Source organism: Bacillus sp. RAR_M1_44 (genome assembly GCF_020165935.1).
Taxonomy (GTDB): domain Bacteria; phylum Bacillota; class Bacilli; order Bacillales; family Bacillaceae; genus Bacillus; species Bacillus altitudinis.
In genome coordinates this window covers 230,685-288,355 of the sequence record NZ_JAIUKX010000003.1, presented here as the reverse complement: position 1 = coordinate 288,355, position 57,671 = coordinate 230,685, and the positions used below count along the sequence as shown (strand labels likewise).

Genomic DNA, 57,671 nt, shown 5'->3' with positions numbered 1-57,671 from the left:
TATCTGGTATGGAAGACATCAACGTAGGTGAAACAGTCTGCCCGGTAGAACACCAAGAGGCTTTGCCGATCCTTCGTATTGATGAGCCGACACTTCAAATGACATTTGTTGTGAATAACAGCCCATTTGCAGGCCGTGAAGGAAAGTATGTGACATCACGTAAAATTGAAGAGCGTTTAGAACAGCAGCTTCAAACAGACGTAAGTCTTCGTGTAGATCCAACGGATTCACCTGATGCTTGGGTTGTATCAGGACGCGGTGAGCTTCACTTATCAATTCTGATTGAGAATATGAGACGTGAAGGATTTGAACTGCAAGTATCGAAGCCAGAAGTTATTGTAAAAGAAGTAGATGGTGTTCGATGTGAGCCTGTAGAGCGTGTTCAAATTGATGTACCTGAAGAGCATACTGGCTCTGTTATGGAATCAATGGGTGCAAGAAAAGGTGAAATGATTGACATGATCAATAATGGTAACGGTCAAGTTCGCCTGATCTTTACAGTTCCATCACGTGGTTTAATCGGATATACAACTGAATTTCTTTCATTAACTCGTGGTTTTGGTATTTTGAACCATACATTTGACAGCTACCAGCCGATGCAGTCTGGTCAAGTTGGCGGACGCCGTCAAGGTGTACTTGTTTCAATGGAAACAGGTAAAGCAACTGCTTACGGAATCCAAGGCGTTGAAGAGCGCGGTGTGATTTTCGTTGAGCCGGGTGTTGAAGTATACCAAGGAATGATTGTTGGTGAGCATAACCGTGAAAACGATCTTGTTGTCAACGTGAGCCGTATGAAACAACAAACAAACGTACGTTCAGCGACAAAAGATCAAACGGTTAGTATGAAAAAACCACGTATTATGTCACTTGAGGAATCTCTTGAGTACTTAAATGAAGACGAATACTGTGAGGTTACACCGGAATCGATCCGTTTAAGAAAGAAAATTTTAGATAAAAATGAACGTGAAAAAGCAGCGAAGAAGAAAAAGCTAGCAGGATTATCTTAATTCCATGAAGAATTAAAAAGATAGAACCCTGAAAGATAAGGGGAGGGAATCTTTTTGAATGATCAGGAAGTAAGTGAGAATCTATCCTTTTTCGCGATGCTGTTTCGTGTCGATGAAAATCCGCAAACAGGGATGTGGCTCCTATATGGCACCATCCTTGTTTTAGCGATTATTGTTTTTAAACTCGGCTTTGCTAGACGTTTACCGATTTTAAAAGCACTTGTCATTTATTTGTTTTTGATTTTTGGCTGCACGTTTCTCACATTTCTAGGTATCTTCTTGCCAGTCGCAGAAGGCCTGGTTGTGGCAGCTGTCATTTTGATTATTTATAAAATACGGCTGCATCGTGCGAAAAAAGAAGGAACAGTGAGTACGTAAAAAAGACCTGAACTTGTGTCAGGTCTTTTTTATGTCTTCTGTTCTTTTTTTCCTTTTTTCTTCTTTTTCTCTTTCGTCGCAGGATCTTGATAAAGAGAGAATCTGCCAGTTTTGATGCGTGCCTCTGTCTTTACTTTAATTCTTTCTTGGCAGTCATCGCACATATATGTATGAATCGGTCGATTTCTTAACCGTTTAGCAACAAGTGTATCATCATTAATGGTTTCAAGCTTTTCACATAATGAGCACTTCACTCTCATCATTTTCACCTCACTTTGGTCATGCCTTCATTATAGCATGTTTTTTGAGCCACTTAAAATCAGTATAAAAAAGGCTTATATCACAAGAGATATAAGCCGCAGCGTGTAGGCAAACCCTCGCATTCGGTGTCAGTCCTGCGCTTCGGTGCTCACGAATGTCAAATTCGCACCGCGCCGATGCTCGTCCTTCCTAGAGTGCAAAGGTTTTCTATCACGCTGAAAAGAAGACAAAGAGCCAAAATAAAGTTCATTTTAGCCCTTTGTCAACAATCTAAAGCTTATATCACAAGAGATATAAGCCGTTCTCATTATTTCTTCTGATTCATATGATGGTTTGATTGATCGTTTTGGTTTTTTTCTAATTGCTTTTGATCTTGTTGCTTGAGCTGATGGTTCGGATCATTTGTCGGATCTGTTTCGTTACGGTCGATTTCATTTCGAGGCATTTCTGGCATCACACGTCCCACAATGGCTGCTAGTTCATCCATAATACCGCTTACTGGCCTGCCTGCTTGAATTTCTTTGCCCATTTCCTTTAAACGGCTCACTGTATCAGGATCAGCGACGACCACAGCATTCGCACCTTCTGGATCATTTTTCAGTGCTTTGGCGACTGAATATTTAATGGTTTCAACTTTGCTTCTATCTAAATCATCTTTTACATCAATGCCGACGACAGCATACTTGCCGATGACGATCGCTGTTGCGTCATTTACATCTGCTACATGCTCAGTCACATTCACTAGGTGTTTTGCCACATCTGTTGATGGGCGGGCTTTGTCAGTGTTTTTCTTGGATGAGTCTGATACTCTTACTAAATGCTTGTTTCCGTCTTGATGTTCTTGTGCCAAAGGCTTCTCTTGATGTTGGCAAGCGCCTAATAAAAGAATGGTTTGAACCATGAATAACGTCAAAAATAGTCGCATGTGTATTCCCTCCTTCACAAACTGCATGATTTATTTTATTGTTGAATTAACCTTCTAACTTTATTCATGAAAACATATATTTTAACAATCGTTTTTGGAAAGACAAGGATGAATGAAACCCCGATCAGGAGGCGAAGGACCTGAGTAAAATTTATGTATTAGACACAAATGTGTTATTACAGGATCCGAATTCAATCTTTTCATTTGAAGACAACGAGGTCGTGATTCCGGCCGTAGTGTTAGAAGAAGTAGACTCGAAAAAAAGATATATGGACGAGGTTGGGCAAAATGCACGACGTGTCTCACGTTTAATCGACGGGTTGAGATCGAAAGGGAAACTGCATGAAAAAATTACGCTGGAGTCAAAAGGAACGCTGCGTATTGAGCTGAATCATCGCTCTTTCCATGAACTTCAAGAAATTTTCATCGAAAAAACAAACGATAACCGGATTTTGGCTGTTGCGAAGAATTTGAGCTTAGAGGAAGAAACAAAACCGGATGGCCGGCCTGTCATTTTGGTCAGCAAAGATGTCCTGGTGCGAGTAAAGGCAGATGCCATTGGTCTGCAAGCAGAGGATTTCTTAAGCGATCGTGTGCTACAAAATGAAGACATTGATAACGGCTATCACGAGCTCTATATTCCGACTGAGCAGCTGAATACATTTTATAAGCAAAATCAGTTACCGATAAAAGACGTCACCCAAACGCCATTAAACCCTCATCAATTTGTTATTATGAAGGGAAATGAGGGTGGTTCTGCTTTGGGGATGCTTGATCAAAAAGCAGAGCATGTGAAACGGCTTATTTATGACCAAGAACATATTTGGGGAATTCGCCCAAAAAATGTCCAGCAAACGATGGCGCTTGAGTTACTTTTACGCCGCGATATTCCGCTTGTGACACTTATCGGAAAAGCGGGAACAGGAAAGACACTGCTTGCACTTGCTGCTGGATTAATGCAGACAGAGGACCTCGGTATGTTTAAAAAGCTCATCGTGGCCCGCTCCATTGTTCCTGTTGGTAAGGACTTAGGGTATTTGCCAGGCGAAAAAGAAGAGAAACTCAGACCGTGGATGCAGCCGATCTATGACAACCTAGAATTTTTATTTAACACAAAAAAACCTGGTGAACTCGATGCGATACTAGCGGGCATCGGTTCAATTCAAGTGGAAGCTTTAACGTATATTCGCGGGAGAAGTATCCCTGATCAATTTATCATTATCGATGAGGCGCAAAATTTAACAAAACACGAAGTAAAAACATTATTAACGCGGGTTGGTGAGGGAAGTAAAATTGTGCTGATGGGAGACCCAGAGCAGATTGATCACCCTTATTTAGACAGCTTAAATAATGGGCTCACATATGTCATTGAGCGTTTCAAAGGGCAGCAAATATCTGGACATGTCAAGCTTGTCAAAGGAGAAAGGTCTGGACTTGCACAGCTTGCAGCTGATTTATTATAGTCCAGACCCGCCATCTTATGTAATGATTAACTCTTTGACGCCTTTAATCGGCTGAGTGATGTTGGACTGATCCTCGAAATAAACGTGGATTGGTCCTTCTTCTGTTATAGGTTTTCCATTTTGGCTGAAATGGGCAATGCTATCCATCGCCTTAGAGAGCGGAACAGCAATTGTTTCTGTTTCTGTGACAAATTCACACGTCTCCGCTTGTTCGAGCGGTTCTGCATTTTTTATCATGTCGCCAAGTTTCATCCCGAAGCTGCCTGTGACAAGTCTTTCTTTTTCGTATTTTTTCTCTGTTTTTAATGTGGGTGGAAGTGTTTGACCTTCTCTTATGACCCGCTCTTGATCAAGCTCCTGATCTAGCTGCTGCTCTTCGTTTGCTGCACTTTTCTCAAAAAATGAATCCATTAAAAATTTACGGTCATCAAAAATCCATACACTCGGATCAATGGTGATCTTGTATTGTACGTTCCCCTTGATTTGAATAATGCTCATGTTCAAGACAACCCCTTTCCAACATAAATTATAGAAGTTTTCGCCCGCTTTGTCACTTTCATAAACATGCACCTCCTTGTACAAACTACGATTAGACGAAAAACAGGGAGGATTTTGGGCATGGCATGTCGTGACAATGAAGAGCTTCAGCGATTTGTAGAAGAGGCAAAAAAGGTGGCCAAAAATGGAAAGGTAGCATCCTATATTCCGGCACTCGGTAAAGCGGATCAATCGGATTTATCTGTCGCTGTTTATCATGTGAGTAATACGTGCCACTCAGCAGGAAATGTTGATAAACGATTCACCCTGCAAAGTATTTCAAAAGTATTAGCACTGGCGCTCGTGCTCTCAGAAGAAGGACCGAAAAAAGTGTTTCAATATGTTGGACAAGAACCGACTGGCGACCCGTTTAATTCGATGATTAAACTAGAGACAGCAAGCCCAAATAAGCCGCTTAACCCAATGATTAATGCAGGAGCGCTTGCCGTTACAAGTTTAATAAGAGGGGCAACGCCGCAAGATCAGCTGAACCGGCTGCTTGGTTTTATTAGAGAGCTTGCCAATGACACCACCATTACATATTGCAAAGAAACCGCTGCATCCGAATTTGAAACATCAATGATTAACCGCGCAATGTGCTATTATATGAAGCAATATCATATCATTAAAGGGAATGTAGAAGAGGTGATGGACGTCTATACGAAGCAATGCGCCGTCATGATGAACAGCCTGGATTTGGCGAAGATCGCATGTGTTTTTTCATTAGATGGCAGGCATCCAGAGACAGGAAAGCAAATCCTTTCGAAAGATGTCGCTAGAATTTGTAAAACGTTTATGGTTACATGCGGTATGTACAATGCGAGCGGGGAATTTGCGATCAATATCGGAATCCCTGCTAAAAGTGGTGTTTCAGGCGGAATTATGGGGGCGGCGCCATACGACTTTGGGATAGGTATATTCGGGCCTGCTTTGGATGAAAAAGGGAATAGTATTGCGGGTATTAAGCTGCTTGAGCTCATGAGTGAAAAATATGAGATGAGTATCTTTTAATGACGAATGGCTTCTTTTTATTTTTACAGAGCGAACTGTACAAATCTGCTTGCAATTTTGGGCGTTTCGCTTTATGATAAATAGAAGAATTAGGTACTCGCCTGGGGAACGGAGGGATACTTTTGGCGTCAGAAATTTTAGTCGATCATCGGCAAAAAGCACTGGCTTTATTAAAATTGGATGCAGATAAAATTTTAAAATTGATCCAAGTGCAAATGGACAACTTAACGATGCCGCAATGTCCTCTTTATGAAGAGGTTTTAGATACTCAAATGTTCGGATTATCGAGAGAAATTGATTTCGCTGTCCGGCTTGGATTAGTTGATCAACATGAAGGCAAAAAACTACTCGATAAACTTGAGAGAGAACTATCCGCACTTCATGATGCGTTCACAAAAAAATAATGATTGAAAACTCAAACTTCCACAACATAAGTTTGAGTTTTTTTGTCCGCCTTTTTATTTTGATTGATGCCAAACGGACTTGATTGTCTCATGAAAGACGAACAATATAAAGAGGTAAAACGGGATCAAACGGAGAAAATGTAGTAGAATAAGAACAGCTAAGAGAAGAGAATATCAAGCAGTAGAAATAGACGTTAGGAAGAGGATTATATGTTAAAGAGAATGCTAAAATCGTATGACTACTCATTATTGTTCGCCATTATATTAATTAGCGCATTCGGCTTGGTGATGGTGTATAGCTCAAGTATGATTACATCTGTGATCAGATATGATGCTGCGCCAGATAATTTTTTCAAGAAACAGCTTTTATTTATGATTGTCGGGGCGGTCATCTTGATTTTTACAGCCCTCATTCCGTATCAGCTGCTCTTAAATAAAAGATTCCAAATTGTGATGCTTTTGCTATCTGTGTTTTCTCTCATTTATGTGTACTTTGGCGGTCACATTGCAGGGAATGCTAGAAGCTGGATCAAATTTGGACCTTTTAGTCTTCAGCCAGCGGAATTCGTGAAGATCGTTGTCATCATTTATCTTGCTGCTGTCTATGCAAAGAAGCAGCATTATATTGACCATATTTTAAGAGGGGTTACACCTCCAATTGTGGTTGTCTCCATCCTATGCGGATTTATTATTTTGCAGCCAGACTATGGGACAGCTTTTATCATTGGTATGATTGCCCTTGCGATGATTTTATGCTCAGGGTTTAGCGGTAAAACGCTGGCCAAGCTGCTCGCTTTATTTAGTGCGGTGATGGTTGTTGTGACACCGTTTATTATTCTTTTTTGGGATAAAATTTTCACGCAGAATCGTCTTGGACGTTTTGAGAGTTTCCAAGATCCATTTAAAGACGCAGGCGCTTCTGGGCATCAATTGATTAATTCATATTATGCGATTGGATCAGGCGGCTTTTTTGGTCTTGGTCTTGGAGAGAGTGTACAAAAGTATGGATACCTTCCAGAACCGCATACAGATTTTATCATGGCAATTATCTCGGAAGAGCTTGGTTTTTTCGGTGTATTTTTTGTCCTTGCTCTCCTTGGCTTTATTGTCGTGAAAGGTTTTTACATTGCGAGAAAGTGTGAAGATCCGTTTGGAAGTTTGCTTGCAATAGGAATTTCTTCAATGATTGCCATCCAAACGTGTATTAATTTGGGCGGTGTTTCAGGGCTCATTCCGATCACTGGGGTTACACTTCCGTTTATCAGCTACGGGGGATCCTCTATCATTTTACTGAGTGGATGTATGGGAATATTGCTGAATATCAGCATGTTCACTGAATATAAAGAGCGTTATAAAAAGAAAAAATCAATCAGCAAACCATCGATTCAAAAAAATGGATTGCAGAAAACTTTGAATCTTTAGAAAACAAAAGTGTACAGTTTTCATTTCTTCCTTTATTATAGAGTACATATAAAATTTTAAGGGATATGGAGGAGTGAGAATGTCACAGAGAACAATTCAAAAGGTTCTAGTTGCAAACAGAGGGGAAATCGCTATCAGAGTCTTTAGGGCCTGTACGGAGCTCAACTTACGTACAGTGGCCATTTACTCCAAAGAAGACTCGGGCTCTTATCATCGCTATAAAGCCGATGAAGCATATCTAGTTGGAGAAGGGAAAAAGCCGATTGATGCCTACCTTGATATCGAGGGGATCATCGAAATTGCAAAACGAAATGACGTGGATGCGATTCATCCAGGATACGGATTTTTATCTGAAAACATTCATTTTGCAAGACGATGCGAAGAGGAAGGCATCCAATTCATCGGCCCAACTTCTCAACATTTAGATATGTTTGGAGATAAAGTAAAAGCGAGAGATGAAGCGAAAAAAGCTGGGATTCCAGTCATTCCAGGAAGTGACGGGCCGGTTGATTCGGTCAAAGAAGTCGAAAAATTCGGTGAAGAATACGGTTACCCGTTTATTATTAAAGCTTCACTTGGAGGCGGCGGCCGAGGTATGCGGATTGTCAGATCAAAAGAGGAGCTGAGCGAAGCCTATGACCGTGCAAAGTCAGAGGCGAAAGCGGCTTTTGGAAATGACGAAGTATACGTTGAAAAGCTGATTGAAAATCCGAAACATATTGAAGTGCAGGTGATTGGAGACAATCACGGCAATATCATTCATTTATATGAGCGTGACTGCTCTGTTCAAAGGCGTCATCAAAAAGTCATTGAGGTTGCACCAAGTGTGTCTCTTTCTAATCAATTGCGTGAAGACATCTGTGAAGCGGCTGTTCAGCTGGCGCAGAATGTATCGTATATCAATGCAGGGACTGTAGAATTCCTAGTGGCAAATGGGGAGTTTTATTTTATTGAAGTCAATCCTAGGGTCCAGGTGGAACACACGATCACAGAAATGATCACAGGTGTCGATATCGTCCAAACCCAAATTCTTGTCGCAAAAGGACATGACCTTCACAGCAAAGAAGTCGGGATACCAAAACAAGAAGATATCTTTACACATGGATTTGCCATTCAATCAAGGGTCACAACAGAAGATCCTTTGAATGATTTTATGCCAGATACAGGAAAAATTATGGCTTACCGTTCAGGCGGTGGTTTTGGTGTACGTCTTGATACAGGGAACAGCTTCCAAGGTGCGGTGATTACGCCTTTTTACGATTCACTGTTGGTCAAGCTGTCTACTTGGGCACTTACTTTCGATCAAGCTGCGGCTAAAATGGTCCGAAATTTACAAGAATTCAGGATTCGCGGCATTAAAACAAATATCCCGTTTCTTGAAAACGTTGCAAAGCACGAGAAGTTTCTAAGAGGGGAATATGATACATCGTTTATTGATTCGACACCAGAGCTATTTAACTTTCCTAAGCAAAAAGACCGCGGAACGAAAATGCTTACTTATATTGGTAACGTTACCATTAATGGGTTCCCTGGTATTTCGGAAAATAAGAAGCCTCATTTTGATCAACCAAATGTGCCGAAACTTGCTGTCCATGAAACGATTCCTTCTGGAACGAAACAATTGTTAGACAAGCATGGACCTGAGGGGCTCGCCAATTGGGTGAAAGAGCAAAGCGGTGTACTCTTAACGGATACAACCTTTAGAGACGCACATCAATCCCTGCTTGCAACACGCTTTAGAACACACGACTTAAAGAAAGTTGCTCAGCCAACAGCAGGTTTATGGCCAGAGTTATTCAGTATGGAGATGTGGGGCGGTGCTACCTTTGATGTGGCATATCGTTTCTTGAAAGAAGATCCTTGGGAAAGATTGAAAGAGCTTCGTCAAGAAGTGCCAAACACTTTGTTCCAAATGCTATTAAGATCATCAAACGCTGTCGGATATACAAACTATGCGGATAATGTGATTAAAGCATTTGTAAAGGAATCGGCAGAGGCAGGCATTGACGTCTTCCGTATTTTCGACAGTCTAAACTGGATCAAAGGCATGACGCTTGCCATTGATTCTGTTCGTGAATCCGGCAAAGTGGCAGAGGCAGCGATTTGTTATACAGGTGATATTCTTGATCCATCACGTCCGAAATATGATTTGAAATATTATGTCTCTCTTGCGAAGGAGCTTGAATCCGCAGGCGCTCATATTTTAGGCATCAAAGATATGGCGGGATTATTAAAACCGCAGGCGGCTTATGAACTTGTATCGGCTCTAAAAGACGAGCTCACGATTCCAATCCATCTTCATACACACGATACGAGTGGAAATGGACTCTTCACCTATGCAAGAGCGATTGATGCAGGTGTTGATATTGTTGATGTTGCTGTCAGCTCTATGGCGGGGCTCACATCACAACCAAGTGCGAGCTCATTATATTATGCTTTAGACGGACATGAAAGAAAGCCCGAAATGAATGTTCAAGCGGTTGAACGTCTTTCTCAATATTGGGATTCCGTCAGAAAATATTACCATGAGTTTGAAAGCGGAATGAATTCACCGCATACAGAAATTTATGAGCATGAAATGCCTGGTGGCCAGTATAGTAACCTGCAACAGCAGGCGAAAGGAGTCGGCCTTGGCGACCGCTGGAATGAAGTAAAAGAAATGTACAGACGTGTAAATGACATGTTTGGTGACATTGTGAAAGTGACACCGTCTTCTAAAGTAGTCGGAGATATGGCACTTTATATGGTGCAAAACGATCTGACAGAAGAGGATGTTTATGAAAAAGGAGCAACACTGGATTTCCCAGATTCGGTTGTTGAATTGTTTAAAGGTTATTTAGGACAGCCTCATGGCGGATTCCCAGAAAAATTGCAAAAGCTGATTTTAAAAGGGGAGGAGCCGCTTACTGTCAGACCAGGTGAGAAACTGAAACCAGTGGACTTTGAAGAAATCAAAAAGCAGTTCAAAGAATCACATGACTTGACGTTAACAGAACAAGATGCCATTGCATATGCTTTATACCCGAAAGTCTTTTCTGAATTTGTTCAAACAGCAGAAAGTTATGGAGACATCTCTGTTCTTGACACACCAACCTTCTTCTACGGCATGAGACTTGGTGAAGAAATTGAGGTAGAAATTGAAAAAGGGAAAACCCTCATTGTCAAACTCGTGTCAATTGGAGAACCGAATCCAGATGCTACAAGAGTGCTTTACTTTGAGCTGAATGGACAGCCGCGTGAAGTGGTCATTAAGGATGAAAGCATCAAATCCTCCGTTCAAGAAAAAATGAAGGCAGATCGCTCAAATCCAAATCACATTGCGGCATCGATGCCAGGCACTGTGATCAAAGTGCTTGTTGAAAAAGGACAGAAAATTTCTCAAGGTGAGCATTTGATGATCAATGAAGCGATGAAAATGGAAACGACGGTACAAGCACCGTTCTCAGCAGTCGTGGATGAAATTCATGTCACGAATGGAGAAGGGATTCAAACTGGAGATCTGTTGATTGTCTTAAAGCCTGAATAATGAGTGAGACACATCCACTGCGATGTGTCTTTTTTTTGAGCGCATTAAAATGTGCAGCCGGCCGATAGAGTGATTACACTATAGAATGAGGTGAAGAAAGAGTGGAAATTGTCGTGATTTGGTTTCGCCGAGATATGCGATTGGATGATCATATCGCCTTATCAAAAGCGATCACATATGCAAAAAAACATCAGTACCGATTATGTGCTTTTTATCATCTAGATCCATTTTTTACAGAAATGGAACTGGATTTGAACAACGAACATTTCTTTCAAAACTTGGCCAATTTTGTAAAGGAAGCAAGAGAATCTCACATGTATGTTCATCTCATTCATGATGACATTTTGTCCGCTTTTCAAAAGCTCATAGATGCTTATGACATCAATGCGGTCTTTTTTAATGAGGACGAAGTAGGAAATGGTCGAACACGTGATGAGCAAGTGACCCGTTTCTTAGAAGAAAAGGGCATTCATGTGTCAAAGTGGCAAGATACGCATCTGCATGGTGCGAGAAATATTTTAAAAGCGGATGGTTCTCATTATCAAGTGTTTACTCCATACTACCAAGCGTGGCGGAAGCAGGAGAAGCAGTCTGTGATAAAAGTTGACAAATCATTTCTGAGCAGTGAGCATACGATTTGTGATGAGTCACTTTCTGAAAAGGGAGACGAGAAACTGAGGGACATCATCAAGAAATGTACAAGGAAATTCGATCAGATTGGGTCAGACAAAGCGAGAAGCACGCTAGACGGCTTTATTCAAGAAAGATTGACGCGTTATCATGAGAAACGAGATATTCCGTCTGTTTTTGGGACGAGCAAGCTGTCTCGGTTTTTAAAAACTGGGACCATTTCTATTCGCACGATCTTTCATGCGGTCAATGAGGAAGAACTTTTTGAAGATGAGGGCAAGGAAACATTTATCAAAGAGCTGGCATGGCGTGATTTTTATCATATGATCTTTGCGCATTATCCAGAGATGAAAGAAAAAGAAATCAATGCCTCCTTTCAACATATAAAATGGAATGATGATGAGACACTTTTTGAAGCTTGGTGTAAAGGACAAACAGGATTCCCGCTCGTTGACGCTGGGATGAGACAGTTAAATGAAGAAGGCTGGATGCATAACCGTTTGAGAATGGTGACGGCTTCATTCCTGACAAAAGATTATCTCATCGATTGGAGAATGGGCGAAGCGTATTTCGCGAGAAAACTTGTCGACTATGATGAGGCTTCGAATATTGGAGGATTTCAGTGGGCAGCCTCTGTCGGAACGGATGCTGTTCCTTACTTCCGTATTTTTAACCCAACGACCCAGTCGAAACGATTTGACCCAAGCGGAGAATATATTAGAAGGTATGTGCCAGAACTTAAGCATGTGAATGAAAAATGGATTCATGAACCGAGTAAAATGCCGATAGATGAGCAAATGAAATCGGGATGTGTGCTGGGGGATACATATCCTCTGCCTACAGTCGATCATCAAGAAAGACGGAAAAAAGCCATTTCGCTATTTGAAGAAGCGAAACAAACATAAAAGAAATCCCCCTTTTCGGATGAAAGGGGGATTGTATGTTTATCTGAAAGGCTCTTTATTTTCATATTTAAACCGGGCAATGAGTAAGCAGAAGTAGCATAGTACCCCAAACAAACAAGAAATAAAGAATGAATGAGCAAGCGCATAACCGAGTGCGAGCTGAGAATAAACAGACATGACACCAGAAATCGCTTGAAGTGTAATCAGAATGGCTGAAATGATCCATCCATAATACAGCTGCTTTTGTTCTTTATAATGTTTAAGGGCATGGAACATCGCAACAAATATCCAAACGAATAAAAGAAGGGCTGCTGCTCGGTGAGACATTTGAACCCATTGATTAAAATACGCTGGAAGTGCGCCGTCTTTTGAACAAAATGGGAAGACAGAGCATGCAAGACTTGATTTTGTATGTCTCACATAGGCGCCCGTATACACCACAATATACGTATATGTGATCAACCCATAAATATGGAACTGCATTCTTTTGCCGATATGAAGCGGCTTCACAAGCTTTGTTTCAGATCTGGTTGCTTCAAACACAAGCAGTGCCAGTAGTAAAATGGAAGCAAAAGAAATCAGTGAAATACCGAAGTGCAGTGCCATGACAAGTGCGTTAGAACCAAACACAACGGCGAGTGCCCCTAACAGCGCTTGAAGCAGTAAGAATATAATGGACATGATGACCAAAAATTTGGTTTCACGGAATACTGGACTGATTTTTTTCCAGCATAAGACCGCCAGTGCCAATACAAGAATGGTGGAAACTCCTGTTGACATGCGGTGGCTCCATTCGATAATGGAAGCAGGGTTCATTTCTGGAAAGAAACGACCGTGGCAAAGGGGCCACTGTCTGCCGCAGCCAAGACCGGAGCCAGTTTTCGTCACAAGCGCACCGCCAATCAGAACGATCAGCATCACAAATGTTGTGACAACGCTCAATAACCTTAAAGCAAATTTCATCAAATGATTTCACCTTCTCTAAATAACTTCTGATCTAAATGAAAACCTCACATGCTCTCAAGTTTAAGCCAAATGCGTGTTCTGTTGCAATTCATAATGACCAAAGTTCACAAAAAAATGATATGTTAGTTCACAAAGTTTACAGATTTAGAGTGCTTGATCTTTCTTTGACAGTCTGATAGAAATAGAGGAGAGAATATTTCATTTTGCACCGCCTTCTGAAACGCACATCCTAATAAATTCACGAAAAGTTCACAAATAACTTCAAGTTTGTCGTTTATTATTTAATAGGATGTTTTTTTACAGCTCTTTATCTTGTATGATAGAGTTGTAACGATTTTACGTTTTATTCGTTCGTTTGAAGGTTTGGGCAAGGGAGGTTATACACATTGGCAAATTCCAAAACAGCCGCGGAAGCAGCTATTCATGGACAAATAGAAGAAACAACCGCTTTAAAAGATTTTCTTGCTCTTATTAAAATGGGCATCGTCAATTCCAATTTCATTACAACTTTTACTGGAATGTGGCTTGCTTTTTATTTTACAGGTATGAGTTTCCTTGGGAATCTTGATATTGTGCTGTTAACAATGATTGGTTCTTCTCTTATTATTGCCGGTTCATGCGCCATTAATAATGCGTTTGACCGTGATATTGATATACTAATGGAAAGAACAAAAACAAGACCGACGGTGACAGGTAAAGTTCAGCCAGGTCAAGCGTATGCATTTGGTATTCTGCTTGTTGTACTTGGACTGATTATGCTTCTGATGACAACTGTTACATCAGCAGTGATTGGATTTATCGGTGTCTTTACTTATGCAGTTCTATACACGATGTGGTCTAAACGCCATTACACCATTAATACAGTCATTGGGAGTGTATCTGGTGCGGTTCCGCCATTAATTGGCTGGACAGCTGTTACAGGCACCATCGACACAACGGCTTGGGTCCTGTTTATGATTATGTTCATCTGGCAAATTCCACATTTCTTATCACTTGCGATTAAGAAAACGGAAGATTACCGCAAAGCAGGTATTCCAATGCTGCCAGTTGTTTACGGCTTTGAAGTCACAAAACGCCAAATCATCATTTGGACAGCATGTCTTCTTCCGCTTCCATTTTTCTTAGGTGGATTAGGATGGCCGATTGTCGCACTTGGCACATTGCTGAACATTGGATGGCTCGTCATTGGTCTTATGGGCTTTAAAATGAAAGATATCATGAAGTGGTCAACACTCATGTTCGTTTATTCATTAAACTACTTAACGATCTTTTTCGTTGCGATGATTATTATTACACTATTCTAGAGTGAAATACACTTTGATCACATCAAAACAATGGCTATATCTTATAACACAACATTTTCTTACAACTATGAAAGCCGCCTGATATTCAGTTCTATTTAGGCGGCTTTCTGTTTATACATAGATGGTATTTTGAGTAAAAACATCATTTTTTTATGAAAAGAGGAAATGTAAGTGCTTTTATAAGAGGCGGGGGTTATGGATGGGTGAAAGGTGATTTTATAAATAAGAGGTAAAAGCGAAAGGCAAAGGAGATCAAGCAAAAGGGGTTGGGACAAATTATGATAAGAAAATGGCGTGTTTATTCACTATTTCTTTTACTGACGCTCGTTTTGGCGGGCTGCGGTGAACCATACTTATCAACACTGAGGCCAGTTGGGGAAGTAGCAGATAAACAGTTTTTCCTAACGGTACTGAGTACACTTATTATGGTTCTTGTCGTTATTGTTGTATCGATCATTTTCTTTTACGTCATCATTAAATTCAAACGTTCTAAAGTGGGAGAAGATACGATTCCTAAACAGGTAGAAGGGAACCGTAACCTCGAAATTACGTGGACAGCGATTCCGATACTTCTACTCATTATTCTCGTTGTACCTGTTGTGGCATACACGCTTGAGCTAGGGGATACAAGCGCCATGGATAAGAAAAAACGAGATCCTGAAAAGACACTTGTTGTGAATGTAAGAGCCAGCTTATATTGGTGGGAATTTGAATACCCTGATTATGGGATTGTGACAAGTCAGGAATTGATTGTTCCAACTGATCAAAAGGTTTATTTTAAGCTGAAAGCATCTGATGTGAAACACTCATTCTGGATTCCATCAGCTGGGGGTAAAATTGATACAAATACAGACAACGAGAACAAGTTTTATTTAACATTTGACTCAAAACGAACGAAAGATGCTGGAGAATATTTCTATGGGAAATGTGCGGAGCTTTGCGGTCCATCACATGCTTTAATGGACTTTAAAGTTAAAACGCTTTCTCAAGATGAGTTTTTAGGCTGGACGAAAAAGATGGCAGATTATAAGAAGCCTGCATCTACGTCAGATCTAGCCCTTGAGGGTGAAAAACTCTTTAAAGAGAAAAACTGTTTAAGCTGTCATGCGGTAGAGCCTGGAGATGAACGACCAGAGGCGGCAAGGACTGCACCAAACCTTGCAACCTTCGGAGAGCGGACAAAAGTAGCTGGAATTAAAGACATGAACAAAGAAAATGTCAAAGCATGGCTGAAAGATCCAGAGAGCTTTAAACCAGGTAATAAGATGACAGGGACGTACCCTAAACTAAATGACTCAGAAGCAGATGCACTCTACGAGTATTTAAAAGGTCTTCAATTACAGTAAATGCCTTGAGCAGCTTGAAGTGGTGCACATTCAAAAGGGTATACGATCTATGTGAAGTTTTTGTTAAGAGCTCCCGAATAAGTCTCTACATCCAAGAATAAGTCATCTGTCAGATATAGTCTGTTTTAGAACGTGAAGATAGACATTGATATGAAAAGGGGCAAATGGGAGATAAGAGGGGGATTTCATGGTGAGTACAATAGCTAAAAAGCGGGGGTTTGGCGCTGTCTTATGGGATTACTTAACGACGGTTGACCACAAAAAAATTGCCATACTATATTTAGTGGCAGGGGGATTTTTCTTTTTAATTGGTGGCCTGGAAGCGATGATTATCCGTATTCAGCTAGCCATCCCTGAAAATGATTTTGTGAGTGCAGGGTTTTACAATGAAGTCATGACGATGCATGGAACAACGATGATTTTCCTTGCAGCAATGCCGCTTTTATTTGCATTAATGAATGCGGTTGTACCCATTCAAATTGGTGCACGTGACGTAGCGTTTCCATTTGTGAATTCACTTGGTTTTTGGTTGTTCTTTTTCGGAGGAATTTTCTTAAACCTTGGATGGTTTATGGGCGGAGCACCTGATGCAGGCTGGACTGCCTATGCGTCGCTCACGCTGAATTCAGAAGGGCACGGCATGGATTTCTATATTTTAGGGTTGCAGATAGCGGGTATTGGTACGCTAATTGCCGGAATCAACTTTCTTGCAACGATTATTAATATGAGAGCGCCAGGTATGACGTATATGAGAATGCCGCTCTTTACCTGGACGACGTTTGTGGCATCCGCATTAATTTTATTCGCATTCCCGCCGCTGACAGCAGGGCTTGCGATGCTGATGCTTGATCGAATGTTTGATACGAGCTTTTTTAATCCAGAGCTCGGCGGAAATACAATCATCTGGGAGCATTTGTTCTGGATTTTTGGACACCCAGAAGTGTATATCTTGATTTTGCCGGCATTTGGGATTTTCTCTGAGATCATTCCGGTGTTTGCAAGAAAAAGATTGTTTGGTTATTCGTCCATGGTGTTTGCGACTGTATTAATTGGTTTCCTTGGATTCATGGTGTGGGCGCATCACATGTTCACAACAGGACTTGGTCCAATTGCCAATGCGATCTTTGCTGTAGCCACAATGGCAATTGCGGTGCCTACAGGAATTAAAGTATTTAACTGGCTGCTCACCATATGGGGCGGTAATGTGAAGTTTACAACGCCGATGCTATATTCAGTTGCGTTCATTCCGTCATTCTTACTTGGCGGTGTAACCGGCGTCATGCTTGCAGCAGCAGCAGCGGATTATCAGTTCCATGACACGTACTTTGTTGTGGCGCATTTCCACTATGTCATTATCGGTGGTGTGGTCTTCGGTATTTTAGCTGGTGTGCATTATTGGTGGCCGAAGATGTTTGGGAAAATACTAAATGAGAAGCTTGGGAAAATTGGCTTTGTGCTGTTTTTCGTCGGTTTCCATTTAACGTTCTTTATCCAGCATTTTCTCGGTCTTTGGGGCATGCCACGCCGAGTCTTTACATTCTTGCCAGGTCAGGGTCTAGACCTTGGGAACTTGGTCAGTACAATTGGGGCACTGTTCATGTTTGTAGCAGTTGTCATCATGCTGATTAATATCATCTGGACGACAGCAAAAGGGGAGCGTGTATCGGGCGATCCTTGGGGAGATGGAAGAACGCTTGAATGGGCAGTATCTTCACCTCCGCCAGAATATAACTTTAAGCAGCTGCCTCTTGTACGGGGACTTGATCCATTATGGATTGAGAAAATGGATGGCAAAAAAGGAATGACAGCATCTGAACCGCTCGATGATATTCACATGCCGAATAATTCCATCTTGCCTATCATTATCTCATTCGGTCTATTTGTGTCAGCGTTTGGTTTTATGTATCGTCAAGAACACAGCTGGGGTCTACCGGTGATCTTCATTGGTCTTGGCATCACGTTTGCGACCATGCTCGTTCGCTCTCTTAAAGATGATCATGGATACCATATTCACAAAGAAGATTTGACGGATGACGATGACAAAGGGGTGAAAGCATAATGGAACCACAAAAAATGACAGCGGAAACCTTTCCAGCTTCTCCTGAGAAAGCCACGTTAGAAGGAAAGAATAAGTTCGTCGGGTTCTGGTTGTTTCTTGGGGGAGAAACGGTCCTGTTTGCATCTTTGTTTGCCACTTATTTGGCGCTGAAAAATTCAAATGCAGGCGGCGCAACAACAACTGAAATGTTTGACCTCACACTTGTCTTTATTGCCACAATGCTTCTGTTAACGAGCAGTTTAACGAGTGTGTATGCTATGTATCATATGAAAAACTTTGCCTTTAAAAAAATGCAGCTTTGGCTAGGTGTAACCGTTCTTTTAGGTGCTGGATTTTTAGGGGTAGAAATTTATGAGTTTTATCATTATGTGCATGCGTATGAATTTACCATTACGAGCTCTGCACTTGGCTCTTCCTTCTATACGCTTGTTGGAACACACGGGGCTCACGTCGCATTTGGACTTTGCTGGATCACCGCTCTGATGATTCGGAATATGAGACGCGGACTCGATTTATACAATGCACCAAAATATTATGTGGCAAGCCTTTATTGGCACTTCATTGATGTTGTGTGGGTCTTCATCTTTACCGTTGTATATTTGATGGGAATGGTGGGATAAGAATGGGAAATAAAAACACAAATCAGTCCAAAGTCGATCTTGTCTATCGGAAAAAGAAAAATGCCGAAGAAATGAAGCATCAGCTCATTTCTTTCGGCTTGATGATTGGTTTAACGTTTGTTGCCTTTTTAACAATCGCCTCTGAAGACGTCGGAAATTGGTTCGCTGTCCCTTTTATTTTACTGCTTGCAGTGATTCAGGTCGCTTTTCAGCTTTATTATTTTATGCACATGAACCAAAAAGGGCATGAAACACCCGCATTGTTTCTTTACTCAGGTGTGTTTGTCGCGTTTATTACCGTTTTAGCCTTTTTGACCATTATTTGGTGGTAAGCTCGCTTTGCCCTTGAAGGAGGCGCAGCAATGGAAAACTTAGAGATATTTGGATTTCGTGCATTATGGAGTCCTTACTATTTGACATGTATTGTAGCAGCAGCCGCTTTTTATCTGCTTCTCGTGACGAAGGGTAAGCACCGTGCGACGGTGAAAGAGAAAACGCTGTTTCTCACGGGGCTTGTGTTGCTTTATGCAGTGAAGGGGAGCCCGATTGATTTAATGGGGCATATTATGTTCAGTGCACATATGGCGCAAATGGCAGTGCTCTATTTGGTCATCCCGCCCCTTCTTATTACAGGTTTACCTGCGGCGATTTGGGAGCGGATCATTCAAACACGGGGTATTCAGCCGATTTTCCGCTTGTTTTCTAAGCCGTTGATTGCCTTACTCGGATTTAACGGGTTGTTTTCGCTGTATCATATTCCGCTTGTGTTCGATTTTGTTAAAACAGATCCGTTTTATCACGCATTGATGACGGTTGTCATTTTTATCGCTGCCTTTTTCATGTGGTGGCCGCTTGTCCATAAAGTGCAAAGTCAGCCGCAGATTACAGGCATTTTAAAGCTTGGATATATTATGGCAGATGGGATTTTAATGACACCTGCCTGCGCACTCATTATGTTTAGTGAAGCGCCTATCTATGCCACTTATTCAGATGCCGGCGCATGGATACAAGCACTGCACCTATGCGTACCGAGTGATATGCTTGCTGGTCTTGCGCTTACGGGACCTGACATGTTTCATACATTGCCGCTGCTAGAAGATCAGCAGCTAGGTGCTATTTTGATGAAAATCATTCAGGAGATTGTATACGGATCCATTCTTGCTGTTGTCTTCTTTGACTGGGCGAGAAAAGAAAGAGCGAAAGATGCCGTACCAGATGCGCTCATTCCGAAATATGAATAAATGAAAAGCACAGCCGCAGGGGCTGTGCTTTTTATGCTTCAGCAGTTATCGCTTCTAGTTTTTCTTTCAATTGGTTCAGCGTTTTTTTGCTTGATTGAATAAGAGATTTAGGGAAATCTTCGCCTTCTCCATATTCAACACCATGCGGATAATAGTGTTTTCCAAGTAAAGGTGTCAGCAGCTGGATGTGGGCTTTTTTGGAGCCGACATCTCCCTCAGTGGCGTACCCAGAGATCCGTAAGTAAAACGTCCCCTCTACCATGTTATACTTCCTGTCGTACGTCACACGCTCATAATCCCATTGATCGGCTCGTACAAATCCTTCACTTTCCATAATGAAATCCAATTTATTTAAGTCAGCTGATACCTGTTCAATCCCCGTACCTTCAAACTTCACCCAAAACCCCTCCTTATAAAAATTCCCTTTACTGACAATCATAGTATGAAAGCGTTAAACTTTCAACTGTGAAGGGTATGTTCTTTTATAAGCTGGTTACAGTAATAAAGAAAATAACGGATGGAGGAATCAACGTGAAAACGAAAAAAATCAAAGATATCATGACGAAAAAAGTAGTGACGTTGCAAAAGGACGACAATGCGTATGAAGCGGCAGTCAAAATGAAAGATGCTGACATTGGTGCCATTCCAGTAGTCGACGGAGATCAGCTTGTTGGTATTGTCACAGACCGCGACCTTGTACTTAGAGGTATTGCTGAGAAAAAGCCGAACTCACAAGAGGTTGGTGCCATCATGACGAAGGAAGTTTTGACAGCTGAAGAAGATGCAACCCTAGAAGAAATTGTCCGGTTGATGTCAGAACATCAGCTCCGCCGTATCCCGGTTGTCAAAAATGGGGCACTCACAGGAATCGTAGCCCTTGGGGATTTATCAGTTGAAGATTTATCAAACGATCGTGCAGGTGATGCTCTGACGGAGATCTCTCAACAAGACCAGGATCATGGCCAAGGATTTCTTCATTAGGAGGGGCATATTTTAAATTCGTGTTAAATAGGCTGTATTGTCGTTGATAAATGGAGCAAGTTTTGTTTAAATGACAGTAGAAGGTACTTTTTGTACCTTGCCAATTTAACGGAGGTGTTTATTTGAAAACTGTGCTGAAAACACTCTTCATCCTCCTGATTATATCTGGAACGTACGTTCTGTTTATTCAATATGGATCTTCACCAGAAAAAGAAAACAGCAATGAGCCGAAGGTGTCTAATGAAGAAACATCTAGCGATAAGCCGATCAACATTCCGAAAAAAGGGCTCATGTCCTTTATGGGGAAATCTTCAAACGAAGTGCTTAAACAGCTAGGGGAACCAGATCGCATTGATCCTTCCGCATATGATTATGACTGGTGGATATACAATCAATCGAAGAAACACTATATTCAAGTAGGGGTAAAGGATAGTAAAGTGGTGACCTTGTTTGCGACAGGGGATGGGCTGAATGTTGAGCCGTTTAAAATCGGTCAAGCCACAAGTGAAGTGTTTAAAAAAACACAAATCGCTCCTTACATTCATGTAGAGGACGAGGGAAATTCATATCGCTTTGAATTCTCAGAAGATGATATGAATACCAGGCCGACGGTGAAAGTGGGAGATGATGTGTATGTCCAGCTCTACATGGATAAGTTTGAAAGCACTCTTTCGAGCATTAGAGCTTTTAACGCAGATACATTTGTCAAACAAAAGCCGTATGAAGTCGTTTATCGAGGTCAATTAATTGAACCTGAGGCGATATCAGGCGAAAAATGGAAGGATATTGAAGCGTCGAGTCAAAAACAAATTTTTGATATGACCAATATTATCCGCCATAAGTACAAACTACCGACCTTAAAGTGGGACGATGAAACCTCTGAAGTGGCATTCATGCATAGTGAGGACATGAAAGATCATCATTATTTCTCCCATGAATCTAAAAAATACGGCACGCTGAAAGACCGGTTAGAAAGAGGCGAGGTCGCATTTCAGCTTGCGGGGGAAAACATTGCATATAATTATGTTGATGGCCCTGCAGCTGTAGAAGGCTGGCTGAATAGCGAAGGTCACCGGAAGGCATTGTTAAATCAAGATTACACGCACCTTGGCGTTGGTGTGAAAGAAAAGTACTATACACAAAACTTCATTAAGAAAACGTCTTAATCCTCTAAACAGCTGCGCACAGATAGCGGCTGTTTTTTTTTATGAAAAGGGCTCACCAAAATAGACCCAGATGTATATAGTATAGTAGGCATTTGTATGGGGGGTGAGGATATGACAAATAAGCAAAAGCAAACATCCATTGATGAATTTAAACAGTTCGTCAGACGCCATCCGAAATTAATTCAAGAAGTGCAGACGCAAGAAAAAAGCTGGCAAAGTTTATACGAGAATTGGGTCATGTTTGGTGAGGAAGATGACATGTGGTCTCCTTACCGGCAAACACAAACGGAAGAAGCAAAAGAAGAAAAAGCCACTAAGCAAAGTGAACCGGGAAAAGCAGATTTTATGTCTAAAATGGTTTCTGCAGTGAAAAAAATGGACGCTGATCAAATGAATGAACAAATTAATAAAATGAGCCAGTCTATTTCCTCTTTACAAAGCTTACTCGGTCAATTTTCATCAAATGGCTCAAAGAAGGGTTCATCTGGAGGCAGCCAGCACCCATTCTCCTTCAGGAAAGATTAATTGAAAGGGGATGCTTTTGGTGCGGAGAGAAGTACAAGAGTTTGTCATGGCCGAAGAGGATCGAATCAAATTCATCAGGCAGCGCCCACTCTGGTATAGACAGTTAACGCGGCATCCTGAAAATGTCACTTCGTTTGAATTAGATAAAATGAACTTTTACGAAAAAACCATTCCTCATCGTGTGAGCCAGTTGAGCAATAGTGTCCAAATGGCTGAAATGATGATCCAGATGTTCCAAGCAATGCGCAATCAAAATGGAGCCGGGTGAGGCTTTTTTTGAGTTGATTAAGATGTCTATTTCATGAGCATCCTATGAAAGTAGACGAAAGGAGAATCAGAACATGAAATGGATGCTGTCAATATGCGCATTGCTTTTTCTTCTCACCGGATGTCAAAGTCAACATGATCAAGAGCAAGTAACTAGGCAAGAACCAGCAGTACCAGTCATGCAGCAGACGCAAAGTGAAATGAAGCAGCAAGGCTTTTTAAAATACAAAGTGCAGGGATCTGTTGTGTATATAGAAAGTACACTTCAAGATTTTCACCTTGAACCTTCACCCTTGAAAAAGGATAAGAAGGCGGGGTATTTTACTGTGTATGTAGACGGGAAACGGGCAGGCAATGAGTATACTGCGGCGTTTGTGGTCAAGCACCTTTCAAAAGGAAAGCATAAAATGACCGTTGTGCTAAATTCTCGTCACCCTGAATATAAGCAGAAAAGAGAGACGTGGGATGTATTTGTCACGTAAAAGCATTTTCTGATCCATAGGTTTCGTGGTAAACTATGAATTGGAGGTGCAACATTTATGTATGCGACAATCGAATCTGTGGAGCTCCAAGAGGAAGCAAATCAATTGGCTGCCATGATTCTTCAGTCGGAGGAGGCTGAACATTACCGCAACTGCTTTAAGCGTCTCCAGCAAGACGAAGAAGCCCAACAAATTATTGCCCATTTTACAAAAGTAAAAGAGCAATATGAAGATGTGCAGCGGTTCGGCAAATACCATCCGGACTATAGAACGATCTCAAAAGAAATGCGTGAGGTCAAAAGAAAGCTAGATCTTCACGATACAGTGGTTGATTTCAAAAAAGCAGAAACAGCGATTCAATCCATCTTAGATGAGATTAGTATTGAAATCGGTCAAGCTGTATCAGCATATATTAAAGTTCCAACAGGGAACCCATATTTTGATGGTCTATCATCATGCGGCGGTGGCTGTGGATCAGGAGGCAGCTGTGGCTGTAAAGTATCTTGACGAGACTTGAACGTCTCGTCTTTTACATAATGAACGGAAAGAATTGAAAAGCGGCAGGTGAAAAGATGGATACCAAACGTCAAGGGATGGTCGTTTGGCTGCATTCGTTAAAGCAGTCAAAAGCGCTAAGGAAATTTGGGAATGTTCACTATATTTCAAGGAAAATGAAATATGCAGTGATTTATTGTGATATGAATGATCTTGAGCGCCACATGGCAAAGCTCAGTTCATTGCCATTTGTGAAACGTGTTGAGCCTTCCTATAAACCTTTTATTAAATTAGAGTACGAATCGAAATTGGACAAAGCAAAAGAGTATGACTATAAGGTGGGCTTTTAAAGACACAAAAAAACCCCCGCGGCATCACCCGCGGGGTCCTTCTATTCTTAATGATTCATTAAGGAGAAGGCAAAGGGAGAGGAGAAACCGGAGGAAGAACTTATGGGGAAACGTAAGTCTTCTCCGCGGTTGGCAACAGCACCACATCAGATGCTGTTAACAGTAGTATTACCCTCTCTTTTGTGATCTATACATAGAAAATGAATGGAATTCAGTGCATTGTCCCATGTGGAGTGGATATGGTAAGATAATGTTGAATTTTTTGTCATCAAACAATATTCAATAGATGCAAGCAGAAAAAGTGGTGGAAAAATGAGAGTGATTTCTGGAACAAAAAAAGGCCGCACGCTGAAAGCCGTACCCGGCCAATCAACAAGACCAACAACAGATAAAGTAAAAGAATCCATTTTTAATATGATTGGACCGTATTTTGATGGGGGATGGGCCCTTGATTTATTTGCTGGAAGTGGTGGTTTAGGTATTGAAGCGCTTTCTAGAGGGTTCGATCATTGTATATTTGTGGATCGAGATATGAAGGCGATTCAGACGATTAAAGGCAACTTGAATCAATTGTCGCTGATGGGTCAAAGTGAAGTGTTTCGAAATGATGCAAACCGTGCACTCGCTGCTGTAGTGAAGCGAGAAGAATCTTTTCAAGCCATCTTCCTTGATCCGCCGTATAAAGATCAAAAGTTGAAAGCACTTCTTGATACGATTGATGAGCATTCCTTATTAGCAGATGATGGCGTCATTGTGTGTGAGCACGATAAAGATGTGACACTGCCAGAGGAAGCAGGACAGCTACATATCTCAAGGCAGGAAATGTACGGAATGACTGGCATTACGATCTATAGAAAGCGGGGAAATTAAAGCATGGGGAATATAGCCGTTTGTCCGGGTAGCTTCGATCCAGTCACATTGGGCCATTTGGATATTATCAAAAGAGGGGCAAAGATTTTTGATGAAGTATATGTGTGCGTCCTTAATAACTCGTCAAAAAAGCCGCTTTTTACTGTTGAAGAGCGATGTGAACTCATTCGTCAAGCAACAAAGGAGCTACCAAATATCAAAGTGGAATCCTTTCATGGACTGCTCGTTGATTATGCGAAACAAAAAGAGGCGAAAGTCATTTTACGCGGACTTAGAGCGGTGACGGACTTTGAATACGAGATGCAAGGGACATCAATGAACAAAGTGTTGAATGATGACATTGAAACGTTCTTTATGATGACGAATAATCAATACTCCTTCTTAAGTTCAAGCATTGTTAAAGAAGTAGCGAAGTATCATGGATCAGTCAAAGAGCTTGTACCGCAAGAGGTCGAAGCTGCGCTGAAAGAAAAATTTAATGGATGAGTGCATTGTGCACTCATCCATTTTTTAATTTCTGATAATAGAGCGCAATATACACGATCAGACTGAACAAGGTGATGAGAGGACCAGCAGATACAAGCTGATTCCATAAAACGCTGCTAAACATCACGACTTGCTCGCTTGCTTCAAATGCCCCTGCTGGAAGCGCCATTTCTGCTTTAGAGACATAAAGGGGTTTGAATAACAGAAAGGCAAAGACGGCTGCGTAAATACCGTGAAGCAAACGGGCCAAGAAAAACGGTTTAAAGCGTATATCGGTGGCTGCCAATATCCCAGCTACCTGAGCTTGAACGGAGAATCCGCTAAATCCTAAAATAAAGCTGACCACAATTGTTTTAGCGAGCAGGGAAACCTCTTGTGATCCTGTGAGCTGACTTCCTAATGTGATTTCAAATAGACCCGCAATCATGGCTAGATCTAATTCCGGCGGAAGGTGCATCGTTTTCAGTATAGAGCCGATCCCGATAGAGAGAAGATCTGTTACATGAACGACAGCGAGCATTTGACTAAAGACAGAAAATAAAATGATAAAGCCGCCAATCATAAAGAGCGTTTGAACAGATGACATGACAGCGTCACTTAATATTTGGCCAAGTGGTCTTTTTTCTGCGAGTCTTGCCGTATGAAGAGCGCTGAATGCTTCTCGAATTGGAGGCAATAAAAATCCTTTTCGGCTTCTGAGGTGCGCATCATGACGTGCTTTATATCCGCGCATCGTCACCCCAACCGCGAGATTTCCTAAATAATGTGCACAGGCTAACACAATGCCTAAAGCTGGGTGATGAAAAAATCCTACAGCCACTGCTCCAAAAATGAACAAAGGGTTTGAAGAATTGGTAAATGACACAAGGCGTTCTGCTTCAATTCTTGTCAGCTGTCCTTCCTGCCGAAGTCTTGTCGTCAATTTAGCGCCAGAAGGAAAACCAGAGGCCATTCCCATCGCTAATACAAATCCGCCGACACCAGGCACCCGAAAGATAGGCCGCATAAATGGCTCTAATAATACGCCGACAAATCTAACAATCCCGAAACTGATTAATAGCTCGGACAAAATAAAAAAAGGTAGCAGCGATGGAAAAACCACTTCCCACCACATTGCAAGTCCATTTTTCGATGCTTGCAAAGAGGCTTGTGGATGTGTAATCACAGTGGCTGTTAAAAAGATAAAAAAAGCAGCGATGAACAGAGTGTTCCATTTTTTCATGGAGATGTCGCCCCTTGCCGTTATAATCTATTGGCGAGCTCGTGATTAAAGAAAAAGAGATGCTAGCCGAGCCTGTCTTCTATTACTATACGATGAGAAGGGGCATGTTTAGACCTATAGATTCGTATATATGCATAGAAAGAGGAGGGTGGATTCATGAAACGACCGATTATCGGGCTTGCGCTGGGCTCCGGGGGTGCCAGAGGGATGGCGCATATCGGGGTTTTATCTAGTCTTGAGAAACAAGGAATTCAGGTGGATATGATCGCAGGAAGCAGTATTGGTGCTCTTGTGGGGAGCTTTTATGCGGCAGGACAAGACGTAGAAAAAATGAAAAAACTTGCACTTGTCTTCAGAAGAAAGTATTATGCTGACTATACACTGCCAAAAATCGGTCTGTTAAAAGGAAATCGAATTTTGCAGCTGATTCACACGTTTACATATGGGAAGAATATTGAAGAAATGCGCGTGCCGCTTGCGATTGTCGCCTGTGACCTTCAGACAGGGGAGAAGGTTGTGTTCAAAGAAGGGTCTGTCTCACAAGCAGTCAGGGCAAGCATTAGCATTCCGGGTGTGTTTGTTCCGCATGAAATAGGCGGCAGGCAATTGGTGGATGGAGCGGTAGTGGACCGCATTCCAGTCTCTGTTCTCAAAGAAATGGGAGCAGATCTCATTATCGCCTCTGATGTATCAAGGGTGAAAAAAACAGAAAAGGCAACGAGATTATCGGATGTCATTATGCAAAGTTTGGACATCCTTCAAAATGAATTGGTTCGTCACCAAACCATTCATGCAGATCTCATGATTCGGCCGAAGCTCGAGACCTTTAGCTCTAGTGCGTTTACACAGGTTCAAGAAATGATTGAAGCAGGTGAACTCGCCGCCGACCAACTAAAAGGAAAACTGAAAGATGTCATTGATAAATGGGAGTGTTAATCGAATGAAAAAATTAAATATTCGCTGGCTCAGCTTTTTTGCTGTTGTTCTAGTCTTATTTGGCTTAACTTTTGTGAAACTGCCCTATTACGTCACAAAGCCAGGTGATGCAACAGAAATTGCGCCACACATTCAAGTAGACGGAGGATATGGCGAGAAGGGCAGCTTTTCTCTTATGACCATTAAAGTAGGTCCAGCCAATCCATATACGTATTTGCTTGCAAAAATGAACAAGTATGACGAAATCGTTCCAGAAGAAAATATTAAAGCGGACGGAGAGTCTGATGAGGATTATATGAAACGGCAGCTGCAGCTCATGAAAAGTTCTCAAGAAAATGCGATGATTGCCGCTTATACAAAAGCAGGGAAAAAAGTAGATTATACGTTTAATGGGGTATATGCGAGCTATGTGATGAAAGGAATGCCTGCATATGGGAAGATTGAAGTTGGCGATAAGATCAAAAGCGTCGACGGTCATACATATGAGTCAGCAGATAAAATGGTTTCGTATATCAGCAGTAAAAAAGCAGGCACGACTGTCCGTTTTATACTTGAACGTAATGGCAAAGAAATCACGCAGAACGTGACGTTAAAACCATTTAAAGAAGAGCCAAAACGAGTGGGAATTGGCGTATCATTATTTACAGACCGTCATGTGAAAGTGTCTCCTTCTGTGAAAGTGGATATTGAAAACATCGGCGGTCCATCAGCTGGTTTAATGATGTCACTTGAAATTTACAATCAGCTGACAAAAGAAGATGAAACACACGGCTATGCGATCGCAGGAACTGGAACGATTGATGCAGATGGTACAGTCGGACCGATTGGTGGAATTGATCAAAAGGTTGTTGCAGCAGACAAAGCAGGGAAAGACATCTTCTTTGCACCGAATGATAAAGGTGACCCAAACTCTGACTACAAAAATGCAGTCAAAACAGCAAAAGATATTAAAAGTGATATGAAAATCGTTCCTGTGGATACCATGCAGGACGCACTAAACTATTTAAACAAATTAAAAGAGAAAGCATCATAAAAAAGAGCAGCCTGCAAATCAGGCTGCTTTTTTTATCGAGATGAAAAGAGTCCGCTCTCTTCATCATATCGAATCGGTGATGTTTTAAACTCTGCTTTCGTTAATTCTGTTTGCATGGGTTCACAGATGGGAAGGCTGAACACCCTTGAAGCGCGAATATCAAGATCAAGGGCGGGATGTGAAAAGGAAGACAGTTTACTCACAAGTGGTACATCCAACTCTTTTTTTACAAGAGACAGGTACTGTTGTCCTTTCCTTGTCATTCCAAGTAAACGAATATAGGGCGCTTTTTTCTCTTCAAGCAACGCGTGCATCGTCTTTTTCTTCACGTTCATTAATAGATGCGTATTCATCCGCTGTAACCTTGTCCACGTATATCGTTTTGTTTTGACAAGTGATAGATACTCCTCGTAGGAAGACGCATGTGTCATGGCTTTTTGCATGCGGTGTTCAATGCCTTCTTCAATTTCATAGATGCCCTCTAGTTCACTCGTATCCATTGTATGAAAAACATGTTTCAGAAAGCGAAAATAGGCTTCTTGCGTATGTAAAAGACCATATGAAGAATGATAGTCGTGTAATTGCTTTAAAGTAGCGTCCGGGAGGTAGGGCGTGACTGCTTGAAATGAGCTCTGTTCTTTTAAAGCTTTTCGGATACTTGTGGCGCTTGCGATTTTTTGGTTGTCAGGTAGTTCTTCATCATGATAATCAGATGCAATTCTTTGAGACGTAAAAGGCTGCATGTGAGGAGCTCTCTCTAAGATGGCTTTAACATAATGAAAGCCTAAAATGTTATTTGGTTTGGACAAATCCAGTAAGTGTTCAGAATGAATGGCCTCTTGAAACGCACCTGCTGCTGCTGCGGGATAACTAAGACCTTCTTTCACCTTTTCTTTTGTTAAAAGGTCAATCTCTGCCTTTTTTTCATGCCAAGCGTGTGCTGTGCGCTCAAATGCTTTGATCTCTCCATCCTCACTGCCGAAAAAAAGAGAATGGCATTTTAATGCATCGAGGATGGACACAGCGCCATTGGCGAAGGTTTCTGCCTTTTGTACGGCATATATGTATGGAAGCTCACACACAATGTCTACACCGTTTTGCAGTGCCATTTTTGTACGTGCCCATTTTGAAACGATGGCAGGCTCCCCGCGCTGGAGGAAAGAACCGCTCATGACGGCAATGGCAACATCTGAGGAGGTTTGTTTTTTCGCCTGGTTCACATGATAGGCATGCCCATAATGAAATGGATTGTACTCGACAACGACTCCCACTGCTTTCAATAGATGTTCCGCCTTTCTTGCTATGGTTAAATGGTCTGTGCTACAGTAGCATAAGGGAAAAATGAAGACCATTTTTTTCAGTGTAGGCATTCCGAGAACTGATGTCAAACAGCCCTTTGACGTCATGAAGGACTGTAAAGAAAAAATATTGACAAATAGCATGATGAAAGCTATAATCATGTTTGTTGCTCTTAGAGGTGATACAATTGAAATGGACAGTTTATCAGTTACATCAAAAAGCTAAAAACAGCTTCGATTTTCATGAGACGGTTGACTTAAATGAACTTACTAGCCTTCATTCAGATATACGTCGTATTTCACCAGTAGAGGTGAAAGGGACTGGAGTGATCGAATCAAAGCAAGTCGCATTTGATTTAACCATCACAGGTGAAATGACATTGCCTTGTTCAAGAACGCTTGTTGATGTAAATTATCCATTTGCGATTTCAACAAAAGAACTATTTGTACTTCATAAGACAGACGATATAGAAGATGAAGACGTATCTGTTGTAGAAGACGATATCATCGACTTAACGCCTATAGTCAAGGAAGAAATTCTTCTTGAAGTGCCCATGCAAATCTTTTGCGACCAAGCTGACGTAAAAGGTGCTGCACCACAGGAAGGGAATGACTGGGCGGTCATTTCGGAAGATGCACATCAAAACCGAATTGATCCTCGTCTGGAAGGCTTGAAGAAGCTCTTAGAAGAAAATAATGAATCTTAACTCTTTAAGGAGGTGGGAATAATGGCTGTACCTTTTAGAAGAACTTCTAAAATGAAAAAAAGATTGCGTCGTACGCATTTCAAACTACAAGTACCTGGTATGGTAGCTTGCCCAGAATGCGGTGAAATGAAAATTTCTCATCGTGTCTGCAAATCTTGCGGAACATACAAAGGCAAAGACGTAAAAAGCAACTAATGCTTGATAAAAAAACGTGAGGGAATCTTCCCTTGCGTTTTTTTATTGATCTATTTTTAGGTTTCTCTCCTGCAAATAGTCTATCTACTCTAGTAAGCGCATATGATGTGGTATTCAGATTCAGGGGGGATGATGAGTTGACGATTACACGGCAGGACGCATGGACACAAGATGAAGATTTACTTTTAGCAGAAGTTGTCTTAAGGCATATCCGAGATGGCGGTACCCAGCTTTCAGCATTTGAAGAGGTGGGAAAAGCATTGTCAAGAACAGCAGCAGCATGTGGATTCAGGTGGAATTCTTACGTCAGAAAGCAGTACCAGGCAGGTATTGAGCTTGCCAAAAAACAGCGAAAAGAACTGCGTAAAAAAATTGGTATCCATTCTTCGGGTTTACCGCAGCATGCGTTCACCATAGAGGAGAAGGCATCTTCTGATCAGACTGAACTAACGCTTCGAGAAGTAATTCGGTTTCTAGAGCAGCTTGAGAAAGAACCATCTGGTCCAGCTTATTTACGGGAGGAGCTTAAAGATGCACAGCATCAATTAAAATCACTCACCGAAGAAAATGAACAGCTGAAGCGTCAATTAAAAATGACAGAAGAAGATTACCGGGCACTTATTGGTATTGTTGAAAGAGTCAAACAGAATATCAGCTTAAAAGATTACGCAAAATAAGAAAACGCCCCTCACAGATGGAAAGAGGGGCGTTTTCTTAATGATTAAAATGATTAAGCGGACTCACCTGTGTTCTTTTGAATATGTGCAGGCTCCCAAATGAGTGGGTTTTCTCCTTTATCGCGTTCCATATCATATTTCACCGCTTCAAAGCCCATTTTATCCCAAAAACCGGCAGATTTGACGCGTGGATTCGTTCGAATTGGAAGGCCGAAAGATTTTGCGAAATCAACAAGTGCTTCGCCGTAACCTTTACGCTGATATCCTGGCAACACTTCTAGCTTCCACAGCTCTAGATAATCATGATTATGGTCAAAATACGTCGTCGTCGAGCCATCTACTTGATAGAGGCTCATACGTGCCACAAGCTTATCTCCAAAGTAAATCCCATAAAATGGAGAGTTGCTGTCATTTTCAATCATATTACTTTCTAGGTCTTCAAGCATGGAAAGTTCTTGTATGCCATATTCCTTAAATTGTTTAAATTCCTCTAATGTTTTGTAGTTAATCAGAAGACGTTTTACTTGTGTCATGTGATCTTCCCCCTTACACACATAATGTCGACAGTGATGTCATTGAAGGCGTTTTCATCCCATCCGCCTAAAAAAGTTTTTACACTTATTATTATAGTTTTTTAATTAAAAAAATTCAATCATAGCGCGTTATCTGCTTTTTGCATCGTAGCACGGAACTGGTAAAATAGTTGATAACATGAAGTAAACAGAAAAAGGGAAGTGCGGCAATTGAAAATTGGAATCATTGGCGGTGGTGCGATTGGTCTGCTTTGTGCCAGTTATTTATCAGAACATCATGACATCACCCTCTTTACAAGAAGAAAACAGCAGGCAGAAGAAATTCGAGCATTAGGCATCGAACGAATGGTAAGAGGGGAAACCATTCAATCAGCTGTTGGGGCCGATACGGGGGTCAAAGGAATATTTGATTTGCTGATTGTGACAGTGAAGTATCATCACCTGCAAGATGTTCTAGGGGAATTATCGGGACTGCCTCATCAGCGGATCTTATTTTTGCAGAACGGAATGGCCCACCTCGTCGATTTAAAGAACTGGAAAACGGCACATCAGTTATATATTGGTGTAGTAGAGCATGGCGCAATGAAGGTGTCTGATCGCGCAGTAAACCATACAGGAATTGGTGTCATCAAGTGGGGAGCATTTCTGCATGAGGAAAAAGGACCTATGAGTAGTGAACTGTCAACGGGCGATTTTCAAATGGTTTATACAGATGAATGGAAGAAAGTACTGGAGGAAAAACTGCTCGTCAATGTGTGTATTAATCCGTTGACGGCTTTATTACATGTGAATAATGGGGAATTGGTATCGAACCCTGCATATGAACATATGATGACATGTGCATTTGAAGAAGCGGTTTCCATTCTAGGGTTGCCTGAGAAAGATCGTCTATGGGCTCATGTGAAATCAATTTGTCATCAAACGGCTGCCAATCAATCGTCGATGCTGCAAGATATCGTCAAAGGCCGCCAAACTGAAAGAAAAGCAATCATTGGCTACCTTTTAAAAAAAGCTCAAGGTCAAGGGATGACGCCGCCATTCCTCACTTTCTTGAATAGAAGCTTGGAAGTATTGGAAAAAAAGCAAACAAAATCTTTTGAGTGAGCTCATTTACATGCTATACTTTTTTCGGGAAACTAACTATTTATTGAAGAAAGGAAGTTCTAAACATGCAATTGACTGAACTTTCCATCCGAAGTCAGAATTTATTCATACGTGATTATATAGAAGAAAAAAAAGAGATGACTGCTTTTTTTGATTATGATATACATTCTGAGCACACATGGAAAAAGAGATACGACGATCTCATGGAAAGGAGCTTCCCGCGCGAGGCTTTAGCGGATTATATGAGCGCATATCATGCGAAATTTGATTCGGCTGCGATGCGTGAGAATATTGAGAAGATCCGTGATGAACGGAGCGTCATGGTGGTTGGAGGACAGCAGGCAGGCTTACTGGCAGGTCCGCTTTATACCATACATAAAATCATTTCCATTATTCAGTTTGCCAAAGAAAAAGAATCAGCGCTTGGCGTTCCTGTTATTCCGGTCTTTTGGGTAGCGGGTGAAGATCACGACGTAGACGAAATTAACTTTGTGTACACGTCTGGCGAAAAAGGCCCAGTCAAACAAAAGCTTCCATTACATCATGTGAAAAAAACAGCTGCGAAAAGAACACCTCTTCACCAAGAGAAAACAGAGAGATGGCTTCGTGATGTATTTTCAACCTATGAGGAATCTGCTTACACCAATGACTTGTTTGATCAGCTTCTTCGATGTTTACGCAAATCAGAAACGTTTACTGATTTCTTTGAGTGGATTGTTTGCGATCTATTTGAAGAAGATGGACTCCTGTTATTGAATTCAGGAGACTTCGGCGTGAAGCCACTTGAACGTACGTTATTCAAGCAAATTGTGGAGTCGAGTGATGCGATCGTGGCTCGCTTAAATAACACGCAGGCTGCCATGAAACAAGCGGGGTATCAGCCGATTATTGAAGCTGGTGACCATCAAGCCAACTTGTTTTACGAATATGATGATGAACGTTTCCTCATTGAACAAGAGAATGGCCAATTTTCTATATCTGAAGTGGGGCTTACTTGGACAAAAGATGAGCTTTTGCAGGAAGTCGAGGAGCACCCAGAGCGGTTTAGCAATAATGTGGTGACCCGTCCATTGATGCAGGAAGCCCTTCTTCCAACGCTTGCTTTTATGGCTGGACACGGTGAAGTGAACTATTGGGGTGAGCTGAAAGGCATCTTCGAGTACTTCGATGTCAAAATGGCACCCGTTCTTCCAAGACTGCACGTCACCATTCTTGAAAGGCACATTGATAAGAAGCTGCCAATAAGAGAATTGTCGGTTGAAGAAGTGCTGACAAAAGGCGTGAAAGAAAAGAAGGATGCGCACTTTCAGCAAAGTCTTCCAGACAGCTTTGTTCAATCGGTTCAACATGCGAAACGTGAATTAGCGAATGTTCATGAGGCAATGAGACAAGAAGCGCTAGAGATCGAACCAAGCTTTGAACAGCTATTAGATAAAAATGCCAAATTTATAGAAGACCAGCTTCAATTTGTTTATCAAAAGGTTGCGAAGCGTGTGGAAGAGAAGGAAGGATACATTCTTCGAGATTTTGAACGGATTGAAAATAGTTTAAAACCACTCGAAGCACCACAAGAAAGAATTTGGAATATCATGTACTTTTTAAACAAATATGGTCCAGAATTCTTCAAAACGTTCAAAAATCTGCCATTTTCATTTCAAAACAAGCAACAAATTGTCAAACTTTGAAATAAAGTTTTAATGAACCCTGACTAGTTCAGGGTTTTTTTTTATGTGGAAACAGTGTAAAATAAGTTTTGTGGAGAGAAGTGGTGGATAGTGGAGAGTATGGGTGAGAAAGTGGGGCTCTAATATCATGTTCATGGGTGAATACCAACATACGATTGATACAAAAGGGCGCATGATCATCCCTGCTAAATTTAGAGACGGTCTCGGAGAACAGTTTGTGCTGACGAGAGGGCTTGATCAATGTTTATTTGGCTACCCTATGAGTGAGTGGAAACTAATTGAAGAGAAACTCAAAGCACTGCCGCTAACGAAAAAAGATGCACGTGCGTTTACCCGGTTCTTCTTCTCCGGCGCAGTTGAATGTGATCTGGACAAGCAGGGGCGCATTAACATCGCATCCAACCTACTCCAATATGCAAAACTCGAAAAAGAATGTGTGGTCATCGGCGTTTCAAATCGAATTGAGTTGTGGAGTAAGTCGATCTGGGAACAATATACAGAAGAGCAAGAAGATTCTTTTGCTGAAATTGCTGAAAACATGATTGGATTTGATATATAATAATCCCTTGTGCAGCAAGCTTTCTACACATTCATTTCTATTTGAAAAAGGTGGGACCATATCATCATGTTTCAACATGAGACAGTATTATTAAAAGAAACAGTTGACGGTTTAAACGTCAAAGAAGACGGTACATATGTGGACTGCACGCTAGGCGGCGCAGGTCATAGCTCATATTTACTATCTCAATTATCAGAAAAAGGTACATTAATTGGGTTTGACCAAGACGATGCTGCACTGGATCATGCACGAGAGAAGCTCGCGGATTCTAAAGCGAACATTCTTTTCATAAAAAGCAACTTCCGATATTTAAAAGAACGTCTGAATGAACAAGGTATTACAAGCGTAGACGGTGTGATTTTTGATCTTGGGGTTTCATCACCTCAGCTTGACACACCAGAGAGAGGCTTTAGTTATCACCATGATGCACCTCTTGACATGCGAATGGATCAAACCGCTGCTTTGTCAGCAAAACAAGTGGTGAATGAATGGCCATTTGAAGATCTAGTTCGGATTTTCTACAAATATGGGGAAGAAAAATTCAGCAAGCAAATCGCACGCAAAATTGAAGAAGCCAGAAAAAAAGCGCCAATTGAAACAACAGGTGAGCTTGTCGACATTATTAAAGAAGGAATTCCCGCACCTGCAAGACGAAAAGGCGGACATCCAGCGAAAAGAGTATTTCAAGCGATCCGAATTGCCGTAAATGACGAATTGAAAGTATTTGAAGAAGCACTAGAACAAGCAATAGAGTTACTCAATCCGAAGGGGAGAATTTCTGTCATTACATTCCATTCACTTGAAGATCGGATTTGTAAAAGTACATTTAAAGAAATGTCTTCTCTTCCAGAACTTCCGCACGGACTACCAGTGATTCCAGAAGGACTTGAACCAAAACTGAAGCTGATCACGAGAAAACCAATCGTTGCATCAGAACAAGAGCTGGAATATAACAACCGTGCCCGTTCAGCGAAGCTCCGAATTGCAGAAAAAAAGTAAACGACACCATAGATGATGATAAAAAGGAGGTTTCTTATGAGTAATTTGGCTTACCAAAGAGAAGTAAAGCAACATCAAACCGAGCAACAAGGTCAATCGGTTGTGATTAGAAGAAGAGGTTCTATTACACTTGGTGAAAAAATCTTACTTGTCATGTTTGTCATGGCTCTCATGTGCAGCTCGATCCTCATCATTTCGAAAGCCTTTGCTGTTTATCACGCAAATATCGAAGTGCAGAAGCTAGAACAGCAAGTGTCATTAGAATCGAAAAAGATCACTGAACTGCAAAAGCAAAAAGATTTACTAAGTGAACCAGAGAGAATCATTGAAGCCGCTAAAAAAGCAGGCTTAAGCATGTCGAAAGATGTTAAGAAGGTCGATTAACATGGCGATGCCTAAAAAGAATAAAATGATGAACAGAGGCGCGGCAATTGCGAGTATTTGCTTCGCCCTGTTTTTCTTTATCATCCTTGCACGTTTTATTTATATTCAGATTACGGGAACCGTCGATGGACAAGTGTTAGCTGCAAAAGCCAATGAACAATATCAATCGAAAAAAACACTTGAAGCCAAAAGAGGGTCCATTTTAGACAGAAACGGAAATGTGATTGCGGAAGATACATCTGTGTATAAGCTGATTGCAATCATGAGCAAGAAAATGACGGTCGATCCAAAGCATCCGATGCATGTCGTTGACAAAGAAAAGACAGCAAAAGAGCTGTCAAAGGTCATTGATATGAGTGAGAGTGAAATTTTAAAGCGTCTGAATACAAAAGATGCATTCCAAGTCGAGTTTGGTAAAGCCGGAAAGGATATTAGTTTTTCAACAAAGGAAAAAATTGAAAAGCTAAAACTTCCTGGGATCGCCTTTGAAAAAGACACAAAGAGGTATTATCCAAACGGCATGTTTGCTTCGAACTTAATCGGTTATGCTAGATTAGATGAAGCAACGAAGGACATGTCAGGCGCAATGGGTCTAGAAAAGGCGCTGAATAAATATTTAAAAGAAAAAGATGGTTATGTAACGTATAACAGTGACAGAAGCGGATGGGCACTTCCGAATAGTAAAGAAGACATCGTTGCCCCGAAAGACGGGAAAAACGTCACACTGACCATCGACCAAAAAATTCAAGCATTTCTTGAAGAAAGTATGACGCAGGTCGCTAAAAAATATAAGCCGAAGAAAATCATTGCGACAGTCGTTGATCCGAAAACTGGAAGAGTTCTTGCAATGGGACAGCGGCCAAGCTTTAATTTAAATGAACTCGACATTACGAATTATAACAACGATGTCATTTCCTACGCATTTGAACCAGGTTCAACGATGAAAATTTTTACACTCGCTGCTGCTATCCAAGAAGGAGTGTACCAAGGCAGTGACAAGTATCAGTCTGGTACTTATAAAGTAGGCGGCGGTCTTGTAAGAGACCATAACAATGGAAATGGTTGGGGGAAAATTGATTTTCATGAAGGTGTTCTACGTTCTTCAAACGTAGCTTTTGCGAAACTGGCAAAAGAAAAGCTAGGTTTCACACGCTACGAACAATACTTACAAAAATTCCATTTCTATGACAAAACAGGCATAGATTTGCCGAACGAAGCGTCTAGTAAAATCAATTTCAGATACGAATATGACAAAGCATCGACTGCTTATGGTCAGGCGTCCGCGATTACCCCAATTCAGCAAATTGAAGCGGCGACAGCCATTGCCAACGGTGGAACGATGATGAAGCCATATGTAATCGATCATATTACAGACCCGAACACAAACAAAACAATTTTACAGCACGAACCAACAGTAGCAGGAAAACCAATTTCTTCTGATACAGCGAAGCAAGTCCGTGACATTTTAGGTGAGGTCGTTTCCTCAAAAATTGGCACAGGACAGCCATATCAAATCAAAGGTTTTGATGTCGCTGGGAAAACGGGTACAGGACAAATTGGCGGTGCTGGCGGCTACCTTCAAGGGAGAAACGATTACGTCTTTTCATTTATGGGAATGGCACCAAAAGATGATCCGAAGCTGCTCGTTTATGTGGCTGTCCAACAGCCTCAGCTATCTGAAACACAAACAGGCTCTGCCCCTGTTTCAGAAATCTTTAACCCTGTGATGAAAAATAGTTTGCTCTATTTAAATATCGCACCAACAAAAACAGATGATAAAAAATCTGGCAAACAGAAAATAAAACAAGAAACAATGCCGTCATTCCTAGATTTAGAAGTGAAACAGGCAGAAACAGAAGCAAAAAACAAAAAGTTATCACCTGTTGTCATTGGTGACGGTCTATCCATTAAACGCCAATGGCCAAATGCGGGCTCTGAATTCTCTGAAAGCCAGAAAGTCTTTTTGAAAACAGCAGGGAAAACCATTAAAATGCCTGATATGACAGGCTGGTCCAGAAGGGAAGTTCTTCAATATGCGTCTATTTCAGGTGTGCATATTGAAACAAATGGACAGGGATATGCTGTCAAACAAAGCGTGAAAAGTGGAGCGGAGATTTCAGATAAAGTCGTCACAGTGACCTTCAAAAGTCCAAATTAACTTGAAAACCTAGCAAATCATTTGCTAGGTTTTTTTCTTCTGCTTGAGCGATGGACGAGATCGTTCTATAAAAAGACGAGCCTGCATATGATGAAAACAAGCCATATGTAAGGAGTGAACCGGGCGTGCGAGTGTCAAGTGTAACAGTGAGAAAACGATTGCTTTTCGTGCTGCTGTTTGGGGTGATCATTTTTTTCATCATAGATACTAGATTAGGATATGTGCAGTTTATTATGGGCGAGAAGCTGACAAGTTTAGCGAAAGATTCATGGAGCCGTAACCTTCCATTTGAACCAGAACGAGGAGATATTTTGGATCGAAATGGAGTGGAGCTGGCGACGAACAAAAGTGCTCCCTCTATTTTAGTCGTGCCGCGGCAGGTGAAAGACCCAGCAGAAACAAGCAAAAAATTAGCAGCAGTGCTGAATATGTCTGAGGAGAAAGCGTACAAGCATGTCACCAAGAAAACGTCTATAGAACGAATTTCCCCAGAGGGGAGAAAAGTATCTCATGAAAAAGCAAAACAAGTCAGAGAGCTTGATTTAGATGGAGTCTATGTAGCAGAGGACAGCATCAGACATTACCCGTTTGGAAGTTTCTTATCTCATGTATTAGGTTTTGCTGGAATTGATAATCAAGGCTTACTTGGGCTAGAAGCGTACTATGATGATGACCTAAAAGGTGAAAAAGGCTCTGTGAAATTTTATTCTGATGCAAAAGGGCAGAAAATGCCAGATGAAGCAGATGATTATACACCGCCTAAAGATGGGCTTGATATGAAATTAACCGTTGATTCAAAAGTGCAAACCATCATCGAACGAGAATTAGACAATGCCCAGGCAAAATATAACCCAGATGGCATGATTGCCATTGCTATGAATCCGAAAAATGGTGAGGTTCTGGGAATGTCGAGCAGACCTGACTTTGATCCGGCTGACTATCAATCAGTTGATTCAAAAGTATTTAACCGAAACTTACCGGTGTGGAGCACATATGAGCCAGGATCGACGTTTAAAATCATTACACTGGCAGCTGCCCTGGAAGAAAATAAAGTAAATTTAAAACGTGATCATTTTTTTGACAGCGGATCTGTGACAGTGGATGGCGCAAGACTCAGGTGCTGGAAAAAGGGAGGACATGGATCACAGTCGTTTCTAGAAGTGGTACAAAACTCTTGTAACCCAGGATTCGTCGAGCTAGGCGACCGTCTTGGGAAAGATAAACTATTTTCTTATATTAAAAATTTCGGCTTTGGTCAAAAGACAGGAATCGACCTTCAAGGAGAAGGTAGAGGAATTTTGTTCCCGCTTGATCGTGTTGGTCCTGTAGAACAGGCAACAACAGCCTTTGGTCAAGGTGTATCTGTTACGCCGATTCAACAAGTAGCTGCAGTGGCAGCCGCAGTAAATGGAGGAACGCTTTACACGCCGTATATTGCAAAAGAATGGATCGATCCAATTACAAAAGAGGTAGTGAAAAAGCAATCACCAATTGCCAAGAAGAAAGTCATTTCAGCGGAGACGTCTAAAGAAATCAGGTATGCCCTTGAAAGTGTAGTCGCTCAAGGAACTGGCCGGAATGCATTCGTTGAAGGATATCGGGTGGGCGGAAAAACAGGAACAGCACAGAAAGTAAAAGACGGAAAGTACATGGAAAATAACCACATTGTGTCATTTATCGGGTTTGCACCTGCGGATGATCCAAGCATTGTTGTATATGTAGCAGTAGATAACCCAAAAGGCACGATTCAATTTGGTGGGACAGTAGCGGCACCTATTGTGGGCCATATTATGCGAGACAGTCTGCCTGAAATGGGCGTGAAAAAAAGAAAAGGACAAATTGAAAAGAAGTATCAATGGCTGGACACAAAAACCATTGAGGTACCGAATCTTGTAGGAGGATCTGTTTCTGACCTTGAATCACTCCTGATTAATCTAAAGATTGATGCTTCAGGAACTGGCAGTAAAGTGGTGAAGCAATCGCCTGCTGCCGGCACAAAGGTCAAAGAAGGTTCCACGATCCGATTATACTTAAATGATGAATAATAAAGAATGAACAGAGGGTAGCCGCACTCATTCGGCTGCCTCTTTTTGTTGAAAGAGAAGGGTCGCTTTAAAAAAAGAGCATAAAGTGTGCTTTTTCCAAGAGAAACTTAAGGAATACGCTGGATGTATCCTTTTTTTTACGATAAAATATAGACTGTGTGTTTTTTTCACAAGACATGCACGTGAACGAATTTGAGAGGTTTGATATGAAATGAAATTACAAGAACTCCTTACATACTTTAAAAGTGAAAACAATGAACTGATAAACGAAAATCCGGAGATTACTTCCATTGAAATGGATTCAAGAGAAGTGAAAAAAGGGAGTCTTTTTGTCTGTATAAAAGGCTATACAGTAGATGGACATGATTACGCTGAAAAAGCAGTGAAAAGCGGGGCTGCAGCGATTGTAGCAGAACACCCACTTCACATAACAGATGTACCAGTCATTATTGTAAAACACTCTCAAAGAGCACTTGCAAGAATAGCAGATGCTTTTTACGAACAGCCAACTCATCAACTCAATCTAATTGGTATTACAGGAACGAACGGGAAAACGTCCACAACACACATGATTGAGCAAATCATGAGAAAAGCCGATAAAAAAACAGGTTTAATCGGTACGATGTATATGAAGGTAAACGATGAAATTCTCGAAGTGAAAAACACAACACCTGAGAGTGTCACCCTTCAGAAGACCTTTAAGCAGATGCTTGATCAAGACGTAGATACGGCCATTATGGAAGTATCATCACATGCTTTGCATCTTGGGCGTGTTCATGGATGTGATTATGATATTGCCGTCTTTACAAATCTTACCCAAGATCATTTGGACTACCACAACACAATGGAAGAATATAAACATGCAAAAAGCTTGCTCTTTTCCCAGCTCGGAAGTGCCTTTCAGCACGATAAGCCGAAGCATGCCATTTTAAATGCAGATGATGAAGCGTCTAGTTATTTTGAAAAAGTCACAGCTGCTGAAATTATGACGTATGGCTTAGAGCAAGAATCAGATGTAATGGCAAAGAACATTCAAATCAAACCAAAGGGAACACAATTTGATTTGATCACCCCAATCGGCACAAAAAATGTGACGGTTGCCCTTATTGGGAAATTCAATGTGTATAACATTCTAGCAGCTGTATCAGTAGGAATTGTATCAGGCTTAACGTTTGAAACGATCGTTAGTGCCATTGAAGAACTTGAGGGAGTCAAAGGAAGATTCGAACTTGTGAATTGTGATCAAGACTTCCCAGTCATCGTTGATTATGCGCACACACCTGACAGTTTAGAAAATGTACTGACTACGTGCAGAGAATTAACAGAAGGTAGAATTTTCTGTGTAGTTGGCTGCGGGGGCGACCGTGATAAAACCAAGCGCCCTCAGATGGCCCAAATCGCTGTGAAATATGCAGATGAGCCTGTTTTCACATCAGATAATCCAAGAAGTGAAGATCCATCAGCCATTTTGAAAGACATGGAAAATGGCGTGCCAAACGCCTATTATCATAGCTTTGTGAACCGGAAACAGGCCATCTTTTTTGCCATTGCTAATGCAAAAAAGGGCGATACAGTCTTAATAGCTGGAAAAGGCCATGAAACGTACCAAATCATTGGTGATCAAGTCTATGACTTTGATGATGCCAAGGTGGCAGCCGACGCTATTTTAGATCTAAACAAATCTTAAAAATGATGAAAAGAGTGTAATGAAATGAAGCATTTTGTACAAAAACAACATACGAAAGACACGAATGAATATCATAATAATGAATGCTATTTTCTAATGGAAAACGGCTTTGGAAATTCGGAAGGAGTAAAGAACAATGCTTGAACAGGTGATATTGTTTACAATCATAATGGGATTTTTAATCAGTGTTCTTTTATCCCCGATTTTTATTCCGTTTTTAAGAAGACTTAAATTTGGTCAAAGTATTAGAGAAGAAGGACCTCAGTCTCACCAAAAGAAATCTGGTACCCCAACAATGGGTGGAATTATGATTATCTTTTCTATTACAATTACAACGATCGTGATGATTAACAAATTCTCTGAGATTAGTCCAGAAATGTTTTTATTGTTATTTGTCACCCTTGGCTACGGATTATTAGGATTTTTAGATGATTATATTAAAGTAGCGATGAAGCGAAATCTTGGCTTAACATCAAAACAAAAACTGATCGGGCAAATTGTGATTGCTGTGATTTTCTATGCAGTCTTCCATTATTATGAGTTTGCAACGACTATTCGCATTCCAGGAACAGATGTCAGCTTTGACTTAGGATGGGCATACTTTATCCTCGTCGTTTTCATGCTTGTCGGTGGTTCTAATGCGGTAAACCTTACAGATGGACTTGATGGTTTATTATCTGGAACAGCTGCTATTGCATTCGGAGCTTTTGCTATATTGGCTTGGAATCAATCTCAGTATGATGTGGCGATCTTTTCGGTAGCAGTAGCAGGGGCTGTCCTTGGGTTCCTTGTCTTTAATGCGCATCCTGCAAAAGTATTTATGGGTGATACGGGATCGCTTGCTTTAGGCGGTGCCATCGTGGCCATTGCCATTTTAACGAAACTTGAGATTTTACTCGTCATTATTGGAGGAGTATTTGTTGTTGAAACGTTATCCGTTATCCTTCAAGTCATCTCCTTTAAAACAACTGGAAAAAGAATCTTTAAGATGAGCCCGCTTCACCACCACTATGAGTTAGTTGGCTGGTCTGAGTGGAGAGTAGTTGTCACCTTCTGGACAGCTGGTTTATTGCTTGCTGTTTTAGGAATTTACATCGAGGTGTGGTTATAATTGAATAGGATGCAAATGTTAAAAGACGAACATGTACTAGTACTAGGCCTTGCAAAAAGCGGATATGCGGCAGCCTCAATTCTTCACGAACACGGAATAAACGTGACGGTCAATGACCAAAAAGCTTTTGAAGAAAACGAGCCTGCTCAGTTACTTTCTGAAAAGGGGATTGATGTCATTTGTGGCAGTCATCCTCTTCGTATGTTCGACGATAAAGAAATTACGATTTTAATTAAGAACCCTGGAATTCCTTATGAGAATGTGATGGTTCAAGAGGCGCTTCGCCGAAAAATTCCAGTTTGGACTGAAATAGAATTGGCGTATCATTTGACCTCATCTCCTTTTATTGGGATTACCGGATCAAATGGAAAAACGACCACGACCACTTTGATTTATGAAATGTTGAAAAAAGACAGCCAAAAAACATTGGTAGCAGGTAATATCGGAACGGTCGCAAGTGAAGTTGCCGCGCGTGCAGCGGGCGATGAATGGATCGTAACTGAGCTCTCTTCATTTCAGTTAATGGGAACCGTTGAATTCAGACCTAAAATCAGCTTAATATTAAATATTTTTGACGCACATTTAGACTATCATCACACGCGTGAAGAATACGAAAAAGCAAAACAGAAAGTGTATGCACATCAACAAGAAGATGACATAGCTGTGGTTAACCTAGATGATCCTTCTGTTGTCAAACTAGCAGAAGATTCGAAAGCGCAAAAAGTGTTTTTCTCAGTTAAAGAGCCGGTAGCACATGGAGCGTTTATTAAAGATGGTGCCATTTACTATATGAATGAACATGTCATTGACCTCAAGGATGTTGTTCTTCCTGGTGAGCATAACCAAGAAAATATTCTAGCAGCTATTTGTGTTGTAAAAAATGCAGGCTGCTCAAACGAAGCGATTGCGCAAGTTCTTACTACATTTAGTGGAGTGAAGCATCGTTTGCAATTTGTGGAGACGATTCAAAATAGAAAATTTTATAATGACAGTAAAGCGACCAATATACTGGCAACAAGTAAAGCTTTGTCTGCCTTCAAGCAGCCGACCATTTTACTAGCAGGTGGACTGGATCGTGGCAATGAATTTGATGAATTAAAACCTTTTATGAAGAATGTTAAAGGAATGATTACATTTGGTGAGACTGCGCCTAAGTTTGTGAAGCTTGGTGAAGAGCTGGGAATACATCACGTAAAACATGTCGATAATGTTGAACAAGCAGTACCTGCGGCGTTTAGCATATCTGAAGAAGAAGACGTGATTTTATTGTCTCCAGCTTGTGCAAGCTGGGATCAGCATAAAACATTTGAAGAACGTGGAGACATGTTTGTAAACGCCGTGCATATGCTTAAATAAGGGCTTGTCTCTCATAAGACTGACAGCCCAAATGAAATTATGCTTGGGGTGTCGGTCTCTTGACGAATAAGAAAACTTCTCCGGATTTTTTGCTTGTTGTCATTACGTTACTTTTATTGACGATTGGTTTAATTATGGTGTACAGCGCAAGTGCTGTGTGGGCATCGTATAAATTTGATGATTCGTTTTATTTTGCAAAAAGACAGCTTTTGTTTGCCGGAATCGGAGTTATCGCAATGTTTTTCATTATGCGGGTCGATTATTGGACGTGGCGGACTTGGTCAAAGATACTGATTGCAGTGTGTTTTCTCCTCCTCGTGCTTGTCTTGATTCCTGGTATCGGTATGGAGAGAAATGGTTCAAGAAGCTGGATTGGTGTCGGTGCGTTTAGTATTCAGCCCTCTGAATTTATGAAGCTTGCGATGATTGCGTTTCTTGCAAAATTCTTATCTGAAAAGCAAAAGAATATCACATCCTTTCGTAAAGGTTTTGCCCCAGCACTAGGCATTGTGTTTTCTGCATTTGCCATCATTATGCTGCAGCCGGACCTAGGTACAGGAACGGTTATGGTTGGAACCTGTATTATTATGATATTTGTTTCAGGTGCGAGAATCGCTCACTTTATCTTTCTCGGTCTTTTAGGGCTTAGCGGATTTGCCGCACTTGTCTTATCAGCACCCTATCGAATAAAACGAATTACATCTTATTTAAATCCTTGGGAGGATCCACTTGGCAGCGGGTTTCAAATTATTCAATCGTTATACGCTGTCGGTCCAGGTGGCCTGTTTGGAATGGGGCTAGGTCAGAGTAGACAAAAATTCTTCTATTTGCCTGAGCCTCAAACAGACTTTATCTTTGCTATATTGTCTGAAGAACTTGGATTTATAGGTGGATCACTCATTTTGCTGCTCTTTAGTGTTCTATTGTGGAGAGGCATTAGAATAGCCCTCGGGGCACCAGATTTATATGGGAGTTTCTTGGCAGTGGGCATCATCTCAATGGTTGCCATTCAAGTAATGATTAATATCGCAGTTGTCACTGGCCTCATCCCTGTGACGGGCATCACACTCCCATTCTTAAGTTATGGCGGTTCATCACTTACATTAATGCTGATGGCAATTGGCGTACTTTTGAATGTAAGCAGGTATGCTAGATATTAATGTGCTGATAGTTCATGAAACCATATAGACTTGTATTTTGCAAAAGTATGAAAAAATGATTTGAAGAGTGAAAATGGCAGTTTCTGTTTCGAAAACATGATGATTGACTCTTCTTTACAGGTTTTGACGGAGCCCTGTTGTTTAAAACAGGGTTTATACTTTGTTCAGAGCAGAAAAAAATTGAGGGGAAATGGTATAATGCGTATAGTTATTAGTGGAGGCGGAACAGGCGGGCATATTTATCCTGCTCTAGCTTTTATTAAAGAAGTGAAAAGACTGCATCCTGATGTGGAATTTTTATATATTGGCACTGAGAATGGGCTTGAAAAGAAAATTGTAGAAAGAGAAAATATCCCTTTTAAATCAATTGAAATTTCAGGTTTTAAAAGAAAGCTTTCCTTTGATAATGTAAAAACAGTGATGAGGTTTCTAAAGGGCGTTCAAAAAAGTAAATCTTATTTAAAAGAATTTAAGCCGGATGCTGTTATTGGAACAGGTGGTTATGTGTGTGGTCCTGTTGTTTATGCTGCGTCTAAGCTAAAAATCCCGACGATCATTCACGAACAAAATAGCCTGCCAGGCATCACAAATAAGTTTCTGGCACGATATGTGAATAAAGTAGCCATCTGTTTTGAAGAAGCAAAGGAACACTTTCCTTCAGAAAAGGTTGTTTTTACGGGAAACCCAAGAGCCTCTGAAGTCGTCTCTATTAAAGAGGGAAAATCTCTTAAAGAGTTCGGGCTGGATGAGAAGAAAAAAACGGTTCTCATTTTTGGCGGGAGCAGAGGTGCAGCTCCAATCAATAAAGCAGTGATTGACATGCAAGATGAATTAAAGGCAAAGAACTATCAGCTTTTATATATTACAGGTGAGGTTCATTATGAAAAAGTGCTGAACGAATTAAAAGAAAAAGGTGAAGCACCGAATATGATCACAAAGCCTTTCTTGCATCAAATGCCGGAGTATTTAAAATCAATTGATGTCATTGTTGCAAGAGCGGGAGCCACAACGATTGCTGAAGTGACGGCACTTGGAATTCCGACCATCTTCATTCCAAGTCCATACGTGACCGCAAATCATCAGGAAATTAACGCAAGATCACTTGAAAAACATGATGCTGCGATCGTTTTAAGAGAATCAGAGCTTTCAGGAGATCGCTTGCTTCATGCAATTGATGAAATTGCTGGTAATGACGAGAAACTACATCAAATGAGCCGTTTAACAAAAGAACTCGGAGTACCAGATGCGGCCACACGTTTATATAATGTGTTAAAAGAAATTACGACTTCATGATGAATGATATGAGGTAAGGCGGAGGGTAATATGGAGAACTTGAAGAATGAATTATTAGAAGCGCAAGTTGGTAAAGTACTTGAAAACGAACCGCTTGCAAATCATACGACAATGAAAATAGGCGGACCGGCCGATCTATTAGTCATCCCTAAAGATGTCGATGCTGTCAAAACAATTATGGATCAGGTGAAAAAACATGATACTCAATGGACGGTCATTGGGAGAGGGTCCAATTTACTTGTTCTTGATAAAGGAATTCGCGGGGTCGTTTTAAAGCTGGGTGCTGGGCTTGATCACTTAACTGTCAAGGATGAAGAAATTACAGTTGGCGGAGGCTATTCAGTTGTAAGACTCGCGACGTCTCTTAGTAAGCAGGGGTTGTCAGGATTGGAATTCGCAGCTGGTATTCCAGGATCTATTGGTGGCGCTGTTTATATGAACGCAGGAGCACATGGGTCTGACATCAGCAAGATTCTTGTGAAAGCGAGAGTCTTATTTGAAGATGGAACGATCGAGTGGTTAACTAATGAGCAAATGAACTTTAGCTATCGAACTTCTGTGCTTCAAAAGGAACGCCCTGGAATTGTTCTCGAAGCAGTGTTCAAGCTTAAACAGGACGAACGTGAGAAAATCACAAAGAAAATGCAGCAAAATAAAGATTACCGCAAGGAAACACAACCTTATAATAAACCATGCGCCGGCAGTATTTTCCGAAATCCACTACCTGAATATGCAGGACAGCTTGTAGAAAAGGCGAATTTAAAAGGATATCAGATTGGCGGCGCTAGAATTTCTGATATGCACGGAAACTTTATTGTCAATGCTGGTGGGGCGAAGGCTCAAGATGTGCTCGACTTAATTCAGTACATTCAAAAGAAAATCAAAGATGACTACAATGTAGAGATGCATACAGAAATAGAAATTATTGGTGAAGCAAATTAAAGGCTACTACTTATGAATGATGGTATCACAGGAAAACAAACGGCATTTTTTCATGCCGTTTGTTTTCTAATCAATATGAGATAAAGAATGATCCAAAGGTGCGGACAAGCAGCTTTGAATGAGGTGAAGAGTATATATGCGGCCTGATCATGAAAATGAAAAGATCGTCAATATAGAAGAGCGAATCCCTAAAATTAAAGAACAAAGGAAGCAGAAAGCGAATCGGAGATTAATCTCTTTTATTTTGCTGTTTTTTATCATGGTTTTAATTATTGTCTATTTGCAAACACCAATCAGTAAAATTTCTTCTTTAACCATTACCGGTAATGAACATGTACCAACAAAACAGCTCGTTAAACTTTCGCAAATTAAAGAAGGCGAGACAGAGTTTTGGAATTTAAATAAAGATATGACAGCAGACCATATAAAGCAAAATAAATTGATTAAAAGTGTCAATATCAAAAAACATTTCCCTAATAAAGTCAGTATTGCTGTCAAAGAGTATGCAAATATTGCGTATCTGCAAAAGGGACATTTTTATTATGAGCTTCTTGAAAACGGGACGGCTTTGCCAGATGAAGTAACGCCAAGTCACGCAGGACCTATTTTTGTCGATTGGGACAATAAAGAGAAATTGAAGCAAACAGTGAGAGCTCTGAATCAACTGCCGGCTTCTATTCAGGAACTAATCTCAGAAGTATATTACGTACCGACTAGCTCCAATCAGTGGCTCGTTAAATTTTATATGAATGATGGAAACACCGTTATTGCATCAATTAAAACATTCGCAGATAAAATGACGACGTACCCTGCCATTGTCAAAGAGCTTTCGTCCTCTGAGAAAGGTACGATTCATATGGAAGTAGCTACGTATTTTGAAGCTTTTAAATCTAAGAAAAAGGAAGATGAACGTTGAGAGGCAAAACCGTCATATTCTCAATTGTAATGCTTGTTCTTGGATTTCTGATTTCTTTTTCATACCAATATACGAAGCAGCATCAAGCAGATGTCAATCGAACCGAACAATGGAAAAAAGAATATTCTTTGAAAAGTCAGCTAACAAAACAAGAAAAGGCGAATCAAAAACTTGAAAAAGAACTTTATCGTCTTCAATCAAAAGTCCAAGAAACAGAGTTTGGTTTGAAAAATGAAAAAGAGCAGTATTTCAATGTTTTGGAAGATGTTGAGAAATACAGAATGTTTACAGGAGAAATAGGTGTAAAAGGGAAAGGGGTAAAAGTATCTCTTGAAGATGCATCTTATATCCCGAGTGGACAAAATGTCAATAATTACATTGTGCATGAGAGCCACATTTTCCATGTGATAAACGAACTATTTATATCAGGGGCATCTGCTGTAGCTATAAACGGACAAAGAATCACACACCAATCATACATACATTGTAACGGTCCAGTCGTCACGGTTGATGGTGTTCAACATCCAGCACCATTTGTCATTTCTGCTATTGGAGATCCAGCTGTTTTAATTCCTGCATTAAACATTGCAGGCGGGGTGGTTGATCAGCTGACAAGTGATCATATTTCCATGACGATTGAAAAGAAGGATATTCGTATGAATCCTCTTCTAAGAAACAAAGATTAAATGTGAAAAGGTGAGTGGTGTTGAGGAAAAAGAAGCCATTACTTAGTTTGACAGTCCTGATGGTCATATTTGGCATCATGGTCTCCATCCAGTTTAACTCTCTACAAAAGCCTAAAGTTCGCGATACTCGAGACGTTTGGGAATTAAGAGAGGATTTATCTGCATCTAAAAGTAAGGAACTGGATTTGTTGAAAGAAATTGATAAATATGATGAAATGCTAAAAAAGTATGGCAACCAAGAAGATCAATCCAAAGAATCACAATTAACAAAAACGTTGAAGGATTTGAAAGAAAAGGCTGGTTTTACAGAGGTAACGGGTGAAGGAGTCGAAATAGAAATTACTCAGCTTTTTTCTAAGGAACTTACCGGAGAAGAAGTCAAAAATATACCACCTGATCTTCTGAAAAAATTAATCAACGAAGCCAATATGTTTGGGGCAAAACATATTTCCATTAATGAACACCGGGTGATTAACACCAGTGTTATTCGAGATATTAATGGTACGACGAAAATGGATGGTTACAGCATAGATGGTGATACAGTCACGATTAAGATGGTCAGCGAGCAGGCCGATAAATTATACAGCCGTTTAAATGTATCAGATATTGGTGATTTGTTTGCTCAGGAAAATTTCAGTTTGAGTATTAGACCGCCGAAGAAAAAAATTCATTTAAAAGCATTTGACGGTACAATTCAATTAAATGAATTGAAGCCTCTTGACGATGTAAAGGAGGGAAAATCTTAATGTGGCTTCCTGTACTTGGTTTAATCATAGGAGTTGCGATCGGTTTCTTAACGAATTTTACGATACCGAATGAGTATTCTAACTATCTTTCCCTCGCTGTACTTGCTGCGCTTGATACATTGATTGGTGGAATCAGAGCACATCTGCAAGGGGCATACGATGAACTAGTGTTTGTATCAGGTTTCTTCTTTAATATTATACTCGCAATAAGTTTAGCTTTTCTGGGCGTCCATCTTGGTGTAGACTTGTATTTAGTCGGAATGTTTGCATTCGGTGTTAGATTGTTTCAAAATATCGCCGTTATTCGAAGAATTCTACTAACAAAATGGACAATTTCTAGAGAAAAAAAGAAAAAAAGTGAGTCATAAAAAAGGATATACATATGATGTAACGAATATTTTCAGTAATCCTAATAAAAAATGTTGATTTTTTAAGTTTTGTTACACACTTGTAAAAACACATTCATTGTATTGTTGTTCAGCAAATAATAGAATAGAAAGTATTGATATGTGAGGAGGTGCCATAGAATGAACAACAATGAAATTTACGTCAGCCTTGACATCGGTACATCCAATATAAAAGTCATCGTCGGAGAAATGGCGGATGATTCGCTTAACATTATAGGTGTTGGAAATGTCCCTTCAGAGGGGTTAAAAAAAGGATCGATTGTTGATATAGATGAAACAGTTCATTCTATTAGACAAGCATTTGAACAGGCTGAGAGAATGGTAGGTTTTCCTTTACAAAAGGCGATAGTCGGAATTAACGGAAACCACATTCATATTCAAAATACGAGCGGCGTGGTCGCAGTGTCTAGTGAAAATAAAGAAATACATGCTGAAGATGTGAGACGTGTCTTGGATGCTGCACAGGTAGTATCTATTCCGCAAGAACATCTCGTAGTAGACGTCATTCCGAGACAATTTATCGTCGACGGAAGAGATGAGATCACAGATCCGAAAAAAATGCTAGGTGTACGGCTAGAAGTGGATGGATCGTTAATCACAGGTTCTAAAACGATTCTACATAACTGGCTCCGATGTGTAGAGCGGGCTGGTATTGAAATTATGGATATTTGCTTGCAGCCACTCGCATCGGGTTCAGCAGCGTTATCGAAAGATGAAAAAAATCTAGGGGTAGCTCTTGTCGATATTGGCGGCGGCTCTACCACGATATCCGTATTTGAAAACGGGCATCTCTATTCTACTCACAGTATCCCATTGGGCGGAGAGAACATTACAAAAGATTTGTCTATAGGACTTAGAACTTCCACTGAAGAAGCTGAACGAATCAAAAAGCAATTTGGGCATGCATTCTATGATGAGGCATCGTCTGAGGAGACATTTGAAGTTTCCGTCATCGGTACGGACCAAAAACAGACGTATACACAACTTGAAGCAGCCAATATCATCGAAGCGCGATTGGAAGAGATTCTGCTTTTTGTGGCAGAGGAATTACGCAATATGGGTGTCCATGATTTGCCTGGCGGATTCGTTCTAACAGGTGGACAGGCAGCTATACCAGGTATCCTTTCTCTGGCACAAACGGTCTTACAAAACAATGTAAGAATCGCAAGTCCTAATTATATTGGGGTCAGGGAACCTCAATATATGACAGGAGTGGGCCTGATCCATTTTGCTTATCGCAATGCAAAGATTCAGGGCAGACAGGTTGGATTCCAAATGCCGGATGAAGCATTTCATGAAGTAGGCGCGTCCATGGAGCCGGTTTCTTCTACACCACAAGTAAAAGAAGCTCAGCCAAGAACGAAAGTGAAACAAAAAGCGCAACAAGAGACAAATAAAAAACCGGGCAAAATGAAAAAACTATTTAATATGTTCTGGGAATAGAACTAGATTTTCGACGGATTAGGAGGATTCAGCATGTTGGAGTTTGAAACAAATATAGACGGCCTAGCATCAATTAAAGTAATCGGTGTAGGTGGCGGCGGAAATAACGCTGTCAACCGAATGATTGAAAATGACGTACAGGGTGTCGATTTTATTGCAGTGAATACAGATGCACAGGCGTTAAACTTATCAAAAGCAGAAACAAAAATGCAAATCGGTGCTAAGCTGACAAGAGGGCTTGGAGCAGGTGCGAATCCTGAAGTCGGTAAAAAAGCTGCTGAAGAAAGCAAAGAACAAATTGAAGAAGTCCTAAAAGGCGCTGACATGGTCTTTGTGACAGCAGGTATGGGCGGTGGAACTGGTACGGGTGCTGCACCTGTCATTGCGAAAATCGCAAAAGATTCTGGAGCCTTGACAGTTGGAGTTGTGACTCGTCCTTTCACATTTGAAGGAAGAAAGCGTCAGCTTCAAGCAGTTGAAGGGATTGCTTCTATGAAAGAAGCAGTTGATACGTTAATCGTGATTCCAAACGATCGCCTGCTTGAAATTGTCGATAAAAACACGCCAATGCTTGAAGCATTCCGTGCAGCAGATAACGTGTTAAGACAAGGTGTTCAAGGGATCTCAGATCTCATTGCAACACCAGGTTTAATTAACCTTGACTTTGCTGACGTGAAAACGATCATGTCTAACAAAGGTTCAGCTCTTATGGGAATTGGTGTCGCAACAGGCGAAAACCGTGCTGCTGAAGCAGCGAAAAAAGCCATTTCTTCACCACTTCTTGAAACAGCGATTGATGGAGCACAAGGTGTTATCATGAATATTACTGGTGGTACGAACCTTAGTCTTTATGAGGTACAAGAAGCAGCGGATATTGTTGCATCAGCCTCTGATGAAGATGTCAACATGATCTTTGGATCTGTCATTAATGATAACTTGAAGGATGAAATTGTGGTCACAGTCATCGCAACCGGTTTTATTGAGCAAGAGCCGGAAGTGACAAAACCTCAAAGAAATCCATTAGGACAAGGATTAAAGCAAAATCAATCCATTCCACAAAAGCGTGAAGTAAAACGTGAGGAACATCAGCAAACATCATCACAACCAAGACAAAATACACAGTCAAGTGATGATACATTGGATATCCCAACGTTCTTACGTAACCGCAACAAACGATAAGCAAGCACGATTCAACCCCTTCCTTTGGAAGGGGTTTTTTTATGTCTGCATGGTGAGAAGATCCTGAGCCTGATTGATATAAAAGTCTTGTTTCTGTGTGTTATTTGGAACTATTGTATGTGTTTTGGCTTGAGTCTCTTAAGTCAAAAGAATCATTTTTAATTTCCTTTACAAAAAACGACAAAATGTTGAAGTTTATTTGACTACATTAATGAGAACACCAAGAAACTTGTCATGATCAAAAAGAAGGGGGAGGGGCAGGATACACACTGTTTGACCATTTGAGGAGGAGGGATTTTATTGAAAGTGAAGTTTCGCAAAACCGCCGTCTATCGTTTCATAAGTCTTTTGGTGATTGGTACTTTAACGATGACAAGCTTTGGGATGGTTCAAGCAAAATCGACTTCTACCTCATATCAGGAGGAAGCCGTTTCCTCTAAGACAACAAAAGCCAAGATTTCTTCGAGATTAAAGAAGCAGTTTCAAAAGGAAGATAAGGTGACCTTCTTAGTCAAAATGAAGGAACAAACGAATGTACAAAAAGTAGCAAAAGAAGCTGTATCAAAAGCAAAAAAACAAAAATTAACCGCGGCTAAAACGCAGTACACAAAAAGATCAGCCGTTGTATCTGAGCTGAGAGCAACATCTGATGAAACGCAGCAAGCGCTCCTAGCGTATTTACAAAAGGAAAAAAAGAATAAGCAAGTGAATGATATTCATTCCTACTATATTGTGAATGGTCTAGCTGTGACGGCAACAAAAGAAGTGATGGAAAAGGTTGCTTCTTTTCCAGAAGTAGCTCAAGTGCTGCCGAATGAAACACGTCAACTTCATCGTCCTGTTGATTTGAAGCATGCTAAGCCAAACAAACAAATCAAAGCAGTAGATGGAGTTGAATGGAATATTGCTCAGGTGCATGCACCAGAAGCGTGGGATTTAGGCTATGACGGGACTGGAACCGTTGTGGCAAGTATTGATACAGGTGTCGAATGGGATCACCCTGCGCTAAAAGAAAAATACCGCGGGTTTGATCCTGCTCGTCCGAACGAACCATCTCATGAACTGAATTGGTATGATGCCACAACAGGCTCTGAAGTTCCTTATGATGACTTGGAGCACGGGACCCATGTGACAGGCACAATGGTTGGTTCTGAGCCAGATGGACAGAATCAAATTGGGGTCGCACCGGGAGCAGAATGGATTGCAGTGAAAGCTTTTTCAGAAGATGGCGGTACAGATGCTGATCTGTTAGATGCCGGTGAGTGGATTTTAGCACCGAAAGATCAAAGCGGAAATCCTCACCCAGAAAAGGCACCTGATGTTGTGAATAATTCGTGGGGCGGTGGGCCAGGTCTTGATGATTGGTATAAAGATGTAGTGAATGCTTGGAGAGCAGCAGACATCTTTCCAGAATTTTCAGCCGGTAATACCGATTTATTCAATCCAGGCGGTGCGGGTTCGATTGCAAATCCTGCTAACTATCAAGAAGCCTTTGCTACAGGCGCAACAGACCAGGACAACAAGTTAGGGTCTTTCTCCCTTCAGGGTCCTTCTCCATATGGCGTAATGAAACCAGATATTGCGGCTCCAGGAGTAAACATTCGTTCTTCGATCCCGGGAAAAGGATATGAGGATGGGTGGAATGGTACATCGATGGCAGGTCCGCATGTCTCAGCTGTTGTTCTTCTTCTTCGCCAAGTGCAATCAGACCTTTCTGTAGATGAAATTCAGCAAATTCTCATTGAGACAGCGAAACCACTGACAGATCAGCAATTTCCTGAATCCCCTAACAACGGTTATGGGGCAGGGTTAGTTGATGCAAGAGAGGCGATTACTGCTTTAACCAATGGAATCGGTACGATTGAAGGTCAGGTGACAAAAGAGGGAGAAGATACAGAACCACCTGTTTTTTCACATAAAGGTCCGAATGAAATTTTTACTGCAACGCCAACCCCATTGACCATCACTGCAGAAGATGGGATAGCAGTGACAAATGTTTCTTTGACTTACCGAGTAGATCAAGGTGAATGGGAGACGTTGCAAGCTGACCGCACGGATGGGAATCATTTAAAAGGAACCTATACGGTGCAGCTCCCTGAACTTGAGGGGGAAAACGTGACGTACCGATGGATTGTGAAAGATTTTGGAGAAAATGAAGCGGCATCAGATTCTTATACACTTCCAATTAAAACATCCATCACCACTGGCTACTCACAAGATTTTGAAGCATGGCCAAGTGGATGGTTCAGTGGTGGAACAAAAGATCCGTGGCAGTGGGGAAAACCGTCCACAGGTCCAAAACAAGCATTTAGCGGGGAACATGTCTATGCCACCAATTTAGACAGTCCTTATGAAAATAAAACGGACGCCAATTTGTCTATGCCGCTCATTGCTGTACCAGATTCAGGTTCTTCCTACCTGCAATATCAATACTGGCATGATCTCGAAGCCAATTATGATTATGTGCATGTCTATGTACAGCCAGAGGGTGAAGACGCTGTTCAAGCGACAGCTTATACGGGGAAAACAAATGCGTGGACAGCAGGCGAAGTTGATTTATCTGCTTATAAAGGTCAAAAAGTGAGAGTCTTGTTTCAGATAAGAACAGATGGCAGTGTCACAAAAGATGGCTTTTATTTAGATGATGTGAAAATCACAGATGAGGCATTGTCTCAACAAGCCAAGAACCAGTTGGGTGTGATCAAAAAAGAAAAATCCACAAGCCAGAATAAGAAATCAGTTGATCCAAAAAAGGCAAAGCCTGCTAAAGTAAAAAATAAACATGTACACATTCAAAAGCAAAACAGTCATGATGCTCCGTCTATTCAAGCTCTTCCAATGAGAGCGCAAATCAGTGTTCTAGAAAGCGGAAAATCAACTTCCACCGATGAAGCGACAGGGAAATATCAGCTGTCTCAAGGAGCAGGAGAATGGACAGTGAAAGCGGAAGCTTACGGCTTTGAATCACGGTCCCAAAAAGTCAAAGTGGCATCAAAAGAAACTGCAGAAGCGAATTTCTCCTTACAGCCGCTAGAGAAACGAACGATCTCTGGCACGGTCGTCAATGAAACAACTGGTGAAAAGGTGAAGAATGCAACTGTTTATCTTGTGGAGGACGCAAAAATTGAGCCGGTGAAAACAGATGAATCCGGTGAATTTTCTCTAGAGGCATTAAGCGGTGTCTATACAGTCAAAATTTTTGCGAAGGGGTTTAAAGGCTATACGTTTACAGCGGATGTGACGGAAAAGCCGCTTGAAAAGTCAGTGAAACTTGAGCCTTTTATCGGTTTTCCGGGAGAGATTGGCTATGATGATGGAACGGCTGAAAATGCACGGGCTTTCTACGATCCTGGCAATGGTTGGGCTGTGAAGTTTTCATTAGAAAAAGGAAAGAAACAAGCACAAGTCACAGGTGGTCTTTTCCGGTTTTGGACATCAGAATGGCCAGCTCCTGGAGGCGATGAATTTGCTGTTGAAGTATATGATGCTTCTGGGAAGGGTGGCGCACCAGGTGAGAAAATCGCAGGACCTTTAAAAGCAAATGCGCTGCGTAATGGTGAATGGACAAAAGTAGATTTAGAAG

Annotated in this window: 56 protein-coding genes (2 of these 56 cut by a window edge); 48 read left to right on the top strand and 8 right to left on the bottom strand. The window is 41.1% G+C overall.

Going from position 1 to position 57,671, the window contains the following annotated elements; translation table 11 throughout:
• On the top strand, window positions 1-1,007 hold the 3' portion of the coding sequence (gene typA, locus LCD34_RS17330) for a translational GTPase TypA (protein ID WP_008345068.1). It extends 832 nt beyond the left edge of the window; only the last 1,007 of its 1,839 coding nucleotides appear in the window; its start codon lies beyond the left edge, outside the window; its stop codon occupies window positions 1,005-1,007.
• Between the two features lie 96 nt (window positions 1,008-1,103).
• A complete protein-coding gene (locus LCD34_RS17325) occupies window positions 1,104-1,385 on the top strand; it encodes a YlaH-like family protein (RefSeq protein ID WP_045034298.1) in 282 nt (93 codons plus the stop codon).
• 29 nt (window positions 1,386-1,414) lie between these two features.
• Here LCD34_RS17325 and LCD34_RS17320 read toward each other — a convergent pair whose 3' ends face one another.
• Window positions 1,415-1,645 carry a YlaI family protein gene (locus LCD34_RS17320; RefSeq protein WP_008345063.1) on the bottom strand — a complete coding sequence of 77 codons (231 nt, stop codon included), beginning with the start codon at window positions 1,643-1,645 and terminating at the stop codon, window positions 1,415-1,417.
• 308 nt (window positions 1,646-1,953) lie between these two features.
• Complete coding sequence (locus LCD34_RS17315; protein WP_008345059.1) at window positions 1,954-2,571, bottom strand: YhcN/YlaJ family sporulation lipoprotein; 618 nt, start codon at window positions 2,569-2,571, stop codon at window positions 1,954-1,956.
• A gap of 140 nt (window positions 2,572-2,711) precedes the next feature.
• On the opposite strand from LCD34_RS17315, the gene LCD34_RS17310 reads away from it, so the two are divergent.
• Complete coding sequence (locus LCD34_RS17310) at window positions 2,712-4,034, top strand: PhoH family protein (protein ID WP_025207279.1); 1,323 nt, start codon at window positions 2,712-2,714, stop codon at window positions 4,032-4,034.
• A gap of 15 nt (window positions 4,035-4,049) precedes the next feature.
• Here LCD34_RS17310 and LCD34_RS17305 read toward each other — a convergent pair whose 3' ends face one another.
• Complete coding sequence (locus tag LCD34_RS17305; RefSeq protein WP_008345056.1) at window positions 4,050-4,532, bottom strand: hypothetical protein; 483 nt, start codon at window positions 4,530-4,532, stop codon at window positions 4,050-4,052.
• 120 nt (window positions 4,533-4,652) lie between these two features.
• On the opposite strand from LCD34_RS17305, the gene glsA reads away from it, so the two are divergent.
• The 5 genes from glsA to LCD34_RS17280 all read left to right on the top strand — a co-directional run bounded on the left by glsA (window position 4,653) and on the right by LCD34_RS17280 (window position 12,469).
• The gene (gene glsA, locus LCD34_RS17300; protein WP_035392166.1) at window positions 4,653-5,582 is read left to right on the top strand and encodes a glutaminase A; all 930 of its coding nucleotides are present in this window, start codon (window positions 4,653-4,655) and stop codon (window positions 5,580-5,582) included.
• Between the two features lie 122 nt (window positions 5,583-5,704).
• Entirely contained in the window at window positions 5,705-5,986 is a 282-nt protein-coding gene (locus LCD34_RS17295) for a YlaN family protein (RefSeq protein ID WP_003212509.1), read from the top strand.
• A 210-nt stretch (window positions 5,987-6,196) separates the two neighbouring features.
• Window positions 6,197-7,408 (top strand): putative lipid II flippase FtsW, encoded by a 1,212-nt coding sequence (gene ftsW / locus LCD34_RS17290; RefSeq protein WP_008345051.1) that lies wholly within the window; start codon window positions 6,197-6,199, stop codon window positions 7,406-7,408.
• Window positions 7,409-7,487: 79 nt separating this feature from the next.
• Window positions 7,488-10,934 (top strand): pyruvate carboxylase, encoded by a 3,447-nt coding sequence (pyc, locus tag LCD34_RS17285; protein ID WP_224559783.1) that lies wholly within the window; start codon window positions 7,488-7,490, stop codon window positions 10,932-10,934.
• Between the two features lie 101 nt (window positions 10,935-11,035).
• On the top strand, window positions 11,036-12,469 hold the full coding sequence (locus LCD34_RS17280; protein WP_224559782.1) for a cryptochrome/photolyase family protein: 1,434 nt from the start codon (window positions 11,036-11,038) through the stop codon (window positions 12,467-12,469).
• A 39-nt stretch (window positions 12,470-12,508) separates the two neighbouring features.
• Here the strand turns inward: LCD34_RS17280 and LCD34_RS17275 are convergent, their stop codons facing one another.
• Complete coding sequence (locus LCD34_RS17275) at window positions 12,509-13,432, bottom strand: COX15/CtaA family protein (protein WP_017359381.1); 924 nt, start codon at window positions 13,430-13,432, stop codon at window positions 12,509-12,511.
• A 389-nt stretch (window positions 13,433-13,821) separates the two neighbouring features.
• Between LCD34_RS17275 and cyoE the strand changes: the two genes are divergently transcribed.
• The 6 genes from cyoE (at window position 13,822) to ctaG (ending at window position 20,005) form a co-directional block, all read left to right on the top strand.
• Complete coding sequence (gene cyoE, locus LCD34_RS17270; protein WP_024720296.1) at window positions 13,822-14,739, top strand: heme o synthase; 918 nt, start codon at window positions 13,822-13,824, stop codon at window positions 14,737-14,739.
• A gap of 278 nt (window positions 14,740-15,017) precedes the next feature.
• Entirely contained in the window at window positions 15,018-16,085 is a 1,068-nt protein-coding gene (coxB, locus tag LCD34_RS17265; protein WP_224559781.1) for a cytochrome c oxidase subunit II, read from the top strand.
• Between the two features lie 187 nt (window positions 16,086-16,272).
• A complete protein-coding gene (ctaD, locus tag LCD34_RS17260) occupies window positions 16,273-18,144 on the top strand; it encodes a cytochrome c oxidase subunit I (RefSeq protein ID WP_007499823.1) in 1,872 nt (623 codons plus the stop codon).
• Window positions 18,144-18,764: a cytochrome c oxidase subunit III gene (gene ctaE / locus LCD34_RS17255; RefSeq protein ID WP_007499822.1), complete on the top strand. Its 621-nt coding sequence runs from the start codon at window positions 18,144-18,146 to the stop codon at window positions 18,762-18,764. Before ctaD ends, ctaE begins: the two co-directional genes overlap by 1 nt.
• 2 nt (window positions 18,765-18,766) lie before the next feature.
• A complete protein-coding gene (gene ctaF, locus LCD34_RS17250; protein WP_003211520.1) occupies window positions 18,767-19,096 on the top strand; it encodes a cytochrome c oxidase subunit IVB in 330 nt (109 codons plus the stop codon).
• Window positions 19,097-19,126: 30 nt separating this feature from the next.
• Complete coding sequence (ctaG, locus tag LCD34_RS17245) at window positions 19,127-20,005, top strand: cytochrome c oxidase assembly factor CtaG (RefSeq protein WP_017367183.1); 879 nt, start codon at window positions 19,127-19,129, stop codon at window positions 20,003-20,005.
• A gap of 31 nt (window positions 20,006-20,036) precedes the next feature.
• Here the strand turns inward: ctaG and LCD34_RS17240 are convergent, their stop codons facing one another.
• Window positions 20,037-20,402, bottom strand: coding sequence for a YugN family protein (locus LCD34_RS17240; protein WP_041092198.1), 366 nt, complete (start codon window positions 20,400-20,402; stop codon window positions 20,037-20,039).
• 161 nt (window positions 20,403-20,563) lie between these two features.
• Between LCD34_RS17240 and LCD34_RS17235 the strand changes: the two genes are divergently transcribed.
• The 9 genes from LCD34_RS17235 (at window position 20,564) to coaD (ending at window position 25,627) form a co-directional block, all read left to right on the top strand.
• Window positions 20,564-20,986, top strand: coding sequence for a CBS domain-containing protein (locus tag LCD34_RS17235; RefSeq protein WP_034646433.1), 423 nt, complete (start codon window positions 20,564-20,566; stop codon window positions 20,984-20,986).
• 122 nt (window positions 20,987-21,108) lie between these two features.
• A complete protein-coding gene (locus tag LCD34_RS17230) occupies window positions 21,109-22,152 on the top strand; it encodes a CAP domain-containing protein (protein WP_008345031.1) in 1,044 nt (347 codons plus the stop codon).
• 111 nt (window positions 22,153-22,263) lie between these two features.
• The gene (locus LCD34_RS17225) at window positions 22,264-22,677 is read left to right on the top strand and encodes a YlbD family protein (RefSeq protein WP_046343473.1); all 414 of its coding nucleotides are present in this window, start codon (window positions 22,264-22,266) and stop codon (window positions 22,675-22,677) included.
• 19 nt (window positions 22,678-22,696) lie between these two features.
• Complete coding sequence (locus tag LCD34_RS17220; protein ID WP_017359376.1) at window positions 22,697-22,945, top strand: YlbE-like family protein; 249 nt, start codon at window positions 22,697-22,699, stop codon at window positions 22,943-22,945.
• A 73-nt stretch (window positions 22,946-23,018) separates the two neighbouring features.
• Entirely contained in the window at window positions 23,019-23,426 is a 408-nt protein-coding gene (locus LCD34_RS17215; RefSeq protein ID WP_007499810.1) for a hypothetical protein, read from the top strand.
• A gap of 57 nt (window positions 23,427-23,483) precedes the next feature.
• Window positions 23,484-23,933 carry a YlbF family regulator gene (locus LCD34_RS17210; protein WP_007499807.1) on the top strand — a complete coding sequence of 150 codons (450 nt, stop codon included), beginning with the start codon at window positions 23,484-23,486 and terminating at the stop codon, window positions 23,931-23,933.
• A 65-nt stretch (window positions 23,934-23,998) separates the two neighbouring features.
• Window positions 23,999-24,271, top strand: coding sequence for a YlbG family protein (locus LCD34_RS17205; RefSeq protein WP_008345023.1), 273 nt, complete (start codon window positions 23,999-24,001; stop codon window positions 24,269-24,271).
• A 312-nt stretch (window positions 24,272-24,583) separates the two neighbouring features.
• A complete protein-coding gene (gene rsmD, locus LCD34_RS17200) occupies window positions 24,584-25,141 on the top strand; it encodes a 16S rRNA (guanine(966)-N(2))-methyltransferase RsmD (RefSeq protein WP_224559780.1) in 558 nt (185 codons plus the stop codon).
• 3 nt (window positions 25,142-25,144) lie between these two features.
• Complete coding sequence (coaD, locus tag LCD34_RS17195; protein WP_007499803.1) at window positions 25,145-25,627, top strand: pantetheine-phosphate adenylyltransferase; 483 nt, start codon at window positions 25,145-25,147, stop codon at window positions 25,625-25,627.
• A 13-nt stretch (window positions 25,628-25,640) separates the two neighbouring features.
• Here the strand turns inward: coaD and ylbJ are convergent, their stop codons facing one another.
• Window positions 25,641-26,849, bottom strand: coding sequence for a sporulation integral membrane protein YlbJ (gene ylbJ, locus LCD34_RS17190; protein ID WP_263490880.1), 1,209 nt, complete (start codon window positions 26,847-26,849; stop codon window positions 25,641-25,643).
• A 156-nt stretch (window positions 26,850-27,005) separates the two neighbouring features.
• Between ylbJ and LCD34_RS17185 the strand changes: the two genes are divergently transcribed.
• A complete protein-coding gene (locus tag LCD34_RS17185) occupies window positions 27,006-27,785 on the top strand; it encodes a patatin-like phospholipase family protein (RefSeq protein WP_017367186.1) in 780 nt (259 codons plus the stop codon).
• Window positions 27,786-27,789: 4 nt separating this feature from the next.
• Window positions 27,790-28,818 carry a SepM family pheromone-processing serine protease gene (locus LCD34_RS17180; RefSeq protein WP_039963613.1) on the top strand — a complete coding sequence of 343 codons (1,029 nt, stop codon included), beginning with the start codon at window positions 27,790-27,792 and terminating at the stop codon, window positions 28,816-28,818.
• Between the two features lie 32 nt (window positions 28,819-28,850).
• Here the strand turns inward: LCD34_RS17180 and LCD34_RS17175 are convergent, their stop codons facing one another.
• On the bottom strand, window positions 28,851-30,098 hold the full coding sequence (locus LCD34_RS17175) for a nucleotidyltransferase (protein WP_411910442.1): 1,248 nt from the start codon (window positions 30,096-30,098) through the stop codon (window positions 28,851-28,853).
• Between the two features lie 206 nt (window positions 30,099-30,304).
• Between LCD34_RS17175 and LCD34_RS17170 the strand changes: the two genes are divergently transcribed.
• From LCD34_RS17170 to gerR, 3 genes are all read left to right on the top strand, one after another.
• Window positions 30,305-30,823 (top strand): YceD family protein, encoded by a 519-nt coding sequence (locus LCD34_RS17170; protein ID WP_008345010.1) that lies wholly within the window; start codon window positions 30,305-30,307, stop codon window positions 30,821-30,823.
• A gap of 21 nt (window positions 30,824-30,844) precedes the next feature.
• Window positions 30,845-31,018, top strand: coding sequence for a 50S ribosomal protein L32 (rpmF, locus tag LCD34_RS17165; RefSeq protein WP_008354700.1), 174 nt, complete (start codon window positions 30,845-30,847; stop codon window positions 31,016-31,018).
• 137 nt (window positions 31,019-31,155) lie between these two features.
• Window positions 31,156-31,695: a sporulation-specific transcriptional regulator GerR gene (gene gerR, locus LCD34_RS17160; RefSeq protein WP_017359370.1), complete on the top strand. Its 540-nt coding sequence runs from the start codon at window positions 31,156-31,158 to the stop codon at window positions 31,693-31,695.
• Between the two features lie 53 nt (window positions 31,696-31,748).
• Here the strand turns inward: gerR and LCD34_RS17155 are convergent, their stop codons facing one another.
• Window positions 31,749-32,228, bottom strand: a complete 480-nt coding sequence (locus LCD34_RS17155; RefSeq protein WP_007499784.1) for an N-acetyltransferase — start codon at window positions 32,226-32,228, stop codon at window positions 31,749-31,751.
• 210 nt (window positions 32,229-32,438) lie between these two features.
• Here LCD34_RS17155 and LCD34_RS17150 point away from each other — a divergent pair, with 210 nt between their 5' ends.
• From LCD34_RS17150 to LCD34_RS17055, 20 genes are all read left to right on the top strand, one after another.
• A complete protein-coding gene (locus LCD34_RS17150) occupies window positions 32,439-33,332 on the top strand; it encodes a 2-dehydropantoate 2-reductase (RefSeq protein WP_060832310.1) in 894 nt (297 codons plus the stop codon).
• 65 nt (window positions 33,333-33,397) lie between these two features.
• Window positions 33,398-35,017 (top strand): bacillithiol biosynthesis cysteine-adding enzyme BshC, encoded by a 1,620-nt coding sequence (gene bshC, locus LCD34_RS17145; RefSeq protein WP_050827235.1) that lies wholly within the window; start codon window positions 33,398-33,400, stop codon window positions 35,015-35,017.
• Between the two features lie 127 nt (window positions 35,018-35,144).
• Window positions 35,145-35,576 carry a division/cell wall cluster transcriptional repressor MraZ gene (gene mraZ, locus LCD34_RS17140; protein WP_003211163.1) on the top strand — a complete coding sequence of 144 codons (432 nt, stop codon included), beginning with the start codon at window positions 35,145-35,147 and terminating at the stop codon, window positions 35,574-35,576.
• Window positions 35,577-35,642: 66 nt separating this feature from the next.
• Window positions 35,643-36,575 (top strand): 16S rRNA (cytosine(1402)-N(4))-methyltransferase RsmH, encoded by a 933-nt coding sequence (rsmH, locus tag LCD34_RS17135; protein ID WP_125588912.1) that lies wholly within the window; start codon window positions 35,643-35,645, stop codon window positions 36,573-36,575.
• 36 nt (window positions 36,576-36,611) lie between these two features.
• The gene (gene ftsL, locus LCD34_RS17130; protein WP_025207292.1) at window positions 36,612-36,959 is read left to right on the top strand and encodes a cell division protein FtsL; all 348 of its coding nucleotides are present in this window, start codon (window positions 36,612-36,614) and stop codon (window positions 36,957-36,959) included.
• A gap of 7 nt (window positions 36,960-36,966) precedes the next feature.
• Window positions 36,967-39,117, top strand: coding sequence for a penicillin-binding protein (locus LCD34_RS17125; RefSeq protein WP_024720306.1), 2,151 nt, complete (start codon window positions 36,967-36,969; stop codon window positions 39,115-39,117).
• 125 nt (window positions 39,118-39,242) lie between these two features.
• Entirely contained in the window at window positions 39,243-41,162 is a 1,920-nt protein-coding gene (locus LCD34_RS17120; protein ID WP_052320390.1) for a stage V sporulation protein D, read from the top strand.
• Window positions 41,163-41,373: 211 nt separating this feature from the next.
• On the top strand, window positions 41,374-42,849 hold the full coding sequence (locus tag LCD34_RS17115) for a UDP-N-acetylmuramoyl-L-alanyl-D-glutamate--2,6-diaminopimelate ligase (RefSeq protein ID WP_224559777.1): 1,476 nt from the start codon (window positions 41,374-41,376) through the stop codon (window positions 42,847-42,849).
• Window positions 42,850-42,985: 136 nt separating this feature from the next.
• On the top strand, window positions 42,986-43,960 hold the full coding sequence (gene mraY, locus LCD34_RS17110) for a phospho-N-acetylmuramoyl-pentapeptide-transferase (RefSeq protein ID WP_007499771.1): 975 nt from the start codon (window positions 42,986-42,988) through the stop codon (window positions 43,958-43,960).
• A gap of 9 nt (window positions 43,961-43,969) precedes the next feature.
• Window positions 43,970-45,316, top strand: coding sequence for a UDP-N-acetylmuramoyl-L-alanine--D-glutamate ligase (gene murD / locus LCD34_RS17105; protein ID WP_370539203.1), 1,347 nt, complete (start codon window positions 43,970-43,972; stop codon window positions 45,314-45,316).
• A 59-nt stretch (window positions 45,317-45,375) separates the two neighbouring features.
• Complete coding sequence (gene spoVE / locus LCD34_RS17100) at window positions 45,376-46,476, top strand: stage V sporulation protein E (RefSeq protein ID WP_007499768.1); 1,101 nt, start codon at window positions 45,376-45,378, stop codon at window positions 46,474-46,476.
• Between the two features lie 198 nt (window positions 46,477-46,674).
• Window positions 46,675-47,769 (top strand): undecaprenyldiphospho-muramoylpentapeptide beta-N-acetylglucosaminyltransferase, encoded by a 1,095-nt coding sequence (gene murG, locus LCD34_RS17095; RefSeq protein WP_008344982.1) that lies wholly within the window; start codon window positions 46,675-46,677, stop codon window positions 47,767-47,769.
• A 30-nt stretch (window positions 47,770-47,799) separates the two neighbouring features.
• Window positions 47,800-48,711: a UDP-N-acetylmuramate dehydrogenase gene (murB, locus tag LCD34_RS17090; protein ID WP_224559776.1), complete on the top strand. Its 912-nt coding sequence runs from the start codon at window positions 47,800-47,802 to the stop codon at window positions 48,709-48,711.
• Window positions 48,712-48,847: 136 nt separating this feature from the next.
• Window positions 48,848-49,627, top strand: a complete 780-nt coding sequence (locus LCD34_RS17085) for a cell division protein FtsQ/DivIB (protein WP_035392138.1) — start codon at window positions 48,848-48,850, stop codon at window positions 49,625-49,627.
• The gene (locus LCD34_RS17080) at window positions 49,624-50,313 is read left to right on the top strand and encodes a DUF881 domain-containing protein (RefSeq protein WP_035392136.1); all 690 of its coding nucleotides are present in this window, start codon (window positions 49,624-49,626) and stop codon (window positions 50,311-50,313) included. Before LCD34_RS17085 ends, LCD34_RS17080 begins: the two co-directional genes overlap by 4 nt.
• Before the next feature lie 20 nt (window positions 50,314-50,333).
• On the top strand, window positions 50,334-51,059 hold the full coding sequence (locus tag LCD34_RS17075; protein WP_046343486.1) for a DUF881 domain-containing protein: 726 nt from the start codon (window positions 50,334-50,336) through the stop codon (window positions 51,057-51,059).
• The gene (locus LCD34_RS17070; RefSeq protein WP_003210988.1) at window positions 51,059-51,427 is read left to right on the top strand and encodes a small basic family protein; all 369 of its coding nucleotides are present in this window, start codon (window positions 51,059-51,061) and stop codon (window positions 51,425-51,427) included. Before LCD34_RS17075 ends, LCD34_RS17070 begins: the two co-directional genes overlap by 1 nt.
• 159 nt (window positions 51,428-51,586) lie before the next feature.
• Window positions 51,587-52,909: a cell division protein FtsA gene (ftsA, locus tag LCD34_RS17065; protein WP_136944396.1), complete on the top strand. Its 1,323-nt coding sequence runs from the start codon at window positions 51,587-51,589 to the stop codon at window positions 52,907-52,909.
• Between the two features lie 33 nt (window positions 52,910-52,942).
• Complete coding sequence (gene ftsZ, locus LCD34_RS17060) at window positions 52,943-54,088, top strand: cell division protein FtsZ (protein WP_007499752.1); 1,146 nt, start codon at window positions 52,943-52,945, stop codon at window positions 54,086-54,088.
• 300 nt (window positions 54,089-54,388) lie between these two features.
• A protein-coding gene (locus LCD34_RS17055) for a S8 family peptidase (RefSeq protein WP_263490872.1) crosses the window boundary here: on the top strand, window positions 54,389-57,671 show its 5' portion. The gene runs 1,037 nt beyond the window's last position; the window shows 3,283 of its 4,320 coding nt (coding positions 1-3,283); the start codon lies at window positions 54,389-54,391; its stop codon lies beyond the right edge, outside the window.

Bases quoted from the DNA above. Each gene is read 5' to 3' on its own strand.
- LCD34_RS17325 (WP_045034298.1), top strand. From the start codon at position 1,104: ATGCTGTTTCGTGTCGATGAAAATCCGCAAACAGGGATGTGGCTCCTA.
- LCD34_RS17320 (WP_008345063.1), bottom strand. From the start codon at position 1,645: ATGAGAGTGAAGTGCTCATTATGTGAAAAGCTTGAAACCATTAATGAT.
- LCD34_RS17315 (WP_008345059.1), bottom strand. From the start codon at position 2,571: ATGCGACTATTTTTGACGTTATTCATGGTTCAAACCATTCTTTTATTA.
- LCD34_RS17305 (WP_008345056.1), bottom strand. From the start codon at position 4,532: ATGAGCATTATTCAAATCAAGGGGAACGTACAATACAAGATCACCATT.
- glsA (WP_035392166.1), top strand. From the start codon at position 4,653: ATGGCATGTCGTGACAATGAAGAGCTTCAGCGATTTGTAGAAGAGGCA.
- ftsW (WP_008345051.1), top strand. From the start codon at position 6,197: ATGTTAAAGAGAATGCTAAAATCGTATGACTACTCATTATTGTTCGCC.
- pyc (WP_224559783.1), top strand. From the start codon at position 7,488: ATGTCACAGAGAACAATTCAAAAGGTTCTAGTTGCAAACAGAGGGGAA.
- LCD34_RS17275 (WP_017359381.1), bottom strand. From the start codon at position 13,432: ATGAAATTTGCTTTAAGGTTATTGAGCGTTGTCACAACATTTGTGATG.
- coxB (WP_224559781.1), top strand. From the start codon at position 15,018: ATGATAAGAAAATGGCGTGTTTATTCACTATTTCTTTTACTGACGCTC.
- ctaD (WP_007499823.1), top strand. From the start codon at position 16,273: ATGGTGAGTACAATAGCTAAAAAGCGGGGGTTTGGCGCTGTCTTATGG.
- ctaE (WP_007499822.1), top strand. From the start codon at position 18,144: ATGGAACCACAAAAAATGACAGCGGAAACCTTTCCAGCTTCTCCTGAG.
- ctaF (WP_003211520.1), top strand. From the start codon at position 18,767: ATGGGAAATAAAAACACAAATCAGTCCAAAGTCGATCTTGTCTATCGG.
- ctaG (WP_017367183.1), top strand. From the start codon at position 19,127: ATGGAAAACTTAGAGATATTTGGATTTCGTGCATTATGGAGTCCTTAC.
- LCD34_RS17235 (WP_034646433.1), top strand. From the start codon at position 20,564: ATGACGAAAAAAGTAGTGACGTTGCAAAAGGACGACAATGCGTATGAA.
- LCD34_RS17225 (WP_046343473.1), top strand. From the start codon at position 22,264: ATGACAAATAAGCAAAAGCAAACATCCATTGATGAATTTAAACAGTTC.
- LCD34_RS17215 (WP_007499810.1), top strand. From the start codon at position 23,019: ATGAAATGGATGCTGTCAATATGCGCATTGCTTTTTCTTCTCACCGGA.
- LCD34_RS17210 (WP_007499807.1), top strand. From the start codon at position 23,484: ATGTATGCGACAATCGAATCTGTGGAGCTCCAAGAGGAAGCAAATCAA.
- LCD34_RS17205 (WP_008345023.1), top strand. From the start codon at position 23,999: ATGGATACCAAACGTCAAGGGATGGTCGTTTGGCTGCATTCGTTAAAG.
- rsmD (WP_224559780.1), top strand. From the start codon at position 24,584: ATGAGAGTGATTTCTGGAACAAAAAAAGGCCGCACGCTGAAAGCCGTA.
- coaD (WP_007499803.1), top strand. From the start codon at position 25,145: ATGGGGAATATAGCCGTTTGTCCGGGTAGCTTCGATCCAGTCACATTG.
- ylbJ (WP_263490880.1), bottom strand. From the start codon at position 26,849: ATGAAAAAATGGAACACTCTGTTCATCGCTGCTTTTTTTATCTTTTTA.
- LCD34_RS17185 (WP_017367186.1), top strand. From the start codon at position 27,006: ATGAAACGACCGATTATCGGGCTTGCGCTGGGCTCCGGGGGTGCCAGA.
- LCD34_RS17180 (WP_039963613.1), top strand. From the start codon at position 27,790: ATGAAAAAATTAAATATTCGCTGGCTCAGCTTTTTTGCTGTTGTTCTA.
- rpmF (WP_008354700.1), top strand. From the start codon at position 30,845: ATGGCTGTACCTTTTAGAAGAACTTCTAAAATGAAAAAAAGATTGCGT.
- LCD34_RS17155 (WP_007499784.1), bottom strand. From the start codon at position 32,228: ATGACACAAGTAAAACGTCTTCTGATTAACTACAAAACATTAGAGGAA.
- bshC (WP_050827235.1), top strand. From the start codon at position 33,398: ATGCAATTGACTGAACTTTCCATCCGAAGTCAGAATTTATTCATACGT.
- mraZ (WP_003211163.1), top strand. From the start codon at position 35,145: ATGTTCATGGGTGAATACCAACATACGATTGATACAAAAGGGCGCATG.
- rsmH (WP_125588912.1), top strand. From the start codon at position 35,643: ATGTTTCAACATGAGACAGTATTATTAAAAGAAACAGTTGACGGTTTA.
- ftsL (WP_025207292.1), top strand. From the start codon at position 36,612: ATGAGTAATTTGGCTTACCAAAGAGAAGTAAAGCAACATCAAACCGAG.
- LCD34_RS17125 (WP_024720306.1), top strand. From the start codon at position 36,967: ATGCCTAAAAAGAATAAAATGATGAACAGAGGCGCGGCAATTGCGAGT.
- LCD34_RS17115 (WP_224559777.1), top strand. From the start codon at position 41,374: ATGAAATTACAAGAACTCCTTACATACTTTAAAAGTGAAAACAATGAA.
- mraY (WP_007499771.1), top strand. From the start codon at position 42,986: ATGCTTGAACAGGTGATATTGTTTACAATCATAATGGGATTTTTAATC.
- murD (WP_370539203.1), top strand. From the start codon at position 43,970: ATGCAAATGTTAAAAGACGAACATGTACTAGTACTAGGCCTTGCAAAA.
- murG (WP_008344982.1), top strand. From the start codon at position 46,675: ATGCGTATAGTTATTAGTGGAGGCGGAACAGGCGGGCATATTTATCCT.
- murB (WP_224559776.1), top strand. From the start codon at position 47,800: ATGGAGAACTTGAAGAATGAATTATTAGAAGCGCAAGTTGGTAAAGTA.
- LCD34_RS17085 (WP_035392138.1), top strand. From the start codon at position 48,848: ATGCGGCCTGATCATGAAAATGAAAAGATCGTCAATATAGAAGAGCGA.
- LCD34_RS17070 (WP_003210988.1), top strand. From the start codon at position 51,059: ATGTGGCTTCCTGTACTTGGTTTAATCATAGGAGTTGCGATCGGTTTC.
- ftsA (WP_136944396.1), top strand. From the start codon at position 51,587: ATGAACAACAATGAAATTTACGTCAGCCTTGACATCGGTACATCCAAT.
- ftsZ (WP_007499752.1), top strand. From the start codon at position 52,943: ATGTTGGAGTTTGAAACAAATATAGACGGCCTAGCATCAATTAAAGTA.